General features: G+C 34.0%; 58 protein-coding genes (2 of these 58 running past the window's edge). 37 read left to right on the forward strand and 21 right to left on the reverse strand.

Annotated elements, in window-relative coordinates; translation table 11 throughout:
- From KFV12_RS03450 to KFV12_RS03465, 4 genes are all read left to right on the forward strand, one after another.
- Positions 1–470, forward strand: partial view of a GTP pyrophosphokinase gene (locus tag KFV12_RS03450; RefSeq protein WP_111714212.1) — the 3' portion only. Its footprint begins 187 nt before the window's first position; the window shows 470 of its 657 coding nt (coding positions 188–657); its start codon lies off the left edge, out of view; it ends in the stop codon at positions 468–470.
- Positions 471–514: 44 nt separating this feature from the next.
- Positions 515–1,294, forward strand: coding sequence for a hypothetical protein (locus KFV12_RS03455; RefSeq protein WP_254257311.1), 780 nt, complete (start codon positions 515–517; stop codon positions 1,292–1,294).
- 86 nt (positions 1,295–1,380) lie between these two features.
- On the forward strand, positions 1,381–2,583 hold the full coding sequence (locus KFV12_RS03460; protein ID WP_254257312.1) for an MFS transporter: 1,203 nt from the start codon (positions 1,381–1,383) through the stop codon (positions 2,581–2,583).
- Complete coding sequence (locus KFV12_RS03465; RefSeq protein WP_254257313.1) at positions 2,580–3,062, forward strand: DUF456 domain-containing protein; 483 nt, start codon at positions 2,580–2,582, stop codon at positions 3,060–3,062. The genes KFV12_RS03460 and KFV12_RS03465 overlap by 4 nt, the downstream gene beginning before the upstream one ends.
- 39 nt (positions 3,063–3,101) lie before the next feature.
- Here the strand turns inward: KFV12_RS03465 and KFV12_RS03470 are convergent, their stop codons facing one another.
- From KFV12_RS03470 to rsgA, 5 genes are all read right to left on the reverse strand, one after another.
- Positions 3,102–3,806, reverse strand: a complete 705-nt coding sequence (locus tag KFV12_RS03470) for a DUF1129 family protein (RefSeq protein WP_111714216.1) — start codon at positions 3,804–3,806, stop codon at positions 3,102–3,104.
- An 11-nt stretch (positions 3,807–3,817) separates the two neighbouring features.
- Positions 3,818–4,483, reverse strand: a complete 666-nt coding sequence (locus tag KFV12_RS03475; protein WP_254257314.1) for a DUF1129 family protein — start codon at positions 4,481–4,483, stop codon at positions 3,818–3,820.
- An 11-nt stretch (positions 4,484–4,494) separates the two neighbouring features.
- Positions 4,495–5,160 carry a DUF1129 family protein gene (locus tag KFV12_RS03480; RefSeq protein ID WP_239242381.1) on the reverse strand — a complete coding sequence of 222 codons (666 nt, stop codon included), beginning with the start codon at positions 5,158–5,160 and terminating at the stop codon, positions 4,495–4,497.
- Positions 5,161–5,165: 5 nt separating this feature from the next.
- Entirely contained in the window at positions 5,166–5,489 is a 324-nt protein-coding gene (locus KFV12_RS03485; RefSeq protein ID WP_133422585.1) for a PadR family transcriptional regulator, read from the reverse strand.
- Between the two features lie 239 nt (positions 5,490–5,728).
- Positions 5,729–6,817 carry a ribosome small subunit-dependent GTPase A gene (gene rsgA / locus KFV12_RS03490; RefSeq protein ID WP_254257315.1) on the reverse strand — a complete coding sequence of 363 codons (1,089 nt, stop codon included), beginning with the start codon at positions 6,815–6,817 and terminating at the stop codon, positions 5,729–5,731.
- A 285-nt stretch (positions 6,818–7,102) separates the two neighbouring features.
- Here rsgA and KFV12_RS03495 point away from each other — a divergent pair, with 285 nt between their 5' ends.
- Both KFV12_RS03495 and KFV12_RS03500 read left to right on the forward strand, forming a co-directional pair.
- Positions 7,103–7,576, forward strand: coding sequence for a DinB family protein (locus KFV12_RS03495; protein ID WP_111714221.1), 474 nt, complete (start codon positions 7,103–7,105; stop codon positions 7,574–7,576).
- Between the two features lie 136 nt (positions 7,577–7,712).
- On the forward strand, positions 7,713–9,755 hold the full coding sequence (locus KFV12_RS03500) for a Na+/H+ antiporter (RefSeq protein WP_111714222.1): 2,043 nt from the start codon (positions 7,713–7,715) through the stop codon (positions 9,753–9,755).
- Positions 9,756–9,807: 52 nt separating this feature from the next.
- On the opposite strand, the gene pflA is transcribed toward KFV12_RS03500, so the two are convergent.
- Entirely contained in the window at positions 9,808–10,563 is a 756-nt protein-coding gene (gene pflA / locus KFV12_RS03505) for a pyruvate formate-lyase-activating protein (protein WP_111714223.1), read from the reverse strand.
- A 41-nt stretch (positions 10,564–10,604) separates the two neighbouring features.
- The gene (gene pflB / locus KFV12_RS03510; protein ID WP_111714224.1) at positions 10,605–12,854 is read right to left on the reverse strand and encodes a formate C-acetyltransferase; all 2,250 of its coding nucleotides are present in this window, start codon (positions 12,852–12,854) and stop codon (positions 10,605–10,607) included.
- A gap of 263 nt (positions 12,855–13,117) precedes the next feature.
- Here pflB and KFV12_RS03515 point away from each other — a divergent pair, with 263 nt between their 5' ends.
- Together KFV12_RS03515 and corA are read left to right on the forward strand one after the other, a co-directional pair.
- Positions 13,118–13,570, forward strand: a complete 453-nt coding sequence (locus KFV12_RS03515) for a GNAT family N-acetyltransferase (RefSeq protein ID WP_111714225.1) — start codon at positions 13,118–13,120, stop codon at positions 13,568–13,570.
- Positions 13,563–14,510: a magnesium/cobalt transporter CorA gene (gene corA / locus KFV12_RS03520; RefSeq protein ID WP_111714226.1), complete on the forward strand. Its 948-nt coding sequence runs from the start codon at positions 13,563–13,565 to the stop codon at positions 14,508–14,510. Before KFV12_RS03515 ends, corA begins: the two co-directional genes overlap by 8 nt.
- Before the next feature lie 39 nt (positions 14,511–14,549).
- On the opposite strand, the gene KFV12_RS03525 is transcribed toward corA, so the two are convergent.
- The gene (locus KFV12_RS03525) at positions 14,550–15,056 is read right to left on the reverse strand and encodes a cupin domain-containing protein (RefSeq protein WP_239242377.1); all 507 of its coding nucleotides are present in this window, start codon (positions 15,054–15,056) and stop codon (positions 14,550–14,552) included.
- A gap of 146 nt (positions 15,057–15,202) precedes the next feature.
- Between KFV12_RS03525 and KFV12_RS03530 the strand changes: the two genes are divergently transcribed.
- The 8 genes from KFV12_RS03530 to KFV12_RS03560 all read left to right on the forward strand — a co-directional run bounded on the left by KFV12_RS03530 (position 15,203) and on the right by KFV12_RS03560 (position 23,436).
- Positions 15,203–16,108, forward strand: coding sequence for a DUF5068 domain-containing protein (locus KFV12_RS03530; RefSeq protein ID WP_111714228.1), 906 nt, complete (start codon positions 15,203–15,205; stop codon positions 16,106–16,108).
- Between the two features lie 78 nt (positions 16,109–16,186).
- Positions 16,187–16,480: a hypothetical protein gene (locus KFV12_RS03535; protein WP_111714229.1), complete on the forward strand. Its 294-nt coding sequence runs from the start codon at positions 16,187–16,189 to the stop codon at positions 16,478–16,480.
- A 76-nt stretch (positions 16,481–16,556) separates the two neighbouring features.
- Entirely contained in the window at positions 16,557–18,104 is a 1,548-nt protein-coding gene (locus KFV12_RS03540; RefSeq protein ID WP_254257316.1) for a DNA-binding protein, read from the forward strand.
- Between the two features lie 4 nt (positions 18,105–18,108).
- Entirely contained in the window at positions 18,109–19,812 is a 1,704-nt protein-coding gene (locus tag KFV12_RS03545; RefSeq protein WP_111714231.1) for an immune inhibitor A domain-containing protein, read from the forward strand.
- 152 nt (positions 19,813–19,964) lie between these two features.
- Complete coding sequence (locus KFV12_RS03550; RefSeq protein WP_254257317.1) at positions 19,965–22,343, forward strand: immune inhibitor A domain-containing protein; 2,379 nt, start codon at positions 19,965–19,967, stop codon at positions 22,341–22,343.
- Between the two features lie 103 nt (positions 22,344–22,446).
- Positions 22,447–22,845, forward strand: coding sequence for a GNAT family N-acetyltransferase (locus tag KFV12_RS03555; RefSeq protein ID WP_254257318.1), 399 nt, complete (start codon positions 22,447–22,449; stop codon positions 22,843–22,845).
- A gap of 23 nt (positions 22,846–22,868) precedes the next feature.
- Entirely contained in the window at positions 22,869–23,000 is a 132-nt protein-coding gene (locus KFV12_RS13265) for a hypothetical protein (RefSeq protein WP_302054728.1), read from the forward strand.
- Positions 22,984–23,436, forward strand: a complete 453-nt coding sequence (locus tag KFV12_RS03560) for a 2-thiouracil desulfurase family protein (protein WP_254257319.1) — start codon at positions 22,984–22,986, stop codon at positions 23,434–23,436. The genes KFV12_RS13265 and KFV12_RS03560 overlap by 17 nt, the downstream gene beginning before the upstream one ends.
- On the opposite strand, the gene KFV12_RS03565 is transcribed toward KFV12_RS03560, so the two are convergent.
- Positions 23,421–23,993 (reverse strand): LOG family protein, encoded by a 573-nt coding sequence (locus KFV12_RS03565; RefSeq protein ID WP_111714234.1) that lies wholly within the window; start codon positions 23,991–23,993, stop codon positions 23,421–23,423. The genes KFV12_RS03560 and KFV12_RS03565 overlap by 16 nt on opposite strands.
- Before the next feature lie 56 nt (positions 23,994–24,049).
- Between KFV12_RS03565 and KFV12_RS03570 the strand changes: the two genes are divergently transcribed.
- A complete protein-coding gene (locus KFV12_RS03570) occupies positions 24,050–24,517 on the forward strand; it encodes a GNAT family N-acetyltransferase (RefSeq protein ID WP_254257320.1) in 468 nt (155 codons plus the stop codon).
- On the opposite strand, the gene KFV12_RS03575 is transcribed toward KFV12_RS03570, so the two are convergent.
- The 4 genes from KFV12_RS03575 to KFV12_RS03590 form a co-directional block, all read right to left on the reverse strand.
- Positions 24,514–24,975 carry a YaiI/YqxD family protein gene (locus KFV12_RS03575; RefSeq protein WP_242444206.1) on the reverse strand — a complete coding sequence of 154 codons (462 nt, stop codon included), beginning with the start codon at positions 24,973–24,975 and terminating at the stop codon, positions 24,514–24,516. The two genes, KFV12_RS03570 and KFV12_RS03575, sit on opposite strands and share 4 nt — an antisense overlap.
- Positions 24,962–25,900 carry a hypothetical protein gene (locus tag KFV12_RS03580; protein WP_254257321.1) on the reverse strand — a complete coding sequence of 313 codons (939 nt, stop codon included), beginning with the start codon at positions 25,898–25,900 and terminating at the stop codon, positions 24,962–24,964. The genes KFV12_RS03575 and KFV12_RS03580 overlap by 14 nt, the downstream gene beginning before the upstream one ends.
- Positions 25,901–26,006: 106 nt before the next feature.
- Positions 26,007–26,426 (reverse strand): MarR family winged helix-turn-helix transcriptional regulator, encoded by a 420-nt coding sequence (locus tag KFV12_RS03585; protein ID WP_111714237.1) that lies wholly within the window; start codon positions 26,424–26,426, stop codon positions 26,007–26,009.
- Between the two features lie 142 nt (positions 26,427–26,568).
- Positions 26,569–27,423, reverse strand: coding sequence for an undecaprenyl-diphosphate phosphatase (locus KFV12_RS03590; protein ID WP_111714238.1), 855 nt, complete (start codon positions 27,421–27,423; stop codon positions 26,569–26,571).
- A 118-nt stretch (positions 27,424–27,541) separates the two neighbouring features.
- Here KFV12_RS03590 and KFV12_RS03595 point away from each other — a divergent pair, with 118 nt between their 5' ends.
- The 3 genes from KFV12_RS03595 to KFV12_RS03605 all read left to right on the forward strand — a co-directional run bounded on the left by KFV12_RS03595 (position 27,542) and on the right by KFV12_RS03605 (position 31,712).
- Positions 27,542–29,128 carry an ABC transporter ATP-binding protein/permease gene (locus KFV12_RS03595; protein WP_254257322.1) on the forward strand — a complete coding sequence of 529 codons (1,587 nt, stop codon included), beginning with the start codon at positions 27,542–27,544 and terminating at the stop codon, positions 29,126–29,128.
- Positions 29,128–30,750, forward strand: coding sequence for an amino acid ABC transporter ATP-binding/permease protein (locus tag KFV12_RS03600; RefSeq protein ID WP_254257323.1), 1,623 nt, complete (start codon positions 29,128–29,130; stop codon positions 30,748–30,750). Before KFV12_RS03595 ends, KFV12_RS03600 begins: the two co-directional genes overlap by 1 nt.
- A gap of 125 nt (positions 30,751–30,875) precedes the next feature.
- Complete coding sequence (locus KFV12_RS03605) at positions 30,876–31,712, forward strand: DegV family protein (RefSeq protein WP_111714241.1); 837 nt, start codon at positions 30,876–30,878, stop codon at positions 31,710–31,712.
- A 45-nt stretch (positions 31,713–31,757) separates the two neighbouring features.
- Here KFV12_RS03605 and KFV12_RS03610 read toward each other — a convergent pair whose 3' ends face one another.
- Positions 31,758–32,195, reverse strand: coding sequence for a MarR family winged helix-turn-helix transcriptional regulator (locus tag KFV12_RS03610; RefSeq protein WP_111714242.1), 438 nt, complete (start codon positions 32,193–32,195; stop codon positions 31,758–31,760).
- Positions 32,196–32,446: 251 nt separating this feature from the next.
- Between KFV12_RS03610 and KFV12_RS03615 the strand changes: the two genes are divergently transcribed.
- The 9 genes from KFV12_RS03615 (at position 32,447) to KFV12_RS03655 (ending at position 41,614) form a co-directional block, all read left to right on the forward strand.
- A complete protein-coding gene (locus tag KFV12_RS03615) occupies positions 32,447–33,355 on the forward strand; it encodes a CobW family GTP-binding protein (RefSeq protein ID WP_170122423.1) in 909 nt (302 codons plus the stop codon).
- 18 nt (positions 33,356–33,373) lie between these two features.
- Positions 33,374–34,240 (forward strand): aldo/keto reductase, encoded by an 867-nt coding sequence (locus KFV12_RS03620; protein ID WP_254257324.1) that lies wholly within the window; start codon positions 33,374–33,376, stop codon positions 34,238–34,240.
- A gap of 188 nt (positions 34,241–34,428) precedes the next feature.
- Positions 34,429–35,172 carry a DeoR/GlpR family DNA-binding transcription regulator gene (locus tag KFV12_RS03625; protein WP_239242366.1) on the forward strand — a complete coding sequence of 248 codons (744 nt, stop codon included), beginning with the start codon at positions 34,429–34,431 and terminating at the stop codon, positions 35,170–35,172.
- Positions 35,173–35,182: 10 nt separating this feature from the next.
- Positions 35,183–36,103, forward strand: a complete 921-nt coding sequence (gene pfkB / locus KFV12_RS03630; protein ID WP_254257325.1) for a 1-phosphofructokinase — start codon at positions 35,183–35,185, stop codon at positions 36,101–36,103.
- A gap of 10 nt (positions 36,104–36,113) precedes the next feature.
- On the forward strand, positions 36,114–38,021 hold the full coding sequence (locus KFV12_RS03635) for a PTS fructose transporter subunit IIABC (protein ID WP_254257326.1): 1,908 nt from the start codon (positions 36,114–36,116) through the stop codon (positions 38,019–38,021).
- 203 nt (positions 38,022–38,224) lie between these two features.
- Complete coding sequence (locus KFV12_RS03640; protein ID WP_111714248.1) at positions 38,225–38,998, forward strand: alpha/beta fold hydrolase; 774 nt, start codon at positions 38,225–38,227, stop codon at positions 38,996–38,998.
- Between the two features lie 222 nt (positions 38,999–39,220).
- Positions 39,221–40,567 (forward strand): hemolysin family protein, encoded by a 1,347-nt coding sequence (locus tag KFV12_RS03645; protein ID WP_254257327.1) that lies wholly within the window; start codon positions 39,221–39,223, stop codon positions 40,565–40,567.
- Positions 40,560–40,859 (forward strand): DUF3817 domain-containing protein, encoded by a 300-nt coding sequence (locus tag KFV12_RS03650; RefSeq protein WP_111714250.1) that lies wholly within the window; start codon positions 40,560–40,562, stop codon positions 40,857–40,859. The genes KFV12_RS03645 and KFV12_RS03650 overlap by 8 nt, the downstream gene beginning before the upstream one ends.
- A gap of 44 nt (positions 40,860–40,903) precedes the next feature.
- On the forward strand, positions 40,904–41,614 hold the full coding sequence (locus KFV12_RS03655; RefSeq protein WP_254257328.1) for a pseudouridine synthase: 711 nt from the start codon (positions 40,904–40,906) through the stop codon (positions 41,612–41,614).
- A gap of 130 nt (positions 41,615–41,744) precedes the next feature.
- Here KFV12_RS03655 and KFV12_RS03660 read toward each other — a convergent pair whose 3' ends face one another.
- A complete protein-coding gene (locus KFV12_RS03660) occupies positions 41,745–42,530 on the reverse strand; it encodes a TIGR00266 family protein (protein WP_111714252.1) in 786 nt (261 codons plus the stop codon).
- Between the two features lie 127 nt (positions 42,531–42,657).
- Between KFV12_RS03660 and KFV12_RS03665 the strand changes: the two genes are divergently transcribed.
- Positions 42,658–43,494, forward strand: a complete 837-nt coding sequence (locus tag KFV12_RS03665; RefSeq protein ID WP_111714253.1) for an aldo/keto reductase — start codon at positions 42,658–42,660, stop codon at positions 43,492–43,494.
- A 114-nt stretch (positions 43,495–43,608) separates the two neighbouring features.
- Positions 43,609–44,337, forward strand: coding sequence for a YwiC-like family protein (locus KFV12_RS03670; protein ID WP_254257329.1), 729 nt, complete (start codon positions 43,609–43,611; stop codon positions 44,335–44,337).
- A gap of 34 nt (positions 44,338–44,371) precedes the next feature.
- Here KFV12_RS03670 and KFV12_RS03675 read toward each other — a convergent pair whose 3' ends face one another.
- The 5 genes from KFV12_RS03675 to queC all read right to left on the reverse strand — a co-directional run bounded on the left by KFV12_RS03675 (position 44,372) and on the right by queC (position 47,187).
- Positions 44,372–44,626 (reverse strand): GlsB/YeaQ/YmgE family stress response membrane protein, encoded by a 255-nt coding sequence (locus KFV12_RS03675; protein ID WP_254257330.1) that lies wholly within the window; start codon positions 44,624–44,626, stop codon positions 44,372–44,374.
- Positions 44,627–44,734: 108 nt separating this feature from the next.
- Positions 44,735–45,337, reverse strand: a complete 603-nt coding sequence (locus KFV12_RS03680) for a hypothetical protein (RefSeq protein WP_146608855.1) — start codon at positions 45,335–45,337, stop codon at positions 44,735–44,737.
- A gap of 64 nt (positions 45,338–45,401) precedes the next feature.
- Entirely contained in the window at positions 45,402–46,112 is a 711-nt protein-coding gene (gene queE / locus KFV12_RS03685; protein WP_111714256.1) for a 7-carboxy-7-deazaguanine synthase QueE, read from the reverse strand.
- Positions 46,109–46,519 (reverse strand): 6-carboxytetrahydropterin synthase QueD, encoded by a 411-nt coding sequence (queD, locus tag KFV12_RS03690; protein ID WP_254257620.1) that lies wholly within the window; start codon positions 46,517–46,519, stop codon positions 46,109–46,111. The genes queE and queD overlap by 4 nt, the downstream gene beginning before the upstream one ends.
- Positions 46,519–47,187: a 7-cyano-7-deazaguanine synthase QueC gene (queC, locus tag KFV12_RS03695; protein ID WP_255724803.1), complete on the reverse strand. Its 669-nt coding sequence runs from the start codon at positions 47,185–47,187 to the stop codon at positions 46,519–46,521. Before queC ends, queD begins: the two co-directional genes overlap by 1 nt.
- A gap of 187 nt (positions 47,188–47,374) precedes the next feature.
- Between queC and KFV12_RS03700 the strand changes: the two genes are divergently transcribed.
- The 4 genes from KFV12_RS03700 (at position 47,375) to ltaS (ending at position 53,174) form a co-directional block, all read left to right on the forward strand.
- The gene (locus KFV12_RS03700; protein WP_254257331.1) at positions 47,375–47,947 is read left to right on the forward strand and encodes an anthranilate synthase component II; all 573 of its coding nucleotides are present in this window, start codon (positions 47,375–47,377) and stop codon (positions 47,945–47,947) included.
- Positions 47,937–49,670: a bifunctional chorismate-binding protein/class IV aminotransferase gene (locus tag KFV12_RS03705; RefSeq protein ID WP_254257332.1), complete on the forward strand. Its 1,734-nt coding sequence runs from the start codon at positions 47,937–47,939 to the stop codon at positions 49,668–49,670. Before KFV12_RS03700 ends, KFV12_RS03705 begins: the two co-directional genes overlap by 11 nt.
- A gap of 384 nt (positions 49,671–50,054) precedes the next feature.
- On the forward strand, positions 50,055–51,017 hold the full coding sequence (locus KFV12_RS03710; RefSeq protein ID WP_254257333.1) for a 5-oxoprolinase subunit C family protein: 963 nt from the start codon (positions 50,055–50,057) through the stop codon (positions 51,015–51,017).
- 219 nt (positions 51,018–51,236) lie between these two features.
- Positions 51,237–53,174 (forward strand): polyglycerol-phosphate lipoteichoic acid synthase LtaS, encoded by a 1,938-nt coding sequence (ltaS, locus tag KFV12_RS03715; protein ID WP_111714262.1) that lies wholly within the window; start codon positions 51,237–51,239, stop codon positions 53,172–53,174.
- A 48-nt stretch (positions 53,175–53,222) separates the two neighbouring features.
- Here ltaS and KFV12_RS03720 read toward each other — a convergent pair whose 3' ends face one another.
- Entirely contained in the window at positions 53,223–54,035 is an 813-nt protein-coding gene (locus KFV12_RS03720) for a ZIP family metal transporter (protein WP_254257334.1), read from the reverse strand.
- Between the two features lie 144 nt (positions 54,036–54,179).
- Between KFV12_RS03720 and KFV12_RS03725 the strand changes: the two genes are divergently transcribed.
- A complete protein-coding gene (locus KFV12_RS03725) occupies positions 54,180–56,054 on the forward strand; it encodes an ABC-F family ATP-binding cassette domain-containing protein (RefSeq protein ID WP_111714264.1) in 1,875 nt (624 codons plus the stop codon).
- On the forward strand, positions 56,055–57,671 hold the 5' portion of the coding sequence (gene recQ, locus KFV12_RS03730) for a DNA helicase RecQ (protein ID WP_254257621.1). The gene runs 156 nt beyond the window's last position; 1,617 of the gene's 1,773 nt are visible here — the first part of the coding sequence; its start codon is at positions 56,055–56,057; its stop codon lies beyond the right edge, outside the window.

Here is a 57,671-nt window from a genome sequence, read left to right on the forward strand (position 1 = left end):
GAATAAAAGCACCACTTTCTTTACGCGATAAATTAAATCGTAAAGGTATTCCTATTACACTAGATGATATCAGAGCAAATATATTCGATATTATTGGTGTACGCATTGTAACGACATTTGAAGAGGATGTTTATAAAATATGTGAGCTTCTCAGTGGACGAAGTGACTTAAGGATTGTACGTGTAAAAGATTACATTAAAAATCCAAAACCAAGTGGCTATAAAAGTTTGCATCTTATAGTGGAGACTGAACTTGTACTGTCAGAAGGTGTGAAGTGGATACCTGCTGAAATTCAAATTAGAACACTCGCAATGGACTTTTTCGCATCAACTGAACATAAGTTACAGTATAAATATAATACAAAACAATTAAGTGATGAAATCCGAAAAGAATTAAGAGAAGTTGCAGATGCATCAGCAGAACTTGATCGTAAGATGACTGAAGTACGAAATACAATTCTACTAGGGTAGGTGTAAACATGATAACATCCGTACTGGCTCAAGGAGTAGGAATAATGAATGAAGATGCTGTTGTCATCAATGAAGCAGCAAATATTTATGGGGTTATTGACGGAGTAACAAGTTTGAAAGGTATTATGATTGATAATATCACACCTGGAAAACGTGCTACGGATGCTGTAAAAGCTACGTTTGAGCAAGTTGATAAAAGCATTACTTTAAATAATGCGACTGAATTTGCAAATGCCAGCATCCAAACAGAGATGGAAGCATTTAATATCGCTATTAATCATCCGAAAGATAGATTTCAGTGTTGCCACGCTGTTGTAAAGCTTCATAACAATATAGCCGATTATTCCAGTTCAGCCGACTGTGTTATCTACACAATTACGAAAGAAAATAAAGTATCTCAAATTGTTCCTGATTATAGTAAGAAGAATGAAAGTGATCGTGTGAAGTACTGGCAGGAAAAATATCCTGGTGTTTACGAATCAAATACATTGCCGAAAGAAATGATCGAAGCCATTGATAATGCTAAAAGTACAGCAAATATTCCAGGTGGATATTCGGTGATGAATGGTGATGTAAATTTCAATCATTCATATAATCGTGGACAATTTGAATTATCAAATTTATCACATATCCTGATTACAACAGATGGTTTCTTTGATATAGAAAGACTTGGTCTTCAGAAATTCGTTCAGAAATTTATTCATGATGGCTTAGATGCCATGCTCGAATATATGATTACGAAAGAATTAGAAGATATCGAGAAGATTCATTATCCACGAGTGAAATTGCATGATGATAAAGCAGCGGTATTAATCACGTTATAAATAGACGTGACTATACAAATGTTATTTTTGCTTTATAATATAACAGTATTATATGTAGTTATAATAAATAGAAAGTAAGTGTATATATGTTTAAAAATTTATTAAGTATTAAAAATTATGTCTTATTTCTTATTAATATGACATTACTTGGTATGGCATTAGCGATTACTGTGCCATTCTTTGTGCTTTATGCGACACAGGAACTGGGTATGACACGTGGTCTGTATGGTGTCATGATGGCATTATTTGCACTTGCTGGATTTGGTGTAAATACGATTGTTGCTAGATTCTCTGATAGAGCAGGATTTAACAGAAAGTATATGATCATGTTCAGTTTAGCAATGGCATCAGTTGCATTTAGTATGTACTACTTAGTATCAAATCCGTATTTATTTATGACGCTATATGTATTCTTTGGTGGGATGGCAGCACCTGCTATGCCACAAATGTATGCATCAGCAAGAGAAAGTATTAATGTCTCTGCATCCAATAAAAATGCAGTGTTTGCTAATACTGTTCTACGTTCAATGTTTAGTTTTGGCTTTTTATTTGGACCATTAGTCGGGACAGTTTTATTAAAGCACTTTGGCTTTGGAGGTATTTTTGGTGGAACGGTTATTATCTACTGGGTAGTGCTTGTTTTATTCTTAATCTTTTTCCATGAAGTGAAACCAGAGAAAGTGGTTTACAATTCAAATAGAGTTGAACCTGTAGCACCGAACTTAGCGAAAGATATGTATCTGTTAATTCCCTTCTTAGCATTTGTGTTCTTACATGTAGGGCAGTGGATGTATACATTAAATATGCCATTATTCGTAACGGAATATTTAAAAGCAGACGAATCAAACGTAGGATATTTAGCGAGTTTATGTGCGGGACTTGAAGTTCCGTTTATGATTATTTTAGGAATACTCGCAAGTAGATTCCAAACGAGAACATTACTAATGATTGGTGGAATATTAGGTGGTGCATATTACTTCTCAATCGGGGTATTTGATAGTGTTACTGCAATGCTCGTTGGACAAGTGCTACTCGCGTTCTTCTTAGCAATATTACTTGGACTTGGAATAAGTTATTTCCAAGACATCTTACCAGACTTTCCAGGATATGCGTCGACATTATTCTCGAATGCAATGATCGTTGGACAATTGCTTGGAAATTTACTCGGTGGTGTGATGAGTGACATCGTAGGATTAGGGAACGTATTCTTTGTATCGGCAGGATTTATTACATTAGCATTTATATTATTAATCTTTACGAAACCTGTAAAAATGGAGGATTTAGCATGACATTTATCTTATGGACGTTAATCATATTAGCGTTTTTGTCAGCATTTGTGGCGTTAATTATGCCGATGATACCTGGTATATTAATGATGTGGGTTGGCTTTTTTATCTACCATTTCGCGATTAACAATAATGAACTATCATGGTTCTTCTGGATAGCGATGGCAACACTTACGATCATTACTTTAGTGAGTGATTATGTATTAGGAAGTCGCTTTGTTAAGAAGTTTGGCGGAAGTAAAGCAGGGGAGCTTACGGCAGCAATCGGGATTATACTCGGTAGCTTCTTCTTCCCACCATTCGGTATTATCATAATACCGTTTGTTGCAGTATTCATTGTAGAACTACTGATTCAGCAAGATTTTAAACGTGCGATGGATGCAAGTATTGGATCGTTATTAGGCTTCCTTACAAGCACGTTGGCTAAGTTTATCATTTTAGTTATTATGATTATATGGTTTATATTTGATATCATCATTTAAAAAAAATCATCCCAAAGCATAAACTTTGGGATGATTTTTTTATTTCATAAAGGCAACTTCCTTATCGTTTCGTGAAGCATTAAATAATAGCTTATAGAGTAAGTAAAACGCTACGCCAATGCTGATATTAACATACCAGGGGATATGAACAACTGGGCCGATGTGTACTAAATCTGGTAAGAACATCGAAACAAGGAATGGAATAACCATCACAATCCATAATACAAAAAATATTGTAATTTTTTGTCCTCTTGTTTCATCATCTTTAAAAGCGCTAAGTTGTAAATATTTGAAGATACCGAAAATGATTGCACCGATAACAAGTGAAGTTATAAGATTAGCAGTTAATTCACTACCGAGATAAATCGCATTGTCTTTGTGTAACAGATTAACGGTGATAAAATCAGCAATACCTGAAATACCTCTAAATATTGCAAATAGTAGAAATAACATTGAAGCACCGAACATCCACATATTACGCTTCGATTCTTTTGGAATCTCTGCAACTAAATCTTTAGCAAATTGTTCTGGATCATTGCCGAAGAATTCTTCGGTCGTTACATCATGCATCTGTGCTTCTAGTAAGTGATCTAATAAATCCATTAAAGTCACTTCTGTAACGCGCTCTGAAATCGATAAATCACAGCGTAAATACATTAATACCTGCTCATAAACCTTTAAATTTTCCGGCGTCAGTTCTTCACGTTTTAAATTGTTTTGTTCGATAATATCTTTTGTTTTCATGACACTCACTCCTAAATGAATTGTTTTTTCGGAAAATATTTCTTCTTGATATAGATAGTTGTAACTATAAAGACAATAGCCAAGGGTAATGATAAATAAAAAGGAAAACTAAAATAAGGTCCTTGTTTAACAAAGCTAAAAATAAAATATGTGATTGAATAAGATAGAAACAAAGATAACGCTTGGATAATATTTTGAGTCTTCGTTCTATTTTGTGCATTTGAGTCTAAAAATATACTTAGCAAGCTGAAGATTAAGAAAACAAAAACAATTAATAAAGCAGCAAGTACAGGAATTTTAATATGATGAGAGATACTTATCCAACTTAAAAAATCAGCAAACCCGAAAATAACAAATAATATACTGAATATAATAGAAAATGTAAATGTACCAAATAGTAAAATTGATTTAAAAGATCTTTTAGGTAATTCTATTGAAATATCATCAACAAATTGATCTAAATCTTCACCAAAAAAAGAATTTGCTGATTTACCATTTCTTTGAGCAACTAGTAAATCATCTAAAATTTCTAATAATAATTCATCCGATTCATCTTCTGAAAGTGTTACTTTTGTCGTAATCTTATTTGCGATATAATCAAACGTTTTTCTGTTATGAGGTTTCAGTTGATTCACTTTTCTTATGTAATTTATATTCATTTCATTTAAATTCGTCATTTTAGTCCTCCTTAATAGGAAATTTTCTTTTTATAAGTAAATATACAAGTAATTAGAAAAGGAATGCCCAATAAGACAAGGATATATCCAGTAGGTTCAGATAAGTTTTTATCATAACCAAATAAATAAATGCTAATTGGCAAAAATATCATTAAAAAATATAATGGTAACGTTAAAGTTTTTCCTCTATTTGAACTGAAAGTGTTATTCTTCATTAAATGAATGGTTATAAAGATAGCGAGCGTTAATAAAACTATGAATAGTGATATTGAAAGTAAAGACAAATTATAGTTTACAGGAACATAGCTGCCTGTAATCCAATACTTTAATTGGCTAAGGAATCCAAAGGGTATTAAGATTGCAGCGATTGTTAGTGTGCTCGTAAACAAGATATACCACAATGGATGTGTGAATTTATTTTTAGGTAATTCTTCAAATAAGTCTTTACTGAATTGTTTTGTATCATTACCAAAGAATTCTTGTGTAGTTACACCATCATTTTGTGCATCTATTAGATGATCTAGGATATCAGATAAGATATTATCAACTTCACGCTCTTGCAGCTTAAAGTCCATTTTTAATTCATTCCTAACTTTAAGGAATGCTTCTTTATTATTTAAGGTGAGCTGTTTTAATTTTCTTTGATAAATTATATCCATCTCATTTAGTTTGCTCATGACATTCACTCCTTATTAATCAAATTCGTTATTGGCCCGACAATTGCATTCCATTCTTCGACCATGTTTTCAAGTTCTTCTTCACCCTCAGGCGTAATAAAGTAATATTTTCGTTTCGGTCCGACATCACTTGCACGCATTTCACTTGTAATCAAATTTTTCTTTTGTAAACGAAGAAGAACTGGATAGATTGTACCTTCACTGATGTTACCAAGTCCGGAATCAAGTAACTTCTGTGAGAGTTCATAACCATAGACTTCTTTTTCTTTAATAATCGAAAGAACGCATGCATCGAGTAATCCTTTCAATAATTGAGTGCGCATACTCATATGTTTCACCTCTATTTTGTAATACAAGATAGCTAATCTTTTAAAAGCTACTTTGTATTACCAAGTAGCTTATTTATAATATATAACTTCTCGTTTTAGATGTCAAATATGGTTTTAAATAATTCGAGTGGGCTGAATTTATGATATTCAGCCCACTCGAAGTTAAAATTCTATTAAAAATAACTGTGATTGGGCTAAAAACATCATTTTCAGCCCAATCACACCAATTCATTCAACTATTATCTTTTTCCCATCTTCGCATTACGATTTGCTTTACCTTGTCGGGTTAGCTTCTTCCATTTGTTACGTTCCTCACTCATCTTTGCTTCATTATTACGTCGTTCCACAAATGCAAGTTCTCTTAAATATTTATTATATCGTTCAATTCTCTCCTCAGTTAATTCACCTGATGTTATTGCAGCATTTACTGCACATCCTGGTTCATTTGTATGTGTACAATCATTGAATTTACATTGAGCTATAAGTTCTTCTATATCTTCGAATTCAGTTACTAATCCTATATTTTCACCGGTACTCCAAAGCTGGAACTCACGCATTCCTGGTGTATCGATTAATATTCCTCCATCATCTAGTACAAGGAGTTCACGATGAGTCGTCGTATGTTTTCCTTTATCATCAGTTAATCTGATTTCGCCTGTATCCATAACGTCTTTTCCTAATAATCGATTGATCAACGTAGATTTTCCTACACCACTAGAACCGAGTAAAGTGCCTGTTTTATGTTCTTTTAGATAAGTTCTAATTGTTTCTATATGATTATCACTATCATGACGCACAAAATATACTGGTACTGTTGGAGCTACATTGCTCAATTCTGCAATCATAATTTCTTTATCTAGTTCTGTAATTAAATCAGCTTTTGTCATAATGATAATTGGTGTTGCACCTGAATCATATGAAGCAATTAAATAACGTTCTAATCGATGGGTGTTAAAATTATCATTACAGCTCATCGTAAGGAATGCATAGTCAATGTTCGTCGCGATTATTTGTGGTTTCGTTTGATTGCCTGCAGCATTTCTGATGAATTGTTGTGTTCTTGGTAATATATGTTGAATAATACCTTTATATTCATTTGGAAATGGCTTAATTAACACAAAATCTCCGACTGCCGGTACTTCTATAAGATCTCGACTGCTAAATTTATCTCTACCTGAGAGCTGAACGAGGTATTCGCCATTTTCAGTGAGTGCGCGATACATTCCTTTATGTTGTACAGTTATTCGTGCTTTAAGTAATTTTTCATCGATAGCGTTTGCTTGTTTCTTTCGTTCTTCGTTATATCCTAATTGAGTTAAAATTTCCATTATATTGCTCCTTTTATATATAAAAATACCCGTGGCGATTATTCGTCACGGGTATACGAGCAATAAATTAGCGAGTAATGTCCATGACGAAATAAAATGTAGCATTTACCAGATTAAATTTCGCCATAAAACATCACTCCTTCCTTTTTTAATATCATATATTAATTTATTATATTGTGTCAATATTACAAATTATATAATTATAATGTGTGGTTCTTTCGTTTTAATGGTATTTCATTAGGAATGAGGGTATATTAAAAGTATTATTAAGAAGGGGGCATTTCAATGTTTCGTATTAAACAGGATTTTATTAATCAATATCGCATGGAAGCAAATACGACAATCGCGTGTTTAAAAGAGTTAACTGATGAGTCTTTAGATCAAGCGGTATCAGAATTAGATCGTACTTTAGGTGAGATTGCATGGCACGTCATTTCAAGTGTCGGAGGTTTTGCCGAACGTGCCGGTTTAAAAGTAGAAGGTGCAACATTTGATTCTGCTAAACCAGAAACGGTTGCTGAAATGGTAAGTGCAGCAGAAGAAATATATAATAATACATTAGCAGCTTACGATGCTTCATTAACAGACGAAAGTTTAATTGAAGATGTTGATTTCTTCGGTCAAAATATGCCGAAAGGTCATCTGCTTTATTCTATGATTGCTCATCAGGCACATCATAGAGGTCAAATGACAGTATTAATGAGACAAGCTGATTTAAGAGTACCTCCTATTTACGGACCATCTCGTGATACACAATAATTTGTTAATAGATTAATTTAAAAGTAGGTAGTTGATTGTAGACTACTTACTTTTTTTAATTTTGATAAACTTTTATGTGATATTGATTCGTTTAGGGGTATAATTATTTATCATTAAAGATAAATAGAGGTGACAAATGGAAAGTTTTATTATTATTTTAAGTCTTGTATTTGCAATCATTGTCTCTACGATTGTTAATTACTATTTTCCGAAGGTACCGTTAGCATTTATCCAAATCATTATCGGGATGCTAATATTCTTAACACCAGTACCTTTACATGTAGAATTTGAACCGGAACTTTTCTTAATGGGCATTATCGCACCACTATTATTTTTAGAAGGCTATCATGTATCAAGATTAACTTTTATAAAATATTTAAAGCCAATCATCTTAATGGCAATGGGACTGGTATTTACAACAGTGATTGGATTAGGTTATATTGTCCACTGGATGATGCCATTTCTGCCACTCGCTGCAAGTTTTGCACTCGCTGCAATCATTTGTCCTACTGATGCTGTAGCAGTGCAGGCAATCGCTAAAGGTAAGAAGCTGCCTAAAGGTTTGATGACGATACTTGAAGGGGAGTCATTACTTAATGATGCTGCTGGTATTTTAAGCTTTAAGATTGCTTTGCTCGCGTTAACAACTGGTGCATTCAGCGTTAGTGAATCTGTCTCACAGTTTTTTATTGCAACTGTAGGTGGTTTACTGATAGGTCTATTTGTCGGTCTATTGTTTGTACAGCTAAGAATTTTCTTAATCAGAAAAGGATTTTTTAATGAATATATCTTTATTTTAATTCAGCTTTTAACACCGTTTATTATTTATGTAATTGCGGAACAAGTTCACGCGTCAGGCGTAATCGCGGCTGTAATTGGTGGTATCGTACACGGTATCGAACGTGATAGGATGAGTCAGGCAACGACGCGTTTACAGATGGGTTATAACAATACGTGGGGATTATTATCAACTGTACTAAATGGATTCGTCTTTACGTTACTTGGTTATTTAATACCTGAAGTGACTACTTCTTTAGTTGAACATGGTAATGAAGATATCTTTTCAACAGTGATGTATATGCTTATTATTGCACTACTTGTCTACTTCTTTAGATTTATCTGGGTATTTTTCCTATATGATATGTTCTATATTCGGGAAAGTCGTTTCGAGCGTATCTTAAAACGAGAGAATATTGATCAGAAAGAAGTTCGACCAAATCGTTTTAAGTATGCATTGATTGCAACTGTATGTGGTGTACATGGGACGATCTCTATGGCCATCGCATTGACGATTCCCCGAGAAATTGTTAATGGAGAAGTATTTAATTATAGAGATAATTTATTATTTATCGCAGCAGGTGTTATTGTCATCAGTTTAGTAGTCGCACAAATCTTCCTGCCAATATTGACGCCGAAAGTTAAAGAAGCTGTTGATGAATCAATGCTTAGCTTTAATGATGCACGTATTAAGTTAAAAGAATACGGTATTAAATATATTCATGACAATACGACTGAAGAAAATAGTATGATAGCTGGAAATTTAATCAGACAATATACAATGCAGGTTGGTTTCTATAGTGAAGTAACTGATAGAAATCATAGTCCTAAAGAAATTGATCGCCTGCATGCGATTGCGATGAATGTTGAAATGAAGACTTTAGATGAGATGATTGATTCAAATGAAATTACTCAAAGTTCATTTAATAACTATGTTCAATATATTGAGCGTTCGAAAATATTCCATTCCACAAACTTTTTTAGACGTATGCTGTTTCTATTTAGAATGCACCGCAAACGTAAAGAGTTTGCAAATCGTATTAATCAGGCAAGTTCTTTGTCGATAAAGAATAATTTATATGAAATTCAAAAGATCGCTGCGCGTGTTCATTACAATGTCGTCCAGCGTTTAAGTGAAGAAATGACTTTAGACAATCGTGTGGAAATTGCATTAGTATCAGATAATTATTTAAATAGGGTGAATCAATTAAAACGAAATGCAACAAGTGAGACATTAGAAGATGACGAAACGTTATTTGCACTAGATGTATTAAATGCTGAGAAAGATTTAGTCAACCGTCTGTTAGCTAGAGGAAAAATAACGACAAGTTTAGCAGTAGAACTCAGACAATCGATTAATTATGATGAAATGATGTTGCTCGATACATATGAGGATGACTAACATAGAAATAGTGAATACGAAAGAAGCTTCCAGCAAAAGCTGGAAGCTTCTTTTAATTACTTAGTGGCGTCTTACCTTTAAAGTTTACAAGATCATATGCATGTTTTACATCTTCATCACTCGGTGGTTCAATATCAGATAATGGATATTGAATACCTAATGCTTCCCATTTATGTACCCCAAGTTGATGATAAGGAAGTATTTCAAATTTTTCTACGTTCTCTAGACGATTGATAAATTCGCCGAGTTTGATTAAATCTTCTTTATCGTCTGTTATACCTGGCACAAGTACATGTCTGATCCAAACAGGTTGTTTTCTTTCTGAAAGTATTTGAGCAAATCTTAAAATATGAGTATTCGGTTTTCCTGTAAGTTTCAAATGTTTCTCATTATCAATATGTTTAATATCTAATAGAAATAAATCAGTATTTTTCTGCATTTCATCGAAGTGATGCATAAATGCTGGGGTTTCATTAAAGCAACCTGCTGATGTATCAACACAAGTAGATATGCCATGCTGCTTTAACTTTGGAAATAACTCTTCAAGGAATGGTAACTGCAGTAACGGTTCACCACCACTAACAGTTACGCCACCACCTGAAGCGTTAAAGTAGGGGATATAAGGAACTACTTCTTCTACAATTTCATCAGCAGTAACTTCTCTTGAAGGTGCACCGATTTCCCAAGTATCAGGGTTATGACAGAACTGGCAACGCAGTAGGCAACCCTGTGTGAATAATATATAGCGTAAACCAGGTCCGTCTACCGTACCTAAACTTTCTACTGAATGAATATGTCCTTTAATCATTTAAATCCCCGTCCTTTAACTACTTAGTGCTTTGTTATATTCTACATTTTTTCGTGGAATGTTCTTGAAATTACGTCTAATTGTTGTTCTCTTGTTAATTTAATAAAGTTTACAGCATATCCTGATACACGGATTGTAAGTTGAGGGTATTCTTCTGGATGTTCCATCGCATCAAGTAAAGTTTCTCTGTTAAATACGTTAATGTTTAAGTGATGACCATGTTGCATCGCATATCCATCAAGTACACCAACTAAGTTTTGTTGCTGAGCATCATCTTCTTTACCTAAAGACTTAGGAACGATAGAGAATGTGTTAGAAATACCATCTTTACAGCAGTCATATGGTAATTTTGCAACTGATGATAATGAAGCTAAAGCTCCATTTTTATCTCTGCCGTGCATTGGGTTAGCACCTGGTGCAAATGGTTCTCCTTCTTTACGACCGTCAGGTGTATTACCTGTTTTCTTACCATAAACTACGTTTGAAGTGATAGTAAGTACAGACATTGTATGCTCTGAATCACGATAAGTTTTGTGTTTACGTAATTTGCCCATAAATGATTCTACTAATTGTACAGCGATATCATCGACACGTGCATCATTGTTACCGTATTGAGGGAATTCTCCTTCAGTTTCAAAGTCTACAACTAATCCTTCTTCGTTACGGATTGTTTTAACTTTAGCGTATTTGATTGCTGATAATGAATCGGCTGCAACTGATAGCCCTGCAATACCTGTAGCCATTGTACGAATAATTTCAGTGTCATGTAAAGCCATTTCAATTCTTTCATAGCTATATTTATCATGCATGTAATGGATCACGTTTAATGAGTTGATATAAACACCAGCTAACCATTCCATCATTTGATCAAATTGTTTGTACACTTTATCGTAATCTAAAATTTCATCAGTAATAGGAGCGAAGTTTGGTCCAACTTGAGCGCCACTTACTTCGTCAACCCCACCGTTGATTGCATATAATAATGTTTTTGCTAAGTTGGCACGCGCACCGAAGAATTGCATTTGTTTACCAATCTTCATTGCAGATACACAACAAGCAATTCCATAGTCGTCGCCATAGCTTTCACGCATTAAATCATCATTTTCATATTGAATTGAGCTTGTTTTAATACTCATTTTTGCACAGTATTTTTTGAAGTTTTCAGGTAAGCGTGTAGACCATAATACAGTTAAGTTTGGTTCTGGTGCTGGACCTAAGTTATCTAATGAATGTAAGAAACGGAAAGAGTTTTTAGTAACTAAAGGACGGCCGTCAATACCGACACCAGCGATTGATTCAGTTACCCAAGTAGGGTCTCCAGAGAATAATGCGTTGTAATCTGGTGTACGTGCAAATTTAACTAAACGTAATTTCATAATGAAGTGGTCGATGATTTCCTGTACTTCGATTTCTGAAATTGTACCAGCTTTTAAATCGCGTTCTGCATAAATATCTAAGAATGTAGATACACGACCTAAACTCATTGCAGCACCGTTTTGTTCTTTAATTGCTGCTAAGTATGCTAAGTAAGTCCATTGAACAGCTTCTTTAAAGTTTTCTGCTGGACGAGAAATATCAAATCCATAAATATTACCTAATTCTTTTAATTCATTTAATGCACGATATTGTTCAGAAACTTCTTCACGTAAACGAATAATGTCTTCTGACATTACTGATGATAAGTTATTGAAGTCTTTTTGTTTTTCATTCATTAAGAAATCGACACCATATAATGCAACACGGCGGTAGTCACCGATAATACGTCCACGTCCGTAAGCATCTGGAAGACCTGTAATGACACCAGCTTTACGACAAGCTAACATTTCTTTAGAGTAAGCATCGAATACACCAGCATTGTGTGTTTTACGGTAATCTGTAAATATTTTTTCAGTTTCTTTATCTAATTCATAGCCATATGCTTCACAAGCAGCTTTTGCCATACGAATACCACCAAATGGTTGCATAGAGCGTTTGAAAGGTTTTTCAGTTTGAACACCGACAATTGTTTCAAGATCTTTATTTAAATAACCTGCGTCATGCGATGTAATCGTAGATGGTATTTTTGTATCCATATCCCACATACCACCACGTTCACGTTCTTCTTTTGTTAATTGCATAACTTGATCCCATAATGTCTTCGTTGCTTCAGTTGGCCCTGCTAAAAACTCATCTTTACCGTCATATAAAGTGTAGTTTAATTGGATAAATTCACGAACGTCGATTCTTTTGTTCCATTTACCAGTTTTAAAACCTTCCCAAGCATGTGTTTTTTTAGTTTCTTCTTTAAACATATTAATCCCTCCAAATTTTCATTATGTTAATTACTTCACAATACTATTATAACAACTTTCGTGAAAATAATCACATTTATTTTGAAAACGGTTAATTTTTTTAGAAACATTGATTTAAAGCTTTTTATCTGTAATGGTACACACTAGTTTTTTGAATTTTGTATATATAACAGCTAAGAGTTAGAGCTTTAGATTGCAATAACATTCAAGTTTAGTGTGGAGTTATCAAACATATCCATGTACAATAAAAAAGGTGAAATAACATGAGAAAATTATCGTTAACTGAAACAAATAAGATAAAAGAAATTGCAGCATTACATGAAAATATCCCATTAGCTTACGATTCATCATATAAGGTAACACCTTTGGATATTGATTTGCGATATGAATCAATTCAATTACTGATGAAGCATAAGCATGATCAGATTACAGTCATAGAACACAACAACAAAATCTGTGCATATATTTGGTATGCAATAGATGGTGCAATACATATTAAATCAACATTTGTTTATCCGAAATATCGTAATCAAGGATACGCGATACAACTTAAGTACTATGTTGAAACAATCGCAAAAGAACAACACATTGGTATTATTTACAGTGACGTTGACCCTAAAAATTTTGCGATGAGACAATTAAATGAGAGATTAGGCTATCAATTTAAAGAGCATAGTAATCGAATGATAAAAATAATAGAGGTGCAAAATGATTAGAACGCTTTATATTGATGAAATGAATACGTTGCATGTTTGTGATTCACCCTATGATATAGAAGTAACGCCGAAATGGCTGTGGGTGGATATGAGTGAACCTACAAAAGAAGAGAATCTACTACTGAGTCAGTTTTTTCACTTTCATCCATTATCTATTGAAGACGCAACGACGGTTAAGCAACGTCCGAAATATAAAGAATATGATGATTATTTATTTTTCGTCTTTCATGCAATTGACTTGCGTACGATGAAACCTGAAGAAATTGATATCTTTATCAATTCAACCCTTATTGTGACCTATCATAAAGAGGCTTCTGAAGAGGTCGATAAAGTCTGGCATTCAATGCTGAACAAAAAGCCGAATGAAAAGGTTACGACAAATGAAGTGATGTATAAAACGCTTGACGCCATCGTCGATAACTATTTCCCGTTCGTATATGACTTAGAAGACAAAGTATTCTCGTTTGAAGATAGACATTCAGTAGATATCTCAACCGAGAATCTAATAGATGAGACGTTTGATTTGAGAGAAGATCTTTTATTGATTAGACGTACAGTATTGCCGATGCGCGACTTAGTATATCGACTATTAGAAGGCAGAGTATTGGCATTAAGTAAGAAACAGAAAATATTTCTGCATCATATTAATGACCATTTAATTAAGCAGGTAGAGATGATTGAATCTTCCCGTGAGATGACAGCGGATATTCGTGATAATTATATTTCGCTGAACTCTTTTAGAATGAATAATATCATGAAAATTTTAACAATATATTCAGTAATCTTTATGCCACTGACTTTAATTGCAGGTATTTACGGGATGAACTTTGATGTCATGCCTGAATTGCACTGGAAATACGGATATTTGGCAGTATGGATTGTGATGATTGCTATTACGGTTGGAATGATAGGCTATTTCCGAATAAAGAAGTGGTTTTAATATAAAAGGAGCAGAATTAAATTTCTGCTCCTTTTATCATTATTTCACGTAAGTACTACAATGATAAATATTGTGCCATTCTTTAAACATTACACCTTTGTCACCTTCGATAGGGTCATGTTCTGGTAACATTACACTATTTATCGTGCTGTTAATTGTTTGGATGTCTTCATAACTTGTTAACGATTCAACATCAATATCTGTTGGGTATGCACCGACAACTTTAAAATCCTCACTTGCTGCGATACGTTTATGACCATAGCCTGCAGGGAGTAATAATGCATCACCTTGTTTTACTTTTAACTGACTTCCTGATTCACCACCAATCATCAAAGTTGCTTCACCTGAAGCGATACCAAGCACTTCATGTGTATTAGGATGAAAATGATGATAGTCAAATACACCATTTGTCCATATATCTGTCCATTGATTATTTTTAAATATTTCAGTAAAATCTCCTTCAACATTCTGATAGACGATAACTGGAAGAATCATGTGATTCGGTGTGCTTTTTGATACAGGGCTATGAATAATTTTATATTTCATAAATATTCCTCCTCGTATTGATATATTCTTATTGTTCGTTATTTCTTTTTATAAAGCAAAAGATAAGATTTTAACCAAATGTTAATTCCATACGAAATTTATATTCTATGTTAAAATAAAGACAGAATGATGAAGGTGGGATTAACTTGAAAAACTTTGCGTACTTAGCAATTTCAGGTGCTTTATTTTTAACGGGCTGTAGTAATGATGATACAACAGCAATTAAAAAAGATATTGAATCATTAAAGCAGCAAAAAGATAAATCAGAAAAAGAATATAAATCGTTACAGGAAGATAATAAATCGATTGATAAAGAAATTAAAGAAAAGCAGTCTGAAATAGATACGCTGAAAAAAGAAAAAGAAGCTGAAATAAAAGCACAGATTAAGCGTGAAGAAGCTGCGAAGAAAAAGCAGGAGGCTATCGATAGACGCAATCGATTAATCGCAAAACAAAAAGCTGAACAGGAAGCTAAAGTGCGTGCACAAAAAGAAAAGAAAATAGCACAGGCAAGAAATAAAGCAACCATGCCCAATACAATTGCAGCAAGTACAAATGGTAAAATTCAAACGATTAAATCGATTCGTAACGTCGGTCTGGATTTTAATGATGCCGGCATGAAGACATCAATTAACCGTATACAAATATTTAAAGTAACAGATATGCCTAAAGATCAGGTCGTTCTATTTGATGGTGAGACAGAAGGTTATGTACTAATCTATGAAGTAACTGCAGAGAATACTTTAGATAAGCCGTTATATTATAATAATATCGGTGTCCTGGATTTAGGAGATAAGAAAATATTTTCTGAGAACGCTTCTTTCATACCACCAGAATTACAGGAAAGTTCAATGAAGAAAAGTAAAAATAACTATACTGAATATGCGCCAAAGGAAAAAACGATAAGCTATAAATCAATCGCAATTAATAAGGAAGATTATAAAAAAGTTGAAACTGGTAAAGCGCTTCTGTTTATTAAAGGTGGCGTATCCCAATCACAAGATATGAATGATAAAACAGATACGCAGTCAAAAGGATATGTAATTCAGTAGTTAAAAAGATGGATATTTTGAATGTTTTTTACTGATAGAATCGGGAATATAGAAGAAAAGACTACGGAGGCGTTCAATATGCATGAAGAGAAATTTGTACTGCTGGAAGGTAAATCATTTACATTATCAGAGATAGCGCGTGAACTTGAAGCAATCACGGGTTATACTGTTAAAGATAGCTACGGAGATATCAATCGCATCGTTGCACAGAAACCAAACTTTGATCAGGATTTTGAAAGTTATTTAGTTACTTATGAATTCAATGAATCTGATGATTTAACGGATGTAACAGTAACAACACCGAAAGATGCTGACGTCAATCTGCAAACTGACAAAGTGAAAGTGAGATTAATTTCTTACAATACAAAATAAAAATAATAAATTTACAGTAGTGTGTTAATGTATATGTCATAATATATATTAATACACTATTTTAATGAGGATACTTATGAAAAAAATCACAGTACTATTTGCAGCAACGATATTTCTGACTGCATGTAATTCATCAAATGAATCTAACACAACAAATCTTAAATCTAATAACGTAAGCGAAATATTATTTGATGCTTCACATGGCGTGACTGCTGGTGAAGCGGATTGGGTTATCGATGGTGGCTTTTCTACGTTTAATGATGACATTAATAAGTTAGGTTTTACTACTGCTTCTACAGATTATCAGACAGAGATTACACTGAAATTATTAAAACGATATAAAGCATTTATTATGCCAGAACCTAATATACCTTTAAAAGCAAGTGAGCAACAAGCGATTAAAGAGTATGTCAATAGTGGTGGTAGCATCATGATGATTGCAGATCATTATAACGCTGACAGAAACTTAAATCGCTTTGATGCTTCGGAAATTTTTAATGGATACCGACGTGGTGCATTTCACAATATTACAAAAGGTATGTCGCAGGATGAAATAAATGCTGATAGAATGCAAGATGTTATTTCAAGCGACTTTCTAAGTGAAACATTTGGAGTACGTTTCAGATATAATGCATTAGATGATGTCGTATTGTCGGCGAAGGATGAAGATAATGCTTTCGGTTTGCTTGATGATGTTGAGAAAGTAAATATGCATGCCGGCAGCACAATCATGATAACTAATCCTGAAATCGCTAAAGGTATCATCTACCCTGAAAAATTATCAAAAAATGATAAATGGTCGCATGCGGTAGATCAAGGGGTCTATACAAATGGTTTTAAAGATGAGGGGGCCTTTATTGTGATTAGTAAACTAGGGAAAGGTAAAGCCGTATTTATCGGTGATTCATCAATCGTTGAAGATAGCACCCCAAAATATGTGCGTGAAGATAATGGTCAGGAAAAGCAGACATACGATGGAATTCGCGAGATGGATCATCAAGTTTTAATGGAAAATCTCATACAGTGGATGATGAAACAAGAAGACTATTCTTCGTTAAAGGGTAAGGTTTCTTTAGATAAACCTACGAAAGTGTTAAAATTTGAAATACCAGAGCAATCAACTGAACCGAAACGTGAACCTTGGGGAACACCTGGACATGATTATAAATGGTATAATCCATCAACTTTTGAACCGGGTAGTTTTGGCAAAGACACAAAGCGTATAGCTGTATCAAGTAGCAAGCATCAACAGAATAATAAATCAACAAATAAAAAAGATAATACAGATAATAAAACCACACAGGATAAAACGATAACAGGAAATAAAATTGACGTACAGTATCCAAAGACGGTAAGTATCGGTCAGCGTTTCACCGTGGATGTATATACTCAGGAACAGCTAAATCAAGTTTCAATTGAACTGATTGATGCTGATGGTGAGCAAGTCGGCCTTTTTGATGGCAATCCGCCCGGACAATCGCGCGCTTATGATACTAAAAAATATGAAAATCGTTTTCATAGCTATTTTCATGGTAAGATAGCTAGAGAAGCGAACGGTGAGATTACGATTAATATATATGCGAAAAATAAATTAATACAAAAAGAAAAGATGATTGTGAGGTAAGGCAGTGAATAAATTCATTAAAACATTATCAATAGCAGCTATTTCGACTGTATTGTTACCAACGAGTATGGTATATGCCACTAATACACAAGTACCAAAGACAGAAGAAGAAATTAAGTTTGATAATACCGATAAGATTAAAGTGAATGAACCAGTACTTAAATCGAGTTCTACTGTTGCAAATAAAGTGCCGGCATTTAAGAAAAGGATTTATCGTGAACAACCGATGAAAGAAAACGTGCTCGTCGTGATGATGGATTTTAGCAATAGTCCAGCTTCTACTTTGACAAAAGCTGATACTGAAAACTATCGTAAAGTTTATGATAAATCATATTATGAGCAGTTATTCTTTGGTGATTCAATTACAGGACCTGATCAGAAACAGTATGATTCTATCAAAAAGTATTATCAGAACGTGTCTGGAAATAGTTTAGAACTACAAGGGCAAGTAACAGGATGGTATCGTGCGAAACATCCTCTAAATTACTATGGACATAATGAAGATGAAAAAGTAACTGAATTAATTATGGAAGCAGCTACGCATGCAGCTCAAGATAAAAGTATCGATATGAGTAAATACGATCAATATGATTATTATGATTTAGACCAGGACGGTAACATGAAAGAACCGGATGGCATCATCGATAAATTTGTCGTTGTATTTAGTGGTATCGGTGAGAGTGAAGGCGGTGGTAAGTTCTTACAGAATTCGATTTGGGAACATGTTTCTGAAGTAGCGTTATCAAAAAATGGCAATCCAAAATCAATCCCTGGAACATATAGCAAACATTCAAAATTCTATAAAAATCGTCTTGGAATCGCTGAATATGGTATTTTAGCTGAAGATAGTACGGTAGGCACATTCTCACATGAATTTGGCCATATGCTTGGTTTAATTGATGAATATGACACAGCGCCGAATGCAAATAGTCATGCCGGAGAACCAGTAAGATTCTGGTCGTTGATGAGTTATGGCGCAGATGCCGGCATTATTCCCGGTATGGAACCAGTCGGTTTAAGTCCATTTGCAAAGTCAGATTTACAACAAATTTACGGTGGAAACTGGATACTAGGTAGTGAAGTAAACTATAAGAATATTTCTTCGAAAAAAAGATATTATTTATTAGATCAGGCAAGTATTAAAGGTGTTAATAATGATGTTGTGAAAGTGAATTTACCACCTATAAGAAAGAAAGATAAGAATGGTAAGGTGAAAAACTACAATCATTATTATCTGTTAGAATGGCGTTCACATAACGGTGTGGATAAAGGACTATCGCATATTAAGGATCCTTTTGGCATCAATCAATATGGTAAAGGTTTATTAATCTGGTATGTAAATGAAACGTACCCGGATAACGCAAATTTATCTAAACACTTTGGTAAAAGTTTAGTTGGTGTCGTTGATGCTAGTCCATCTAATATCACAACACCAGATGGTTTAATACCGATGTCAGATACGCAAGTGTTTGATGCACCATTTAATACGAAAAGTTATGGTCAGTTTAACAAAGCAAAAAATTATTTCTTTAAGAAAAAATCGACTAAACCTGTAACTTTATTTACAGATAAACGCTATAGTTTATCTGCTAGAGAGCGCATGCAGGTACCAGACAGTAGTCGTATATTGCCACAACTTGGTATAAAGATTAAAGTTGAAGATCAAAATACTGATGGAACAGTAGCGAAAATCAGTATTTTCAAGTAAATATTTTGATAGAACAGGACAGTAATTGCTGTCCTGTTTTTTTTGTTACATATTTGTAATAATAAAAATGTTAAAAAATATATTTACAATTCTGAAAATTTAGAAGATAATAATTTCAGAAACAAAAATTAAAAGCATTCGGGGGCTAAGCGATGAGAAAAAAACAATTATTTTCTTCACTACTTGCGTTATCTTTAGGGTTTTCAAGTCTTGGTTTAACAAGCGGTGCAGCATATGCTGATACGAAAGTACAGACGATGAGTGGCAGTGGTTTCGATGCGGGTGTTGCAAATGAAGAACGATTAATTAAGATGTTACAAAAAGAAGGGATACTTTCTAAAACAGCATCGAGAGCTGAAGCAGAGAAAGCAGTACAACAATTTCTAAAACATAAGCAGGAACAGTCTAATAAATACATAAGAAATAAAGGTGCATTCGATAAGAAATATAATAAAGTCACAACAAAGAAAAATGCACAAAATGCACAAAATAAATATACAAAAGGTAAAGGGAAAAAATTAGGACACGCTAAAAATTTACCATCAGTAGTACCTGAAGTGTATTCAGGTGAAAAGCGTACAGACAAAGTCTTACTTTTAGCAATCGACTTTCCAGATTATAAAAACTCTACAATTACTAAAGAAGAATCAGATATGTTCTATGAAGACTATCCGATGAGTCATTTCCAGGACATGGTGTTTAGTAAAGATGGATATAAAGGTCCTAATGGAGAAACATTAGTAAGTATGCAACAATATTATAATAATCAGTCAGGTGGCAGTTACGCGTTGGACGGAGAAGTGCATGGCTGGTATACAGCAAAACATGAAGCAGCATATTACGGTGGAAATTATCCGGATGCTGATGGAAATGATCAACGACCGAAGGAACTTGTGAAAGAAGCGCTTGAAGCAGCAGCGAAAGATCCTAACGTTAATTTAGAGGAATATGATCAGTGGGATCGATATGATCTTGATGGGGATGGTGTATTAAATGAAAAGGATGGTATCGTCGATCACGTTATGATCATCCACGCATCACCTGGTGAAGATGCTGGTGGGGGTCGTCTAGGTACAGATGCTATCTGGAGTCATCGCTGGAGTTTAGACTTTGACGAACAAGGTGAGCCATATACTATTCCAAATACGAAATCAGGTCAGGATCGCTTCGGAGGAGAGCTTGCAGTAATTGATTACACGATTCAACCTGAGGATGGTGCTGCGGGCGTATTCTCACATGAGTTTGGACATGACTTAGGCTTGCCAGATGAGTACGATACAATTTACTCAGGTAAAGGTGAACCTGTTTCATTCTGGTCAATCATGTCAAGTGGTAGCTGGGCTGGTAAAATCCCTGGTACAGAGCCAACAGGATTTGATCCATACATGAAGGAAATGTTACAGGATTTTCATGGTGGTAACTGGCAGACAGGTAGTGAGGTAGATATTAAAGATGTAACGAGTGTACCACAGGAGTTTTTATTGGATGAAGCGACAACGAAAGGTACGAATAATGATGCAGTGAAAGTAACGTTACCAGATAAAGTTACTAACATTGTAACGCCTAAATCTGGTTCTAAATTGTATCATAGTGGTTCTGATAATGATTTAGAAACAACACTGTCAACTTCTGTTGATTTAACAGCCGCTAAATCTGCTGAATTCACATTTGATGCGTGGTATGATATTGAAAAAGGTTATGACTATGCATATGTTCAGGCTTCTACTGATGGTGAGAAATGGACTAATCTAGAAGGTAATATTACGAATAATGATGACCCTGATAATAGCGGATCTAATATGGGTAATGGTATCGATGGTAAAAGTGATGGATTTGTTGAAGCTAAATTCAATCTAGATCAGTTTGCCGGTCAAAAAGTTCAGTTGCGTGTACTTTATAAAACTGATAGTGGATTTATTGCACCAGGATTATATTTAGATAACTTAAAAGTAACTGCAGATGGTAAGGTCGTCTTAGAAGATGGCGCTGAAACTACACCGAAGTTTGAATTAAATGGATTCAGTGTATCTGACGGTAAGAAATACAGTAAAAACTATTATTTATTACAATGGAGAAGTCATAATAAGATTGATGGTGGTTTAGCACATATTAAACGTGGCGACGGATTCTTAACATACAATCCAGGTTTAATCGTAGAATATGTCGATGAATCATTTAGTGACAACCACGTTGGTAAACATCCAGGTGAAGGTTATGTAGGTGTCGTTGATGCCGATCAAAACGCACTTGTTTGGGATGGAGAAAGCCCAGGACCAGCATCAACACAATGGCAGATGCGTGATGCAGCATTTAGTCTAACAAAACAAGATCCACTGAAAATTACATTAGATGAAACATCTACGTTAGTGGATAAATCATTAGTTGCAAATGCTTTATTTGATGACAGCAAAGATTATTCAAATAAAGCACAACCTCATGCAGGTAAAATCTTACCAAAACATGGTTTAAAAGTAAAAGTTGTTGGAGAATCAAAAGATAAAACGACAGCAAAAATTATTGTTTATAAATAATTTATTATAAGAGTGAAACAATTTTATTTGTTTCACTCTTTTTCAATGTCTTCATTTAAGTTAGACGTTGAATTTGGTATATTTATATCAACAGGAGGATATCATGATATATTTTGAGACCGAGAGATTATTATTTAGAGATTGGCAGGAAAGTGATTTACCGAAATTTCAGGCAATGAATAGTGATTTTGATGTACGACGTTATTTTCCGGATGTAATGAGCAGTGCGAGAAGTGAAATTGCCTTTTATATCATGCAGGCTGAAATTACACAACATGAGTTAGGTCTTTTCGCAGTTTCCTTGAAAGAAACAAATGAATTTATCGGTTTTATCGGGATGCAGTATTTAATTCCGACAAGACATTTTAATCTACCCTTTATGCCTTGTTATGAGATTGGCTGGCGTCTAAGAAAAGCATTTTGGCATCAAGGATATCACGAGGTGTATTACACTATGCTCAACAAAAAGGCATTAAAGAAGTATATAGCTATACAAGTTTAATGAATAGACCGAGCAGAAGAATAATGGAAAAGTTAAATATGACATTTGTTCGTTCATTTCAACATCCATTGATAAATGAGCGTCATCCATTGAATGAACAAGTGTTATTTCATAAATATTTATCTGGAAGTGATATAAATGATATTAATCAGTAGTTGTTTAATAGGAGCATATGTAAGATATGATGGTGGCTCGCAAGGTGATACACGTCTTATAGAACTCATAAATGAAGGCAAGGCGATACATGCTTGTCCCGAACTTCTGGGTGGCTTAAATGTACCACGTGAACCAGCAGAGATTATCGGTGGAGACGGATTTGATGTATTAGATGGACAGGCAAAAGTGCTGACGGCTGGCAATAAAGATGTAACTGCAGCATTTGTAAAAGGTGCAGAAGCAACATTAAAGATACTATTAACTGAAAATATAGATACTGTTATATTAAAGGCTAATAGTCCAAGTTGTGGTAACAATCAAATCTATGATGGCACATTTAGCGGCACAAAAAAACAAGGCGTAGGTGTTACAACCGCCTTGTTAATTAGAAATGGTATTAAAGTGTTGAGCGAACAAGATTATTTTTCATCATAACGCTTAACACTTACGGGTGTTGCATTGTTCATCTTGTCAATCAATGTATCAGGATCACTTTCAACGATGGCAAGATGACGATAATGTTCACCGATAAATCCATCCTGCATCATTTTTTCTAACATTTCGATTAATGGATTATAGAAACCATCGACATTCAGGATGCCAATTGGTTTTTGATGCAAGCCGAGTTGCGCCCAAGTAAATATTTCGAAAAATTCTTCAAGCGTTCCGGCGCCACCTGGCATCATGATATAACCATCACATAATGAAGACATCATATCTTTACGTTGATGCATCGTATCTACAGTATAAAGTTCCGTTAGATTTGGGTGTGCCACTTCTTTTTCCTGTAAAAAGTTTGGGATTACGCCAATTGCGCGACCATCGTTATTGATGACACTATCAGCAATAACACCCATTAAACCAACTTTACCGCCACCAAAAACCAATCCTATATTATTTTTTACGAGTGTTTTGCCAAGTTCAGAAGCAAATATCTCATAGTTAGGATGAACGCCTTTATTTGATCCGCAATATACAGCGATATTTTTCATGTAAAAAATCCTTTCTTTTATGGTATTATAAGTTGTAATGAAATGGAGTGAATATCTTGATTAACATTAAACCGGTAGACACAATAACTGACATCGATTTGAGTCATTATGAATTACCAGCAAGACAAATGTTGTATGCAGGTCATCCAAGATTTATACTAACACGAAATAAACCACAATACATCCCATTTATCATTGAAGAACAGGACCGTCTCATCGGTGTATTTGCATTAGAGGCAGGCGAGATATTAGAGAAGATTGGTGCACCTCAACATGCAGTATACTTACGTGGCCTTTCAATTAATTTTTCTGAGCAGAATAAAGGTTATTTTAAAGCATCGCTTGCAGCACTAGAGCGATATTTATTAGAACATCATCCAGAAATTACAGCGATTTATTTAATGGTAAATGTAAATAATGATGCATATTATGCTTTTATTAAATCAGGATTTAAAGATGAGAAACGGATTGTGCGTCAAGGATTATCAAAATTAAAAGTATTATCAAAAAAACTTAGCAGTTAAGGTGCTAAGTTTTTTTCAATACATTGTTCTAAATGAGTTACAAAACTATGGCGATCATTCATTGTAAACTTTGAAGGACCTTTAATTCTTTTTCCTGCATTGCGTTCAATCTGATTATGATAACGTGTTAATAACAATAAATCGATATTATCTTTCGTATACATATTGCCATTGTGATGCATCACGATAGCATGATTGATTAATAGACTCGCTAAACCGTAATCTCCAGTAACGACGATATCATGGTTCGTAGCAATCCTTTTAATTTCGTAATCTGCACTATCGTTGCCTGTATCAACATATTTCGTTTCAACAAAATCAGGAAAATCCTGCATTGTAAAGTGTGAGAAGTCTTTAACGAGCAACACTTTGAGCTTGTACTTTTCAGCGACATGAATCACTTCCTGAATGACAGGAGAACTATCTGCATCGACAATAATCCGATTAACGATTGTCAATTTGCTGTGCCATCAACTGACGATGCTTTTCAAATAACTGCGCATTATCATAGTTTTCTTCAGCTTTTACAGCAGTTTTTTGTGTCTTTTCTTGTTGTGGCGTAGCAGATGCAGATACATTTGTATTTTTTACAAATGGTTGTGATAGTGATTGGATTTTATTACTAGCATTTGTTTCTTCACGACTGTTTGAAACGTTTTGATTAAAGTTAAATAGAGAACGCTTTTGTATTGGCGTGTTAAACTTATGGTTTTTGTATTTTTTCATTTCTTTGATCATCGCGCTTTGTTGCGCTTTGATTATTTTATCTTCTTCTGCGTGACGTGTGTTCATTGTTGCTTCTAATTTCTTTGCAAGATGATTGATAGCTTTTTGATCTTTGTGATTTACTTTTTTCACTTGCACAGGCGAAAAATTAATATTTTCCTCAGGTAGTTTTGCTTCATAGTTTTTATATTGTTTCATTTCTTTTTTTAGCTCTTTTTGTCGTGCATTTATATTTTTATCTTCTTCATTACGACGATCTTCAATATGTTTAGATAAATTCTTGTCTAACTTATTCATTTCTTTTTGAAGTTTCTTTTCATTTTTTTGAGCTAATTTCTCGTTCGTTTTATATAAATTCATTTGTTGGTTATATTGGTGTTTTTTCTTACTATCCTGTGCTTTTTGGCTCACAAATTGAGCTGTACCCGCTGTTGCACTTTTAACAGTATGAGCAGCCTTCGCCACATTATGAGAGGTATGTACAACTTTGTCTTTCGTTTTAACGCCAACTTCTTTTGTAGTATCCATCACTTTCAATGATAAAGCAGTCGCTTTTTGAACTTCTTCATGATCTTTTATGCGATGACGTTCATTATAAAGGGGTACTAATATTAAAGCAGCTACATTTATTACTGATTTTATCGTTTCTTTTTTCATAGCCTGATTCTCCTTTTAACCTATTAATAGTCATTATTATATAGTATTTACCCTTATATATAAAAAGATAACGAAGTTATTTATATAACTTCGTTATCTTTTAAAACTATTCATATGTGACATTGTCTACTATTTTCTTGCTATATGCCATAAGTTTTTTATAGTCTTCAGCTTCTAATTTACTTGCTTTAAACATTTGTAGAGGCACTTTATATAAATCTTTGACTAATGATTCACCTTCCTCAGTCAGTTGAATCATCACGATACGTTCATCCGCATCACTTCTATGACGAGAGACGATACCACGCGCTTCCATCTTTTTTAAGATGGGAGTAATCGTTCCAGATTGAAATGCCAGGCGTTCACCAAGTTGAAGAACCGGCATCACTTTTTCTTCATGCAATACCATTAACACGAGATAATGTTGGTAACTTAATTGTTTGTCTTTTAATAAATTTCGATTATAAAATTTAATAATCTCACGCTGCGCAAGATACATTTGATAGTCTAACGAATTTTGTGGCATAAATGCTCCTTAAAGGTGTGGTGTAAATAATAGATTTATTATATCACTTATTGAATCAGAAATATAATAAAAATCACTTTTTTCACTATGAAAAAGTGAAATAAAAATACAACTCACGTGGGAGTTGTATTAAAAAGTATCGTTAAATTCCATGTCCAATGCCGAATCCGTAATATAAAATTGCGATGACAGCAACTAATACTAAACGGTAAATTGCGAAAGGAATTAATTTAACACGATTGATTAAATTTAAGAATAATTGAATGGATAATACACCGAAAATAAATGCAGCGATGAAACCTACGATATAGAACATAATCTGATTGCTCTGGATATAATCGATATTGCTGATTAAACTTTTAGCACTTGCCGCAAACATAATGGGTACTGCCATAATAAAAGTAAAGTCACTTGCTGCTTTATGATTCATCTTCAACAGAACACCTGTAGAAATAGTAGAACCTGATCTAGAGAAACCTGGCCACAATGCTAAACATTGTGCGATACCGATAATTAATGCATTTTTGTAACTGATTTCATCTACTGTTGTTGGATTAGGGACTTTCTTAGCATAAAGATCTGCAGCGATCATTAGGAATGCCCCTAATGCTAAACCGATTAATACAGTTGGTACAGAAAATAAATGCTCATCGATAAAATCATCAAATAATAGACCCATAATTCCTGCAGGTAATAACCCGATAAAGACATGTAATAAATTTAGTTTTTTTCCGGATGGATGTGGTGTTTTATCTTTTTCAAGATGAAACATTTCTAAGAAACGATGACGGAAAATCCAGGCTGCTGCAAAAATTGAACCAAGCTGAATCACAATCTTAAATGTGTTTGCAGATTCCTGGCTGCCAAGTACTTGTTTTGTTTGTAACCACATATCATCAACAAGTATTTGATGTCCGGTTGATGATACGGGAGCGAACTCTGTTAATCCTTCAACGATACCAAGGATGAGCGCTTTAATTAATTCGAAAAATTCCATGAGTGAACCACCTTTAATATACTTTTTAAATTCTATAAAATTATAGCATAATCCGTCAGAATGCACTATTTATACTTAATGAAGAATAAATGCTATAATGCATTCGAGGAGGGATTATGTGAAATTTTTAACACAACTCACTAAACCATTTATCGGTATTCATATACTGTTATTCATTTTAAGTATCATGTTAAGTGTCATTATCATTACGCAAAGTTTAGAAATTGGTAAAGTCATTGATTTTATTTTAACAAACCACCAATATCAAATCTCTCAGACTTTAGTTGTAATTTTATTGATATTAGTCTCCAGAGCAGTCATCCAGTCTCTAATAAAGTACAGTGGACATCTGTTAAGTCATAAGATAAAAAATAAATTAAGAAACAGGATTTTATTTAAAAATAATGATGCAGGTGAACTGATGAATTTTAGTCAGCAGGGGGTGGAAGGAGTTCATCCATTTTTTGCAGATTATTTACCACAAGTATATAAATCGATGTTAATTCCATTGATGATCATCTTATTCTTATTTAACTTTCATTACCAAACAGCACTGATTATGTGTATCACAGCGCCTTTTATACCGATATTCTATGTTATTATCGGTATCAATACTGCTAAAAAAGCAACGGATCAGATGCTTTCATTAAATCATTTTTCAAATTATTTTTTAAATGTCATGAAAGGAATTATGACAATTAAACTATTTAAATATGATGATAAAGCGATGGGGAAAATTGAAGATTACTCCGTACAGTACAAAGATAATACAATGAAAATATTAAAGACGGCATTTTTATCTACGTTGATGCTTGAGTTTGTCTCTATGTTATCCATCGGTATCATTGCTCTGGAAATTGGATTATCACTCATCGTATTTAAAACAGTATCATTTTATGTGGCGGTAGTTGTGCTTATGTTAGCACCTGAATTTTACAATGCCTTAAAAGATTTAGGACTCGCATTTCATACAGGTAAACAATCAAGTGGTTACGGTGACCTTATTGAATCTTCGTTAGATGAACAGGTGCAGACAACAAATATTTCGTATCACCAAAAAAACACAATCGCATTTAACAATATGAAAGTGAGGTACCCAGATAGTGATTATCTATTATCTATCGATACTGAAATACCGATGCATCATTATGTAATTGCAGGACCGAGTGGCGCTGGTAAATCAACGCTTGCTAAAGTGATTGCTCAGCTGCAGTATGCAACAGGTGAAATGAAATTACCTGAATATTTGAAAGATAATATCGTCTATTTATCTCAGGACCCGATTATATTAAACACATCGATAATGAATAACATTACGATGTTTCAGTATATCGACGAGAATATTGTGTATCAGTATGCAGAACAATTAAAATTACATGACTTGTTTAAGAATATGCCTGAAGGATACGATACCATCATCGGTCAAGGTGCCCGACAATTATCGGGTGGCGAAGCAAGACGATTAATGTTACTGAGAGTCTTCGTTCAACCTAAAGCACTCGTTATCTTTGACGAACCGACAGCGATGTTAGATATAGACAGTGAACACATCATAAATGAAGCAATCAATAAACTTAAAGACATAAGTACTGTATTTGTTATTGCACATAATAAAAATACGATAGAATCAGCATCTCATGTAGTGCGCGTGAAAAATGGTCAAGTAAGTATACATGACAAAGTGAAAGTTTCGGAGGTGATATAGTGCGCTATATTTCAAAAATGACAAGAAAATCACTTATCATCGCTATAATCATAGGAACGATTGGTGGTCTCACTGCAATCGGGATGTTCAGTCTTAGCGGGCTAATGTTGTCAAAGAGTGCCTATCAAGTACCGCTCTATACTTTAATGACGTTAGTAGCGACTATTAAATTATTTGGCGTCGTCCGTGCGATCTGTAAATATTTCGAACGTCTCATTAGTCATGAAGCTACATTTGAAATGTTAAAAGATGTGCGTGTAACAACTGTGCGTCATCTACTCGAAAACTTTATAACAATTCATTCAAAATATCATTTATCAACATTATTAAATCGCACTGTAAATGATGTTGAGAAACTACAGAATCTTCTGCTCAGAGTCATTTATCCACCTGTCATCGCTATGATTACTACAGTAATTATAACTTGTATTTATGCTCAGTATAGTATATATGCAGTTATCGTATTATTTATTGCGATGTTGTTATTAACCATATTATTGCCGACTGTGATTACAAGATTTTTAAAAAGGGTAGTGAATAAAAAAATAGAAGCAACAAATCAATTTGAACATCACCTTTTAGATTATCATCTTGCCCAGGAAGCACTGGCAGTATTTGATAAATCGGATAATTATCAGCAACAGCTTGTACAAAAACAACGCAATATGGAACAGGCAATTAAGAAAGAACATAGTATCATTATCCTGTATGATTTTTTATTAAATCTAATCGCGATGATTGCTATATTTTTAGTAATATATGTAATGATGTTTGATCCAACCCGAAATACACTGATGTATTTAAGTATCGTAATGGTAGCGATAACACTTTTTGAAATGAGTATTCCTATGATTCACTATCCATATCATAAAGTAGAAACGGACAAATCGATTAATCATCTTGACACATTGAATGAACGTGTCCACTATCAAAATATAGAAGAAAAGGTTCATACAATACAGCTCGCAGATGTAATCGTCGATCAACGCCTTTCTAATATTAATATGACTGTTCATCAGGGTGAATTTGTGGGTATCGCCGGGCAAAGTGGTGCAGGTAAAACTACGTTATTAAAAACGATGCTTGGATTAGAAAAAATTAAAGGTGATTATTTATTAAATGGAAAGATGATAAAAACACCGGCTAATCTTTTACAGATGTTTAATGTAATGGAACAGCATAATCATTTTATCAATGGAACTGTTGCAGAAAATATGTTTGTAGATGTAAATCCTCATCAGTTAAATCAGCTTTTAGAACAATTTCAATTGCCATTTAAAAGTGAAACAATGATACACTCATTTGGCGAGAATTTATCAGGTGGAGAAAAGAAACGATTACATTTTATACGCATGATTTTACGCAATAAAGATGTCTGGATAATGGACGAACCATTTAATGGTGTTGATAAAGCGAATCAGAAGATTATGCTTGATTATTTAAATCAATTACAATCAACAACGATTATAATGGTTTCGCATGATTTATCGGTATTTAATCATTGTGATAAGCTTTATCTCATTGAGGATGGGCAAATGGTTGAAGAGGGTGCAGGATCTTTATTACACGAACAAAATTCAAGGTTTTATCAGTTACTTCAGCAACAATTGTTATCAGTATAAAATAATATATTAATAATAATCTTATTCATAACCAAGATTACAACTTTTGAAATAAAATATTGTTATATAAATTAAATATTTGAATCATTTTATGATATGATGAAATAAATAAAAGGAGGTACATCATGAACAAGATTGCTTGGGTAACTGACACGTCATCAGGCTGTATAATAGGTGAAAAAGATACATTTGTAGTGCCGATGGGTGTTATTTTGAACGAAAAACATTATCAGGATCAGGCAGAATTATCTGTAGAAGAATTTTATACCTTGCTTAAAGAATATGGTGATGGTGCAAAAACGACTCAACCTAATTTTAAGGCGATTCACGATGTGTATGAAGAAATTGAAAAGTTAGGATATACGCATATCATCGCAATACATCCTTCTAGTAAACTTACTGGATCATTTCAAAGCTCAGTGATAGCGAGCCAAGAAGTGAATATCACTTCAGCAGTAATTGATAGTAAGATTGGTAGCTATCCGATAAAAGCAATGATTGAAGCTGGTAAAGAGATGAATGCTGAAGGTAAATCATTCGAAGAAATTGTGGAAACTTTAAAAAGATATGCTGAAGATGCAGTATTAGTATTAAATCCTAAAAATTTAGATCAAATGAAGAAAAGTGGTCGAGTGTCAAAAACACAAAGTTTTATGGCTGGATTATTAAATATTCATTTAGTATTACAATTTGAAGATGGCAGTATATATCCGGTAGATAAAGTAAGAACGAAGAAAAAAGTAGTAGATGCTGTAAAAAAGCAGGTTGAGAAAAATCTTGCTGAATTTAAACCGAAAGAAATTTGTGTTGTATATGCTGGCGACAAAGAGGAAGCAAATATTTATATCGAGTGGTTAAGAGAAGCGTATCCTGAAATTAATATCGTTAGTGAAATATTAGTACCTGTAGCAGGTGTACATTTAGGATATGGGACAATTGGTATCTCATGGATTAAACGATAATAAAATACCGAACACAAATTCTAAATTTGTGTTCGGTATCTTCATTTATTCTTGTTCTCGTAAGCTGTGGATTAATTTATTCAATAACTTACCGAATTCATTATATTCATCATCAGTAAATTGAGAAACTTCTTTTAATATATCTGTAGCACCTTCAAGGTGTGATTGAATTTCTTTGCTTTTATCTGTAAGATGGACAAATACTTCACGTTGATCTAATTCTGAACGTACACGCATAATTAAACCATTCGTTTCCATACGTTTTAGTAACGGTGAAATTGTACCTGTATCTAATGAAAGTTCAGTGACTAATTTTTTCACGTTAACTGGAGATGATGTCCAAAGTATTTGTAAAACAAGATACTGTGGGTAGGTTAGGTTATATTGCTTAAAGATTTTGTTGGAATAATATCGGTTTACTTGTCTTTGCGCGTTGTATAAGCTAAAACAAAGCTGATTGTCTAGCTTGAAATGTTCTGTCATTTTGTGCCTCCTATATATGTATGCTAAACAATTAATGTCATGTAAAGGTATATATCTTAATATCAGTATACTCTATAAACACGAAATAACCTAATTTGTTCTTAATTAACATATTATATTTACAAACATTTTTCAAGCTAATTTACAATCTTTTTGTATGTAAATTGTTAATATGTTCAAAGGTCTATACTTATTACATAAATAAGTCTTTAAATACAATACATATTATTTATATAATGGAGATGAATATTTTGAATCAAGAGAGAAAAATGAATATTTTAATTATAAGTGGATTTTTGGGAAGCGGAAAAACAACTTTACTTGCGCAAATCATAAAAAAGAATCAAAACAAAAAAATTGCTATCCTTATGAATGAATTAGGTGGTTTTAATATTGATTCTAAAATTCTTGGTGAGGAGACACCATATAATGAATTATTGAATGGATGTATATGCTGTGATCTTAAAAGTGATGTTGCAATTCAAATTAATGACCTCTATCATCGTCATCATCCTGAACTTATTATTATAGAAGCAACAGGAGTGGCTCATCCTGTAGAAATATATGATGCATGTACCGAACCAACAGTGACTAAAATTGCTCAAGTTTTAAATATAACAACGATTCTGGATTGTTCAAGATTTTTGGATCGTAATAAATTCTCATATACTGTGAAGCATTTAATGGAAGAACAAGTGAAATATGCACATGTTGTCATATTAAATAAGATGGATTTAGTCACTGAAGATGAGCAGCAACAAATTATTCAGCAAGTAACAGACCTAAATCCAAAAGCAAAGCAGATACAAACTACGTATTGTGCCTTAGACACAGCACAGCTTGAATATTATGGTGCTCATATTGATGCACATAACCATATGCATCACGGTATACAATCAATCGTATATGAGTTTAGTGGTGCAATAGACGCACGACAATTCGTAGAGTGGCTGAGAACTTTACCGGATGAAATTCTTCGGATTAAAGGATTTATAAAATTTAGAGAAAACCCTACACAGGTTGTGCTATTCCAATATGCATATGGCATACCTCAATACGAAGAAGAAATGATGAATTTGCCATTAAAGTTAGTCATTATCGGTGAACAACTAAATAAAGAAAAGTTATTAAATCAATTAGATCTATTACAATTTGGATAAAAGACGGGGGAATACGTTATGGAAATGTCTAAAGTAGTTCAGGGATTTTGGAGATTGAATACATGGCAATATAATAAGGAAGCTTTAAATAGATATTTACATGAGCTCATTGAACTAGGCGTAACTACGATGGACCACGCTGACATTTATGGAGACTATACGTGCGAAACGATTTTTGGTGATGCGCTAAGCTTAACGCCGGAACTAAGAAAGAAAATGCAGATCGTTACGAAATGTGGTATTGTGCTAAGATCAAAGACAATGCCACAATTTGATTTTCATAAATATGACTATAGTAAAGCGCATATTGAAGCATCTGTTGAAAGAAGTTTGAAAGAACTTAAGGTGGATGAAATTGATCTATTATTATTACATCGTCCCTCTCCATTACTTGATGCTGAAGTTGTGGCTGGAACTTTAAAGCAGTTACAACAAAAAGGTTATGTGAAACAATTTGGCGTTTCAAATTTTAAAGCACATCAGTTTGACCGTTTAAATCAAGCAATGCAGCATGAAGGATTGTCACTTGATTATAATCAGGTTGAATTATCACCACTCAATCTTGAAAATATCGAAGATGTCACATTAGAAACGATGAAGGCAAAGCAAGTTGATATTATGGCTTGGAGCCCACTAGCAGGTGGCAAAATATTTGAAACCGGAAAAGTTCAGACTGTATTAAATGGTATTGCAAATCAATACAACACAACAGTTGATGATATTGCATATCGTTTCATTAATCATTTGCCATACAATATACATCCGATTGTCGGTTCGCAAAGTTTAGAACGCACGAAAGTTGCTTTACAAGCACAAAATCACAGTCTGACTGATAATGAATGGTTTATGATCTATACCGCAGCATTAGGCAGAGATATTCTGTAAATAAAGTATGCTAGAAATAAAAAAACGTATGTTGTTAACTGACAACATACGTTTTTTTATATCTATTCATAAACTATGACCGTTTTATGACGTTTTATAAGAAAATTAATTTATCATGAATGATTTTGGATGAAAAAGATTGACTTTGATGTTCGGATAAATTAAGATATGAGTGTATTCAAGGAGGGATGAACGTGCTAACGATTAAAAGACATGAAACCATCCTTAATCTATTAGAGGCACATGATGTGATATCACTACAGTTACTGATGGATGTAACTTCAAGTAGTGAATCAACGATTCGCAGAGATTTATCTACATTAGAAAATGAAGGCAAACTTATTCGTGTCCATGGTGGTGCGAAGAAACTTACTGAAAAACATAGAGATATTGCGTTTTCAGTCAAATCGACGACCAAAGTAGAAGAAAAAAATGAAATTGCAAAAATTGCTGCTTTACAAGTCAAAGATCATGATTGTATCTATTTAGATGCTGGTAGTTCAACATTAGCGATGATTCCGTATTTATCACAGCAACACATTACCGTTGTTACGAATGGTGCAACACACGTTCCGCAGCTTGTTGATAAAGGGATAGAAGTTTATATGATTGGTGGATTTATTAAAAAAGATACATATGCATCTATCGGTGTTCAGGCAATTGAAAATTTAAAGCAATTCAGATTTGATAAAGCTTTTATGGGCGCAAACGGTATCCACATTCAACATGGATTATCTACACCGGATATTGAAGAAGCGTATATAAAGCAACTTGCTGTGAAAATTGCACAGAAATCTTTTTTTCTCATTGATGATTCAAAATTTGATGAATATACATTTGCTAAAATTTGTGATTTGGAAAAAGGAAAGACCATTATTATTACGAATGCGCAAAATGAGAAGACTAAGCCCTATGAAAAATACTTAATATAAAGGAGCACATATGATTTATACAATAACATTAAACCCATCGATTGATTATGTCATGTTTACACAAGATTTTGATTTAGGTGGTTTAAATCGTGCAACAACGACCCATAAGTTCGCTGGAGGAAAAGGAATCAACGTATCTCGTGTATTAAAAGCATTAGATCAACCATCCACTGCACTCGGGTATATCGGAGGATTCCCTGGCGCATTTATTAAGAATGAACTTGAATCTGCATACATTCACACAGACTTCATTCTTGTTGAAGAGGATACACGCATTAACGTTAAGTTAAAAGGTGATACTGAAACAGAAATTAATGCTGCAGGGCCAGATGTCAATGCAACGAACCTTGAAGCATTACTGAATCAGATAAAAGTACTCACGACAGAAGACTATGTCATCATTGCAGGATCTGTACCAAAGTCGATGCCAGATGATATTTATGCAACGATTGCTCAAATTTGTGCTGAGAAACACATTCCATTTGTCGTAGATGCAGAGAAATCATTGCTTACTCAAACTTTACCGTATCATCCAGAGTTCGTAAAACCTAATAAAGTAGAGTTAGAAGAAATGTTTAATCTTACTATAAGGGATGATCATGATACGATTCAGGCAGCACGTTTATTGATGGAACAAGGTGCAAAACATGTTCTTGTATCTCTTGGTGGAGAAGGTGCCATACTTGTTACAGCTGATGCTTGTTATAAAGCTACAGTGCCTAACGGTAAGGTCATTAACACAGTAGGATCAGGAGACTCAACAGTGGCTGGGATGGTTGCTGGATTTGCCCAAAATAAGTCAATAGAAGAAAGTTTCAGACAGGCAGTATCATGCGGCACTGCAACTGCATTTACAGAAGATTTGGCAACAAGCGAGCAAATCGCTGCAATAATAAATAAAGTTACAATTACAAAAATTGAAGGAAAATAGGGGTGTAAACATGAGAATAACAGATTTATTAAAAGAATCTACGATTGCAATGGATTTATCAGCTACAACTAAAGATGGTGTTATCGATGAATTAGTTGAGACACTTTATAATGCTGGTGTATTAAACGATAAACAAGCCTATAAAGAAGCAATACATGCACGTGAAGCTCAAAGTACAACAGGTGTCGGAGAAGGTGTAGCAATTCCCCATGCTAAGACGGATGCAGTGGCTAAACCTGCGATTGGTTTCGGTAAATCGATTGAAGGTGTTGATTATGAATCACTTGATGGACAACCCGCAACATTATTCTTTATGATTGCAGCGCCAGCCGGTGGAGCACAAACACATTTAGATGCATTAGCTAAGTTATCAGGCATATTGATGAATGAAGAAGTACGCGCGCAATTATTACATGCAGCAACAGCAGAAGAAGTATTAGAAATTATTGAACAAAATGATGAAGTAGAAACAAAAGAAGAAGTAGTATTAGCACCAACCGGCAATGCTACAAATGACAATTTAGTATTAGCAGTTACAGCATGTCCAACAGGAATTGCGCATACGTATATGGCAGCAGATGCACTTAAAAACCAGGCGAAGAAAATGGGCGTACCGATTAAAGTTGAGACGAATGGTTCTGGTGGGATTAAGAACCGTCTGACTGATGAAGAAATAGCACGTGCTAAAGGAATCATTGTAGCAGCAGACGTTAACGTTGAAACAAATCGTTTCCATGGTAAGAACGTTGTCATGGTACCTGTAGCAGATGGTATTAAACGACCTGAGGAGTTAATCAATATGGCTCAGGATGACACACGTCCATTATTTGAAGCAAAAGGCGGACAAGCGAAATCTTCAGGCAGCAAAGAGAAAAAAGGATTCTATAAACACTTAATGTCAGGTGTATCAAATATGTTACCGTTTGTTGTAGCGGGTGGTATTTTAATGGCGATTGCTTTCATGTTTGGTATTACATCATTTGATCCTACTAAATCAGATTATCATCCATTTGCTGAAGCGTTATGGGCTGTTGGTAACAAATCAGCATTCGCATTAATGGTACCCATCTTAGCAGGTTTCATCGCTATGAGTATTGCGGACCGTCCTGGTTTAGCGCCAGGTATGGTTGGTGGTATGTTAGCGGTAAGTGGTGGTTCAGGATTCTTAGGAGGTTTAATTGCAGGTTTCTTAGCAGGTTATTTAGTTGAAGGTATTAAAAAATTATTAAGTGGTATGCCTCAATCATTAGATGGTTTAAAACCAACACTATTATTCCCGTTATTAGGGGTAGCAAGTACTGGGTTATTAATGTACTACGTTGTTAATCCACCAGCAAGCTGGTTAAATAAATTAATGGCAGATACATTAAACAGCATGAACGGCACAAACATTGTAATTCTAGGTTTAGTATTAGGTGGTATGATGGCCATCGATATGGGTGGTCCATTTAACAAAGCATCATACGCATTTGGATTTGCAGCAATTGAAGCAGGTAACTATGCGCCGATTACTGCAGCTATGATTGGTGGGATGGTACCACCACTAGCTATCGCATTATCAATGATTATGTTCAAAAATAAATTTACAAAAACTCAAAAAGGTTCATTATTATCAAATATCGTTATGGGATTATCATTTATTACTGAAGGTGCAATTCCTTTCGCAGCAGCTGATCCTGCGCGTGTTATTCCATCAATGATTGCTGGTAGTGCAACAGCAGGCGCACTCGCTATGGCATTTGGATGTCGTGTACCAGCACCACATGGTGGTATCTTCGTAGTTGGATTAGATAAAGGTCATTGGCCAATGTTCTTATTAGCATTATTCATTGGTGTTGTTGTGTCAGCAGTAATTTATGGCTTGCTTAAAAAGAAACCAACAGAAGCGGAATTAGAAGAAGAAGCAGAATTAGCATAATCCATAAAAGTATTTTAATCACCAAAAGAACACTTGAATATAACTCAAGTGTTCTTTTGATTTATAAAATTTTACGATATTTCCTGAGAAATATTGAAAACGTTCACAAAAAAATATATAGAACCGTGGTATAATATAATGATAATAGGGTATAATTTAATATTAATAATTAAAGCTACATAATTAGAGAACGGATGATCAATATGTTATATCATAAAACGTATATAAAAGATGAAAATGCCCCTTGGATTACTTTTATCCATGGGGCTGGTGGGAGCTCTACCATTTGGTTTAAACAAATCAGATATTTTCGTAAAGATTACAATATCTTACTTGTCGATTTAAGAGGACATGGTAAATCGACAGAAGTTGTATGGAAGAAGACAGATTCGTTTAAGACACTTGCTGCAGAGGTAATTGAAGTACTTGATGAATTAAATATTAAAAGTACGCATATCATTAGTTTGAGTTTAGGGACAATCGTTGCTCAGACGATTGCTGATGAATATCCGGATAGAGTACGTTCTCTTGTATTAGGTGGTGCGATTATCAGTCTGGATATTCGCACAAAGTTTTTGTTAATGGTTGGTCGTATTTCAAAGAATTTTATTCCGTATATGTTATTATATAAACTTTTTGCTTATATTATTATGCCTCGTAAAGAGCATGAGGAATCTCGTCTTGCTTTTATCAATGAAGCTAAGAAAATGAGTCAGAAACAATTTGTGAAATGGTTCAGTTTAACGCGACTGATCAATCCATATTTAAGTCATTTACAAGTTTCAACAAAAAGGATTCCAACACTTTTTTTAATGGGTGACGAAGATTATTTATTTATTCCACCTGTACAAAAAGTAGTTGATAATTATTCCAACTTCGGTTTAGAAATTATTAAAGATTCTGGGCATGTTTGCAATATAGATCAGCCAGAAGCTTTTAATACATTAAGTCAAAAATTTATCGCTACATATTCGTAAGGATTGTAATACTCCTTTCTCACACAAAGGAGTATTTTTGTGTTAAAATAACCCTAGTCTTTCAATTTTATCTCAGGAGGTGACTACCATTGGGAAGGCCATAAATTTACATGATACTAACTTCATTCCATTTAATCTTTTAAAAAATATCAAACAAACATTTGTGACTTCAGTAGTCACTAAACAAAAACCGGAGGTGAATCCCTAGTCATAGGGAATTAATTGGACATACATACCATATCAAGTTTATTATTATTTGCTTTATTAATATTGCTTACTGCTTTATTCGTTGGATCAGAATTTAGTTTAGTAAAGGTTCGAACGTCACGTATAGATCAACTTGTTAGTGAAAGGAATAGTGCTGCTAAAATTGTACAGCATATGGTCCATCATTTAGATTACTATTTATCTGCATGTCAATTAGGGATTACAGTAACAGCATTAGGTTTAGGTTGGATTGGAGAATCGACATTCGAATCTTTAATTCACCCGGTGCTTCATTTGTTACACATCCCAACTGATATGAGTAAGCCGCTTACTGTATTTTTAAGTTTCTTTATCGTTACGTTTATACATGTCGTTATAGGTGAATTAGCTCCGAAGTCATTAGCGATTCAATATGCAGAAAAGATGACTTTAGCATTTGCCAGACCTTTATATTTCTTCGGGATTATTATGAAACCATTAATTTATTCAATGAATGGTACGGCACGTTTAATTTTAAGAATATTTGGTGTACAACCTGCTGACCATGAACAGGCGATGAGTGAAGAAGAGCTTAAAATTATTATGACGCAAAGTTATCAAAGCGGTGAAATTAATCATACTGAACTGGCATATATGCAAAATATCTTCAGCTTTGATGAACGTTTAGCAAAAGATATTATGGTACCACGTACACAAATGATTACGTTAACACAACCATTTAATATTGATGAATTATTAGAAGTTATTAATGAACATCAATTTACACGTTATCCAATTTCAGAAGATGGTGATAAAGACCATATTATCGGGTTTATTAACGTGAAAGAATTTTTAACGAAATATGCTTCAGGGGATCCTGTACGTATTAAAGATCATATTCATGACCTGCCATTGATTCATGAAGTAACGCGTATTAGTGATGCACTGATTAAGATGCAACGCGAGCGTGTACATATCGCATTAGTTATTGATGAATATGGTGGAACAGCTGGTATTTTAACGATGGAAGATATTTTAGAAGAAATCGTTGGTGAAATTCGAGATGAATTCGATGAAGATGAAGTTAATGATATTATCAAAACAGGTGATAACACTTACCAGATAAATGGTCGTGTATTATTAGATGATATCGAAGAGAAATTTGGCATCGTTTTTGAAGATTCGGAAGATATAGATACCATTGGTGGGTGGATGCAGGCTCAAAATCCAGATATCGATAAAGATGATTATGTTGATACTAAATATGATAAATGGGTTGTATTGGATGCTGAAAACCACCAGATTAAATCTGTTGCATTGCACAAAGAATTTAATGCATCTCGTTCAGTAACAGAAGAAGATGAGGACGTTATAGATGAATAATCAAACATTAAAAAGTGTATTTCGATTTTTTGGTTTTTTAGAAGGTGGGTCACTGCTATTGTTAATGGGGATCGCAATGCCATTAAAATATATGGCTGGTAAACCTGAAGTAGTGACAGTAGTAGGATCAATTCATGGATTTTTATTTACGATCTATATTGTGACTTTAGTGTTGATGACGATAAAGGTGAAATGGGACTGGAAATGGCCCCTTGCAGGTTTCATCGTGGCGTTTATACCTTTTGGTACATTTATATATGATCACTATTTTGTACGTTCAAAATACTATTAAAGATAAGAGCTGAGATGCTCTTTCTTTTTTTGGAGGCATTTATGATGAGAATCAATAAATTTTTATCTGAAGCAGGGATTTGTTCGAGACGTGGTGCGGATAAATGGATAGAAGCGGGACGCATTAAGATAAACGGTGTGAAAGCAGAACTTGGTAGCAAAGTTTCAGAAAGTGATGTTGTTGAAGTGGATAATAAAGTAGTGACTTTAAACACTGATAAAGGCTATGTCTATATTAAACTCAATAAACCACGAGGTATTACATCTACAACAGAACGTCATATAAAAGGCAATATTGTGGATTTTGTTGGACACGCTGAACGTATATTTCATATTGGGCGTTTAGATAAGGATAGTGAAGGTTTAATATTACTGACGAATGACGGAGATATTGTTAATGAAATTCTGCGTAAAGAAGGCAAACATGAGAAAGAATATATTGTGACAGTAGATAAGCCGATAACAGCGGACTTTATTAAGCAAATGTCTGAAGGTGTTGAAATTTTAGACACAGTAACTTTACCTGCTGTCGTTACAAAAGTGAATGCGAAGACCTTTAAAATTATACTCACGCAAGGACTTAACAGACAAATTCGACGTATGTGTGAAGCGCTAGGATATGAAGTAAAGCAGTTACGTCGACTACGTGTGATGAATATACTAGTTGATGACTTGAAGTTAGGGCAGTGGAAAAATTTAACGGATAGTGAGAAAAATGAACTCTTTGATATGTTAGGATATACACCGAAGCGATAGGTAAGAGTGTTGTAGAAGAAGGCAGTTTAATACCATCTCATTCAATCAAATAATGAATAACATGAGTTTCATCACCTAAAAAAGCATCCCTCAACCAAGGGATGCTTTTTCAAATATTATAATTAATCAATTAATCACTAAACATATCGAATAATCCACCGATACCGCTTTCGCCTGTTTGTTTACCTGTCACTGGTGCTGCAGCAAAGATTCTTGATGCAAATCTAGAGAATGGTAGAGATTGAATGTATACAGTGCCTGGACCTTGTAGCCTTGCTAAGAAGATACCTTCGCCACCAAATAATTTTGTTTTAAGTCCTGGCACGGTTTGAATATCATAATCAACATCTTTAGACATACCTACAAGACATCCTGTATCGACAAGTAATACTTCACCAGGTTGTAAATTCTTGCGCATGATTGCACCACCTGCATGAATAAACGCCATACCGTCACCTTGCAAACGTTGCATAATAAAACCTTCACCACCGAAGAAACCTGCACCTAATCGTTTTTGGAACGCAATACCAACGCTTACACCTTGAGCTGCTGCTAAGAACGCATCTTTTTGACAAATAAATTCCCCATCAACTTCAGATAAATCTATAGGAATGATTTTACCTGGATATGGCGCTGCAAAATATACATGTTCTTTGCCGTGTCCACGGTTCGTAAATGTTGTCATAAACAAACTTTCACCAGTTAACGTTCGTTTACCTGCTGCAAATAATTTATCCATAAATCCACTGCCACCTGATGAAGAACCATCACCAAAGATAGTTTGCATTTCAATCGATGGATTAATCATCATCATTGATCCAGCTTCTGAAACGACAGTTTCGTTCGGATCTAATTCGATTTCTACATATTGCATATCATCGCCGTAAATCTTGTAATCAATTTCGTGGTTATTCACAATAGTCGCCTCCAATATATTATTTCATTTTCATTATACAAAACAATTGATTTCTTCGCTTATATAAACCCATAACTTTTGAATAAATAATATGTTAGTCGTACTATTAAGTAAAGGAGTGAATCATATGACAAAGACAGTGACATTAAACAATGGTATTGAAATGCCAATGTTAGGGCTAGGTGTATACAAAATAACGGATGAAGAGATGCAGGATGCAGTTGACGCTGCAATCAAAGCAGGGTACCGAGCATTTGATACAGCACACTTTTATTTTAATGAAGCGTCTCTTGGTAAAGCATTGAAAAATAGTGGTGTACCGCGTGAATCTTTATTTGTGACAACGAAACTCTGGAATGATGATCAAGGCTATGAGAATACTAAGCAAGCGTTCAATGATTCTTTAGAGAAGTTAGGACTTGATTATATCGATTTATATTTAATACATTGGCCATGTCCGGATAATGATCTATTTATCGAAAGTTATCAGGCGATGGAAGCGTTATACGCTGAAGGTAAGATAAAATCTTTAGGGGTTGCGAACTTTAAACAACATCACCTGGAAAAATTACTAGCAGTAGCTAAAGTTAAACCTGTAGTCAATCAAATCGAATATCATCCGATATTTAATCAGAAAGATTTACAAGCGTATTGTGAGGCGCAGGATATTTTAGTGACAGCATGGAGTCCGTTAATGCGAGGTGGCGATATGTTTAATAACGAAGTGTTACAAAGTATCGCAGAGCAATATAACAAAACTGTGCCTCAAATTATTTTACGCTGGCATATTGATAGTGGTCGTATCGTTATTCCTAAATCCAGCAATCCTGAAAGAATAGCAGAGAATTATGATATTTTTGATTTCGAATTAAATGAAGCGGATATACAAGCAATTGATACACTAAACAAGAATGAAAGACAGTTTAAAGATCCTGATGTAGTGAATATGGGAGATTTGAAATAATTGCTAATGTTTATTCATATTTTTCATACCTCTTTAATATCGTCATTAAATTGATATATTTAAAGAGGTATTTTATATACACCTTTTAGTACAATAGGTGTTGAGGTGATAATGATGAAATTTAAAAAGCCAAATCAACACGGTGCATGGGCAATGATTATTATGCCGGTATTGTTCGGAATGTTTGCAAGTCAATTTAATGTGTATCAATTATTATTTTTTGCTGCCTGGTTTATGATCTTCTTCTTTATCGATAATGTATTATTTTATGTCAAACAGCGTAAGAAAAATTTTGCCTATATTAAAGGAAGTCTATTATTTTTAACGATTGCTATTGTGTTGCTTATTCCTGTTGTATTATATGATTACCGTATATTATTATTTTTCGCTGCAATGCTTCCGTTTGGAGTGATTAACTTATATTTTGCCTCTAAACGTAATGAACGTCATCTACTTAATGACTTTAGTGCAATTACAATTTTTTCGATTGCGGGATTACTATCATACTTTATCGGAGAAGGTCAATTTGATACAAAGATGAGTTATATCTTTTTGATTAGTTTTCTTTATTTTGTAGGAACAACATTTTATGTGAAGACGATGATTCGTGAGAAGAAAAATATTAAATATAAATATATTTCATTTAGTTATCACTTAATAGGGCTGATACTCGCATTTATTGTACATCCGTTGATAGGTGTCGCATTTATTCCAAGTTTAATGAGAGCAGTCGTATTTTATGGTAAACAGATGAAACCAATGAAGATTGGGATTGCAGAAATAGCGAATGCCGTATTTATAACGGTATTTGTAGGAATCTTTATCACACAATATTTAAATTAATGCATAAAAAAAAGCCCAAATGGGCTTTTTTTAATTAACGACGTTTGTGCATCATTTGTAAAACGATAGACACGATAGCGATTAATAATACTGTACCAACTAATGCTGGAATAATATAAACGCCACCGAACTCAGGTCCGAAACCAGGGATAAGTTGTCCACCAACCCATGCGCCAAGTAAACCTGCGATAATGTTACCAATTTTTCCGCCTGGGATATCAGTTCCCATAATCATTCCGGCAACCCAACCTACAAGTCCACCGACAATTAACATAATAATTAAGCCCATATGATAAACCTCCTAATAATTTAAGTATAGAATAAAAACATAATAAGCTTTTGCTTATAGTAGTTAATACCCGTACGAAAATTGTATAAACATTTATATGCAATTTATTTAGGTTTCCTTGAATAGGTGGTTTTTCTTTATATAGAATATGTATGTTATTCCGATAATGACATAGAAGAAACTATATGGTAGAAATAGCGTGAGTAAGCAATAACTTATTACAAAAAATATTTCACCTAGTTGCTTCGGGTGTTTAATGTAGCGATATGTATTGATGCGTTCGATTTGGAACCAACGTACAGGGCGATCAATTTCTGAAAGCTGATATAGAATCAATCCAAGTATAAAAACTGACACACTTAAATATGCACTAGATTGATAGATAGATTGTGGTGATGTTATCAAGATAAATGGTATAGATATATTAAATATTATCGCAAATATCAAATGTATGAAACGATTATGAATATAAATATGATAATGTTCATAATGATAATATCTTAAATAAATATGAACGATGCTTGTCACCATTACAAATAATACAACTGTCTTTGATATAAAGTTACTTGTTCCTATCACAGGATAGTTGATGAGCGTAACAAGCAAACTGCTAAATATGAGTGGTATATAGGAAGGTTTTAATTCTTTTTTATAGAAGTATAGAAATAAGGTGCATGTAATGAAAATATTGAGTAATATTACTTTTTCCATCATTTCTACCTCCTTTTTTAGCCACATAAAAGAATTATAACAAGTAAGGCGTTTAATGCATAGATTAAACGCCTTTTTTATTACTCCATAATAATGTATGTAGTTGAGGTAAAACATAGCAATCATTCATCGTATTATCCTGCATCACTTTGTCAATCAATGCTTCATATCTAGCGAGTAATTTTTCTGTGTGGTCATTGACAGTTTCATCTAAATATGGATTACCAACCTGCAAGTAAAATTTTATATTCGGATAACGATGATGAATCATCTGTGCAAACTTATAGTCATCATCATTAAAAATTACTATTTTTAACGAGACTTTATTATATTCTAATTGATTGATGACAAAATCGAGTTGATTGATATCCTGTTGCATCTTTGAACTTGGCGGTTTTGGACTTAGTGTCAATTGATCAATCTCAGTCATCCATGGCTGAAACTTACTCCCTTGTGTTTCAAGTGCGACTTCTATATTATGTGCGTGTAATAATTCGACGAGTGCAGCAATATTTTTAATTAATGCAGGATTACCACCGGAAATCGTTACGTGATTAAAGTTATTCGGTGCGAGTTGCTGCAGGCGTTCAAAGATAATATCTGCTGTAAGCATTTCAATGTCATCTTTTGCGCTACCATCCCATGTAAATTTTGAATCACACCAATCACATTTAAAGTCACAGCCAGCTGTTCTAACAAACATTGTTTTACGGCCGATAACAGCACCTTCACCTTGTATTGTAGGGCCAAATATTTCGAGTACTGGTATTTTCATCGTACACCTCTATAAATAACATAGCTTGTTGGTGTTTCGCGTAAGAAGACTTGTAACACTTTTGGTGCATGTGGCAGTGTATTTAAATGATTGTCAATCATATCGAAGATGGTTTTCGCGACAAGTTCTGTTGATGGCATTTTATCTTTTAACTCGGGTAAATCATTGATTAGAGTATGATCAAATGTATCATTAATAATGGATTTAATATCTCTGAAATTCACTAAGAAACCCATTTTGTCTAAGTGATTGCCAGCGATTGTCACATTGACAAAGTACGTATGTCCATGCGTTCTGCTACATACACCAGCGCGTTCGTCAGGAATATAATGCGCTGCTGAAAAGTTCATATCTTTATTTAATTCAAACGCATAGTTATGATTAACTTGAGGATATATCTGTTGCATCATGATAAAACTTCCTTTTCATTTAAATAATCATTGAGACCTTTGTTACGAAGTTTACAGCTTGGACATTCTCCACAACCGTCTGCAGGTATCCCTTCATAACAAGTGAGCGTTTTATTTCTAACGTAATCTAGTTTACCGAGTGCATCAGCGAGTGCCCATGTTTCTTTCTTGTCGAGCCACATTAAAGGTGTGTGAATTTCAAAATTAACATCCATCGATAAATTTATCGTTACATTTAATGACTTTATAAAGTTATCCCGACAGTCAGGATATCCTGAGAAGTCTGTTTCGCATACACCTGTAATAATGTGTTTTGCTTCTATTTGATAAGCAAGTGCTGCAGCAAAGCTCATAAATAATAAATTACGTGCCGGCACAAACGTATTCGGAACATTATTATCATGAGTGATTGCAACATTATGATGTGTTAATGCATTAGGTGAGAGCTGCGATAACAATGACATATCTAAAATATGATGTTTTATGCCTTGCTCATTTGCAATTTGTTTGGCGATATCAATTTCTAGAGCATGTCGTTGACCATAATTAAATGTCACAACTTCAACATCACTATATCTTTCCATCGCCCAGAATAGACAAGTTGTACTATCTTGTCCACCACTGAATACGACAAGTGCTTTGTTGTTGTTTAATTGTTTTTCCATTATAATTCCTCTTTTCAATAAAAAAAGACACCTTCCCCTAGCAAGATGTCAAACTAGTTTTTTATAGAGGGTATGTGCTAGGAACCTCTTATTAAATTTCGTTTCTCATTATAACATATTAAAGCTATAATAAAATCATTAAATCAATAAAAGCGTTTTCCATTAAAAAAATAAATGAGGCATTTAAATGATACTTATGATTGATCATCACGATTCGTTTACATATAATATTGTGCATTACATTGAGCAGTTAGATGAAAATGTCGTGACAAAGACAATAGATGAAATCACTATAGAAGATATAAGAAAAATAAAGCCATCGCATATTATTTTATCGCCAGGACCAGGTCATCCTAGAGATGCGAAATTGGCGCATGACATTTTAGATAAATTTGGTGGAACAATACCGATACTTGGTGTCTGTTTAGGGTTTCAGGTTATTATGATGCATTATAATAATGTAATAAAGCAGTTAAGACCGGTACACGGTCATCAGGTAGATATCTTTCATGATGGTAATATGATTTTTAAAGACATTGCTTCACCTACAAAAGTAGCTAGATATCACTCGTTAGGGCAAAATGGAGAAGTAGAATTACCACTTAAAAAGACTGCCTGGACAGAAGATAACATTATTATGGGTATTCGTCATGAAGCGTTAGCGATTTACGGCATTCAGTTTCATCCGGAATCGATTCTTACAACTGATGGATTAAAGATGTTAGCATCATTCATTAAAGGAGATATATATGAAAGCTGAAATTAACTTTAAATATATTGCTGAAAAAAATAGGAACTATCATTTTAAGTTCGAACAACCATTTAAGATTGTTGTTGTTAACGATGCAGATAAAGTTGAAGCAGCACTGCGTGAAGCGGAAACAAGTGGATATATTGTGCTTACAGTGATGAAATATGAAGCGAGTAGATTGTTCGATCCTTTGCTTAGTACAAAAGATAGCGACCAGTTAATAAAATTTTATTATTTCAATCGTGAGAGTGTGATAAATAAGTCTTTCAATGAAGAGGCACCAAATATAACTCTTGATTTTCAATTTATGAATGATAAAGCACATATCATAAAACAGATTGAAGCTATTCAGCAGGAAATCAGATTAGGCAATACGTATCAGGTGAATTACACGACAAGACTGCTGGCGAAGAATAATGAACGCAATCTTTATCACGTTTATGAAAAGCTCTCAAAGCAGCATGGTGATTATACTGCATATATTGAAGATGACACACAAACAATCGTCAGTATCTCGCCAGAACTTTTCTTTCAGTATGATTTCAGCACAAAAGAGGTTCTGACGAAACCGATGAAGGGTACGATGCCAACGGACAGCAATCCAGTGAAAGACACACAAAACTTTCAGTTTTTAAAAGACTCAGTCAAAGATAGAGCTGAAAATGTGATGATTGTCGACTTATTACGCAATGATTTGAGTAAAATCGCAAAGAAAGGTAGTGTAAAGGTACCACATCTCTTTACGATTGAGCGATTTAAATCGGTCTACCAAATGACTTCAACAATCACTGCTACATTAGAAGACAAAGGTTTATATGATATCATGAAAGCATTGTTTCCGTGTGGTTCGATCACAGGAGCACCGAAACAGTCAACGATGAACATCATCAATCGTCTTGAAGACACAGAACGTTCAGTATATTGCGGCACAATAGGTTTAATCGTACCAAATGAAGTTGCAATCTTTAACGTACCGATTAGAACGCTTGAATATAAGCATAATGAGGAAGTAGTGACATATGGCGTCGGTGGAGGAATCACAATTGATTCGAATTCTGAACTTGAGTATGACGAAATGGTAGCTAAGTCCAAAATACTAGATTATATCCGTGATACAAGCGTAACTTTACCAGATGATTTCCATCTTATTGAAACGATGCGTGTTGAACGTGGAGAAATTAAAAGAAAAGCGTATCATAAAGCTCGAATGATGAAAGCATTGAATCATTTTAAGATTGATTATGATGAAAATGAACTAGATAGTCTCTTTGATTCAACCTTTCATGATATAAAAGAAGTTGAACCTTTCATGTTGCGAATCACAGTTGATTGTAATGGTAATATTTCTTCATCAATTAAGTCCATTGGCACATTTAATCATAAAGCAGCATTACGTTTGATGCATTTTAATAAAAAAGCGTTCCATCAAAATAAAACGTCAGTGCGTAGTCAATATGCATCTGAGGGCTTAACATTATTTCATGATGATACATATCTACTTGAGTTTAATATTGGCAATGCGGTTATCGAAAGTGAAGGGGTGTACTATACCCCAAAGCATGACTACATACTGAATGGATGTATGAGAAGTGCGCTACTGGATCGTGGTGAAGTGAAAGAAGCGCAAATTGAAGTAGCGACGTTTATTGAAAAGTATCGCGCTGGAGAAGTTAAATTATATATGATTAATAGTTTAAGAGAATGGGTTCAGGTAACATTACAATTAAAATAATATATTCCTGGTTTATTAATACACTCAAAAGCGTTATAATAAATGCTATTAAAGTGTAAAATCCGAAAATAGGTGAAGCGAATGATGAATTTCCTCATGATTTTATTTCTACTAGCAGGTTTATCGCTATTAGTCTATATAATGAATCGATATATCATCAAACTTTTTAAAGATGATAAGACGAATAATGCTCTGGTGATGTTATATGTGACGATGATCGCATCTATAATAATTGTTACGTTTATCGCTTTTTGTTTTAGAACCATATTGATTGATATCACCAATATATTCTACCGATCATAAGCGGTAGAATTTTTTTACGACTTTTGGCCGATGTAAAGGTTATATTAATATTGTAAATTAAATGAGAAGGGAAATATAACGATGTCTATCATATTTCAAACAGCAGGTATTTATACAACTTTTCAACAGTTAGAAACTAAAGAAAATGCTTCATTATCTTTAGATGGCCCATGTGATGCATTATCTCATATATTAGGAAATGCATTAGTAGGTAATCCGGTTAATACACCAACGATTGAAATGACTTTCCAGGCGCCGACCATACACTTTCGTGAACCGACGTTAATCGCTTTAATGGGAGCTGAGTTTTACGCTTATACTGATGAAAGACGTATTATGCCAATGAAAGTGCATCTTATGGAAAGAGGAGAAACGCTTTATTTTGGTCAACCTAAAAAAGGTACACGTGTTTATATGGCAATTGCCGGTGGTCTGCAAATCGATAGTTGTCGTTTAAAAGATACAGAAGATTATATTATTCAAGCAGGTGCTCGTTTTGAATTGGCGCGTAGTTACACACCATTTCAGAAAAAATTGTTCGAAAATATAGCGAAACGAAAAGAAACGACATGGGGTATTGATGCTTATTCACTGGCACGCATTTATTATTCAGATGTTTTTCATCTGGAGTCAGTAAGTGAGAATGAATTATCAGGTGAAACGAAACAAGCATTACAGGAAGATATTTATATCGTAACGAATCGGTTTGATAGAACCGGCTTTATTCTTGAAGGGAATATGATAAATTGTCCAGTATGCACCACAGATATCCGTATAAAACAAAGTGGCGCTTTACAGCTCACACAGGACGGGGATCTTGTTATTGTATTAAAGAGTATGCATCAGGACAATGATTTCTCATATATCGCTAATATTGCACCGTATCATTTACCAAAACTTTCCCAAAAGAAACCTGGGTCAAAATTGTACTTTAAATGGGTTTCCAAAAGTGAATTAGAACGACAACAAAAGAGTTATGAAAACTGGCTAAAGACGGTATTAGCACAAATTGAGTTTCTCCATCAAAAGGAATTGAATGTATAGACAAGTTTGTCACAATTCGGTCACTTTTTACACGAAAAAGATACTTATGAAGTAAAAACACTTGAAAATTTTGTGGAAACGGTATAAATTAATATATTGTACACAGAAAAAACATTACGTTTATGTTACAATATATAATAAAGTGTAAATGTAACTAAGTTATGATTAATATTATAAATAGCATCACGAAAGAAATGTTTGTTTAATGGAGGAAAACGTATGAAAGAAAAGAAAATATCGATATTTATGTTTTTTTTGTTGACAGTACTTGCTGTCTCACTAAAAACATATTTTGCATATTATATTGATTTGTCACTAGGTGTTAAAGGACTCGTTCAAAATTTAATATTACTCATGAACCCTTATAGTTTAGTAGCGTTAATCTTAAGTGTTTTTCTATTTTTTAAAGGTAGAAAATCTTATTGGTTTGTGTTTATTGGTGGTTTCTTACTGACATTCTTATTGTATGCTAATGTCGTTTACTTTAGATTTTTCTCGGATTTCATTACTTTTAGTACATTAAATCAAGTAAGTAATGTTGAATCAATGAGCGGGGCTTTATGGAGTTCGTTTGAGTGGTATGATTTTGTATACTTTATTGATACTTTTGCTTTTCTGTTTATTTTATTGTTTAGAAAAGAGAAGTTATCAACTAAATCATTTAAGAAAAAATATGTCCCTGTATTAATGGGAGTTTCAATTTCATTATTTTTCTTAAACTTAGCATTTGCTGAAACAGACAGACCAGAGCTTTTAACAAGAACATTTGATCATAAATATTTAGTGAAATATTTAGGACCGTTTAATTTTACGGTATATGACGGGGTAAAGACGATTCAAAATAACCAGCAAAAAGCATTAGCAAGTTCAGATGACTTAGCAAAAGTACAATCTTATACAAAGACAAAATATGCTGCACCAAATGGCGCAACATTTGGGATTGCTAAAGAGAAAAATGTCATTAAAATTCATTTAGAAAGTTTCCAGACTTTCTTAATCAATTACAAAGTCAATGGTGAAGAAGTAACACCTTTCTTAAATTCACTCGCAAGTGGACAAAAGGATTTTATCTATTATGATAATTTCTTCCATCAAACTGGACAAGGTAAGACGAGTGACTCAGAACTTACGATGGATAACAGTATATATGGTTTACCTCAAGGTTCAGCCTTCAGCTTAAAAGGCGATAACACATATCAGTCATTACCAGCAATCATGCATCAACAACAAGGATATTCAACTTCAGTGATGCACGGAGACTATAAAACATTCTGGAACCGCGATCAAATTTATAAGCATTTCGGTGTAGATAAATTCTATGATGCTTCTTATTATGATATGTCAGAAAAGAACTTAGAAAATTTAGGATTAAAAGATAAAGAATTCTTCGATGAATCTATTCCATTCCTAAAAGAAGAGAAAGCACCATTCTATTCACACTTAATTACTTTAACAAATCATTATCCATTTACTATCGATGAAACAGAAGCAACAATTGATTCACCGAATACAGGTAATCCAACGGTTGATGGATATGTTCAGACAGCACGTTATTTAGATGAAGCTGTACATGATTTTATCAATGATTTGAAGAAAGAAGGTCTGTATGATGATTCTGTAATCATTATTTACGGTGACCATTACGGTATTTCTGAAAATCATAACAAAGCGATGGAAAAATTATTAGGTGAAGAGATTACGCCTACTAAATTTATGGATTTACAACGTACTGGATTATTTATGAAAGTACCAGGCATAGAAGGAAGAGTTGATCATACGTATGCTGGACAAGTCGACGTCGCACCAACGCTATTACACTTATTAGGAATTGATGCTAAACCATACGTTATGTTTGGTACAGACTTACTTTCTAAAGCGCATAAAGATACTGTCGTGTTTAGAAATGGTGACTTTATTAGTCCAGAAGTTAAATCTATCAATGGCGTTTATTATGATAATAAAACGAACTTACCGATTGAAGATGTAGCTAAAAAGCAACAAGCAGTTGAAATTAAAAGAAGTGTAGAAAAAGAATTAGAAATGTCAGATTCATTATTAAATGGTGACTTATTACGCTTCTATAAAAATAAAGACTTCAAAAAAGTTGACCCATCAAAATATGAGTACATCAATGGTACTAAAGGGAAAGAAAAATAAAATTCAAAAAGACGAGGAAAATTTTCCTCGTCTTTTTCTATGTAATGATTATCCTAACGACACATCTAATATCATCATGATTGTAAAACCTAGCATCAAACCTAATGTTGCAAGGTCCGTATTATCTCCAGATTGTGATTCAGGAATTAACTCCTCAACGACAACGAATATCATCGCGCCAGCTGCAAATGCTAATGCATAGGGCAACATCGGTGTAATTAATAGTACAGCACCAGCACCGATCATTGCAAAGATAGGCTCTACGATTGCGGATCCATGCCCCATATTAAAAGAAAACCATTTTGATTTGCCGTCACCATGTATCGGTAAAGATAAAGCACTTCCTTCAGGGATGTTTTGTATACCAATCCCGATAGCAAGACCGATAGCTGCTAGGAGCATCTGTTCATTGCCTGAAATAACACCACCAAACCCAACACCAAGGGCAAGTCCTTCAGGTATATTGTGCATAGTAATCGCTAAGAATAATAAAGTTGACTTCTTTAAATTCGTTTTCGGACCTTCGTGCATATGGCTAGGCTGAGCTTTCGGATGGATATGTGGGATGATGACATCGAGTAATCTGATAAACATACCACCTAATAGAAATCCGATTGCTGCAGGAATCCAGGGAATCTGTCCATTTTCTTCACTGAATTCAATTGCAGGTGCTAATAGTGACCAGAATGATGCCGCGATCATCACACCTGCAGCAAATCCTTGCATTGTGTTTAATACTTTCATATTTACAGATTTAAATAAAAATACAACTGCTGCACCAAGTCCAGTCATAGACCAGGTAAATAAACCGGCTATTCCGGCCTGAGCAACAGGAGACAATTGACTAAACCATTCGAACATGTGTACCTCCTATAGTAAAAAAGTGTATAATATAATACTGAAGTTTATAATACATTAATATATCATAAAAAAACAAACCAGAATATCAAATTTGAATATCATACTGTGAGATATTGAAATGTATTATATGTGAGGAGAGCGAATATGGAAGCATATAAAATAGAAAATTTAACTAAACAATACGGTCTTAAAACAGTATTTGATGATATATCATTAAGCATATCTGTTGGAGATAAAATTGCACTTGTAGGTATAAATGGAACAGGAAAAAGTGCACTTCTGAAATGTATTGCAGAAATAGAAGATCACCATGGCGTAGTAACGCATCCGAAAGATTTTACAATTGAGTACGCAGCGCAACAACCAGTGTTAAATGAGTCGCTTTCGATCGTAGATAACGTTATCGATGAAACACATCCGGTTATGCAGAAATTTAAAAAGTACGATGCATTGCTCAAGCAAATGGAAACAGAAGTGAATGATCAACTTATTGAACAGTTAAGTATTATTCAACAACAAATAGAACAGCTTGATGGTTTCAGTTATCGTGCTGAAGCAGAATCAATCTTAACGAAACTTGGTATAAAAGATTTGTCTCAGCCCATTACCTCACTTTCTGGTGGTCAAAAAAAACGTGTAGCACTTGCGAAGTCACTTTTAAAAGCACCAGATTTATTACTGCTTGATGAACCTACAAACCATCTTGATTTCGAATCGATTCACTGGTTGATTACATTTATTAAACAGTATAAAAAGTCTGTATTAGTTGTGACACATGATCGTTATTTCCTGAATGAAGTAACGAATCGTATCGTCGAACTAAGAAACGGAAAACTTTATTTATATAAAGGTAATTACAACGATTACATCACACACAAAGCAGAATTAGAAATCATTGAAAGCAAACAGGAACAAAAAGAGAGACAGCTATATAAACAAGAGCTGGACTGGATGCGAAAAGGAGCAAAGGCACGTACTACAAAACAACAGGCACGTATTGACCGTTTCGCAAATATTGAGGATAAAGTTAAACAGCATCAAACGAAAGAGACGATGGAAATCAATCTTGCGCACAAACGTTTAGGGAAACAAGTCTTTGAATTCGAATCAATCGGAATGCAGTTTGAAGATAAAATCTTATTTAAAGATTTCAGCACAATCGTTCAAACATCAGATCGTATCGGTATCGTCGGACAAAACGGTACTGGAAAATCTACATTGCTAAATATTATTGCAAACGTAATGAAGCCAACATACGGAGAGATGATCACAGGTCAGACAGTAAAGCTCGGTTATTATAAACAGGAAGATGTTAAGTTAAATCAGGATTTACGTGTCATAGATTTCCTGCGTGAAAAGGCAGAAGCTGCAACGACATCGACTGGAGAAAAAATATCTGTTACCCAACTACTTGAACGATTCTTATTTCCTTCAAGTATGCATGGTACATATATTCATCGTTTAAGTGGTGGAGAACGTAAACGATTATATCTACTCAGTATATTGATTGAAGGACCAAATGTTTTATTACTGGATGAGCCGACAAATGATCTTGATACAGAGACATTAACGATTTTAGAGGATTATTTAGAAAATTTTAGTGGTGCAGTCATTACTGTTAGTCATGATCGTTACTTCTTAAATAAAGTAGTGGATACATACTGGTTTGTTAATCATCAGCATATTGATAAAGTACTTGGAGATTTTAACGATTATTTAAGTTTTAAACAAATAGCAGATGAGCAGAAGAAACAGGATGCGCTTGTTCAGGAGAAAGCAATGCCAGAACAAGCTAAGCAATCAACACGTGTATCTTATAAAGATAAACGTCGTTTTGAGTTTCTATCTGAAGCAATTGAAACACTGGAAACTAAGTTAGAAGCAATCGATCAATCCATTGCAGCAGAGACGACAAATTATGATAAACTCAATCAATTAACGAATGAAAGACAGGCTTTGGAAGAGGAATATGAAACATACTATGAAGAATGGGACGAATTAAGTGAGCGAATGGAGTAAATCATGGAGAAAGTATTAAAAGAGTACTATGGTTATGAAACGTTCAGACCTGGTCAAAGCGAATTGATTCAAAATGCATTGGATAATCATGCAACATTAGGTATTTTGCCGACAGGTGGAGGTAAATCAATCTGTTATCAAATACCAGGCATATTAAAAGGCGGATTAACGCTTGTGATAAGTCCTTTGATTTCTTTGATGAAAGATCAGGTTGATAGCTTGAATGCGAGTGGTATTCATGCAGCATTTTTAAATTCAACACAAAAAATAAAGGAAACAAAACAGATAGAAACGGGTTTGATCAACGGTGATTATCAGTTTCTTTATGTGGCACCTGAACGATTTAATCAACGTCAGTTTATTCATTTGTTGTACCAATTAAATATCAATTTGATAGCTTTTGATGAAGCACACTGTATTTCAAAGTGGGGACACGACTTTAGACCAAGCTATCGCGAATCGATCAAAGCTGTAATGAGCTTACCGCATCCGTTTACTATAATGGCGCTTACTGCAACAGCAACTGTGGATGTCAAAGAAGATATATGTAATTTATTACATATTGAAAACCAATATGTGATTGAAACAAGTACGAAACGCGATAATTTAAAGTTTATGATCGACCCAACGTATCAGAAGCAAAAGCGACTATTAGAATTCATTGGAACACATAAAGAAGATTCAGGCATTATATATGCCAATACGAGAAAACAAGTCGAAAGTTTAAGTGAAGTGCTACATTTAGAAGCTATTGATCATGTCATCTATCATGCAGGTTTAAATAAAGATATGAAAGATGAACATCAATCAAAGTTTGTTAAAGATGATGTTAAAGTCATGATTGCTACCAATGCTTTTGGCATGGGTATCGATAAATCCAATGTGCGTTACGTTGTCCATTATAATCTACCTCAGGACATCGAAAGTTATTATCAGGAAGCAGGTCGTGCGGGACGGGACGGATTAGATAGTGAATGTTTACTCTTGTTTGGTGAGCAGGATATTAAATTACAGCAGTTTTTTATCGAGACGAGCAATGATGAAAATGTGCAGGAGCTAAAAAAAGAAAAGCTAAACAAGATGATCGCATATACAAAGACGAAACAATGTTTACAGTCGACCATTATTCATTATTTTAACCCTGATGAACATCTTAATAAATGTGGGAAATGTTCTAACTGTATACATGAAATAGAAAATTATAATATGACGACTGAAGCAAAGAAAATATTAAGCTGTATGATTCGTATAAAGCAACCGGTTCATAAATTATTGATTACTAAAGTATTGCATGGTGAGGAAGATGATTCAGTGACGCATCCGGGATACCATCAGCTCAGTACATTTGGATTATTGAAAGATTATCCTACAAATGCAATTCAGTCATTTATCGAAACGTTATTATTCAATGGATATATCATTGAACAGCAAGGTAAACTATTTTGTCACGAAAGTGCTAGGGAAATATTAACCGGAGATAAGCAGGTGATGACATATTACAAGCACGCATCTTATAATGAACGTGTAAAAATCACTACGATTGAAACAGTGGATGAAATATTACTGAAAACTTTAAAGGATGTGCGTAAACGTTTATCTGATGATTTATCTGTGCCG

It is taken from the genome of Macrococcus epidermidis (assembly GCF_024205965.1).
Lineage (GTDB): Bacteria > Bacillota > Bacilli > Staphylococcales > Staphylococcaceae > Macrococcoides > Macrococcoides epidermidis.

Coding starts and splice junctions, on each gene's coding strand:
- pfkB (WP_254257325.1), top strand. CDS start 35,183: ATGATTTATACAATAACATTAAACCCATCGATTGATTATGTCATGTTT.
- KFV12_RS03710 (WP_254257333.1), top strand. CDS start 50,055: ATGTCTATCATATTTCAAACAGCAGGTATTTATACAACTTTTCAACAG.
- KFV12_RS03535 (WP_111714229.1), top strand. CDS start 16,187: ATGCATGAAGAGAAATTTGTACTGCTGGAAGGTAAATCATTTACATTA.
- KFV12_RS03455 (WP_254257311.1), top strand. CDS start 515: ATGAATGAAGATGCTGTTGTCATCAATGAAGCAGCAAATATTTATGGG.
- KFV12_RS03605 (WP_111714241.1), top strand. CDS start 30,876: ATGAACAAGATTGCTTGGGTAACTGACACGTCATCAGGCTGTATAATA.
- rsgA (WP_254257315.1), bottom strand. CDS start 6,817: ATGGAAATTTTAACTCAATTAGGATATAACGAAGAACGAAAGAAACAA.
- KFV12_RS03485 (WP_133422585.1), bottom strand. CDS start 5,489: ATGAGTATGCGCACTCAATTATTGAAAGGATTACTCGATGCATGCGTT.
- queE (WP_111714256.1), bottom strand. CDS start 46,112: ATGAAAATACCAGTACTCGAAATATTTGGCCCTACAATACAAGGTGAA.
- KFV12_RS13265 (WP_302054728.1), top strand. CDS start 22,869: ATGGAAAAGTTAAATATGACATTTGTTCGTTCATTTCAACATCCATTG.
- KFV12_RS03590 (WP_111714238.1), bottom strand. CDS start 27,423: ATGGAATTTTTCGAATTAATTAAAGCGCTCATCCTTGGTATCGTTGAA.
- queC (WP_255724803.1), bottom strand. CDS start 47,187: ATGGAAAAACAATTAAACAACAACAAAGCACTTGTCGTATTCAGTGGT.
- pflA (WP_111714223.1), bottom strand. CDS start 10,563: ATGATTAAAGGACATATTCATTCAGTAGAAAGTTTAGGTACGGTAGAC.
- pflB (WP_111714224.1), bottom strand. CDS start 12,854: ATGTTTAAAGAAGAAACTAAAAAAACACATGCTTGGGAAGGTTTTAAA.
- KFV12_RS03475 (WP_254257314.1), bottom strand. CDS start 4,483: ATGACGAATTTAAATGAAATGAATATAAATTACATAAGAAAAGTGAAT.
- KFV12_RS03625 (WP_239242366.1), top strand. CDS start 34,429: ATGAACGTGCTAACGATTAAAAGACATGAAACCATCCTTAATCTATTA.
- KFV12_RS03650 (WP_111714250.1), top strand. CDS start 40,560: ATGAATAATCAAACATTAAAAAGTGTATTTCGATTTTTTGGTTTTTTA.
- KFV12_RS03515 (WP_111714225.1), top strand. CDS start 13,118: ATGAGAAAATTATCGTTAACTGAAACAAATAAGATAAAAGAAATTGCA.
- KFV12_RS03460 (WP_254257312.1), top strand. CDS start 1,381: ATGTTTAAAAATTTATTAAGTATTAAAAATTATGTCTTATTTCTTATT.
- KFV12_RS03610 (WP_111714242.1), bottom strand. CDS start 32,195: ATGACAGAACATTTCAAGCTAGACAATCAGCTTTGTTTTAGCTTATAC.
- KFV12_RS03540 (WP_254257316.1), top strand. CDS start 16,557: ATGAAAAAAATCACAGTACTATTTGCAGCAACGATATTTCTGACTGCA.
- KFV12_RS03585 (WP_111714237.1), bottom strand. CDS start 26,426: ATGCCACAAAATTCGTTAGACTATCAAATGTATCTTGCGCAGCGTGAG.
- KFV12_RS03465 (WP_254257313.1), top strand. CDS start 2,580: ATGACATTTATCTTATGGACGTTAATCATATTAGCGTTTTTGTCAGCA.
- KFV12_RS03480 (WP_239242381.1), bottom strand. CDS start 5,160: ATGAGCAAACTAAATGAGATGGATATAATTTATCAAAGAAAATTAAAA.
- KFV12_RS03620 (WP_254257324.1), top strand. CDS start 33,374: ATGGAAATGTCTAAAGTAGTTCAGGGATTTTGGAGATTGAATACATGG.
- KFV12_RS03640 (WP_111714248.1), top strand. CDS start 38,225: ATGTTATATCATAAAACGTATATAAAAGATGAAAATGCCCCTTGGATT.
- corA (WP_111714226.1), top strand. CDS start 13,563: ATGATTAGAACGCTTTATATTGATGAAATGAATACGTTGCATGTTTGT.
- KFV12_RS03655 (WP_254257328.1), top strand. CDS start 40,904: ATGAGAATCAATAAATTTTTATCTGAAGCAGGGATTTGTTCGAGACGT.
- KFV12_RS03525 (WP_239242377.1), bottom strand. CDS start 15,056: ATGAAATATAAAATTATTCATAGCCCTGTATCAAAAAGCACACCGAAT.
- KFV12_RS03675 (WP_254257330.1), bottom strand. CDS start 44,626: ATGGGCTTAATTATTATGTTAATTGTCGGTGGACTTGTAGGTTGGGTT.
- KFV12_RS03700 (WP_254257331.1), top strand. CDS start 47,375: ATGATACTTATGATTGATCATCACGATTCGTTTACATATAATATTGTG.
- KFV12_RS03470 (WP_111714216.1), bottom strand. CDS start 3,806: ATGAAAACAAAAGATATTATCGAACAAAACAATTTAAAACGTGAAGAA.
- KFV12_RS03550 (WP_254257317.1), top strand. CDS start 19,965: ATGAGAAAAAAACAATTATTTTCTTCACTACTTGCGTTATCTTTAGGG.
- queD (WP_254257620.1), bottom strand. CDS start 46,519: ATGCAACAGATATATCCTCAAGTTAATCATAACTATGCGTTTGAATTA.
- KFV12_RS03720 (WP_254257334.1), bottom strand. CDS start 54,035: ATGTTCGAATGGTTTAGTCAATTGTCTCCTGTTGCTCAGGCCGGAATA.
- KFV12_RS03580 (WP_254257321.1), bottom strand. CDS start 25,900: ATGAAAAAAGAAACGATAAAATCAGTAATAAATGTAGCTGCTTTAATA.
- KFV12_RS03495 (WP_111714221.1), top strand. CDS start 7,103: ATGTTTCGTATTAAACAGGATTTTATTAATCAATATCGCATGGAAGCA.
- KFV12_RS03725 (WP_111714264.1), top strand. CDS start 54,180: ATGGAAGCATATAAAATAGAAAATTTAACTAAACAATACGGTCTTAAA.
- KFV12_RS03665 (WP_111714253.1), top strand. CDS start 42,658: ATGACAAAGACAGTGACATTAAACAATGGTATTGAAATGCCAATGTTA.
- KFV12_RS03670 (WP_254257329.1), top strand. CDS start 43,609: ATGAAATTTAAAAAGCCAAATCAACACGGTGCATGGGCAATGATTATT.
- KFV12_RS03565 (WP_111714234.1), bottom strand. CDS start 23,993: ATGAAAAATATCGCTGTATATTGCGGATCAAATAAAGGCGTTCATCCT.
- KFV12_RS03555 (WP_254257318.1), top strand. CDS start 22,447: ATGATATATTTTGAGACCGAGAGATTATTATTTAGAGATTGGCAGGAA.
- KFV12_RS03705 (WP_254257332.1), top strand. CDS start 47,937: ATGAAAGCTGAAATTAACTTTAAATATATTGCTGAAAAAAATAGGAAC.
- ltaS (WP_111714262.1), top strand. CDS start 51,237: ATGAAAGAAAAGAAAATATCGATATTTATGTTTTTTTTGTTGACAGTA.
- KFV12_RS03560 (WP_254257319.1), top strand. CDS start 22,984: ATGATATTAATCAGTAGTTGTTTAATAGGAGCATATGTAAGATATGAT.
- KFV12_RS03680 (WP_146608855.1), bottom strand. CDS start 45,337: ATGGAAAAAGTAATATTACTCAATATTTTCATTACATGCACCTTATTT.
- KFV12_RS03635 (WP_254257326.1), top strand. CDS start 36,114: ATGAGAATAACAGATTTATTAAAAGAATCTACGATTGCAATGGATTTA.
- KFV12_RS03500 (WP_111714222.1), top strand. CDS start 7,713: ATGGAAAGTTTTATTATTATTTTAAGTCTTGTATTTGCAATCATTGTC.